This window comes from Rhodococcus sp. 5G237 (assembly GCF_053764735.1).
Window position 1 is genome coordinate 172081 of record NZ_JBSNCD010000005.1, and the last position, 56898, is coordinate 228978.

General features: G+C 68.2%; 55 protein-coding genes, 1 pseudogene and 1 riboswitch (1 of these 57 only partly in view). Of the genes and pseudogenes, 22 read left to right on the forward strand and 34 right to left on the reverse strand.

All coding sequences use genetic code 11. The features are described 5' to 3' along the window. Positions 1-53 precede the first annotated feature (53 nt). The 3 genes and pseudogenes from ACWPOC_RS13095 to ACWPOC_RS13105 all read left to right on the forward strand — a co-directional run bounded on the left by ACWPOC_RS13095 (position 54) and on the right by ACWPOC_RS13105 (position 2203). Positions 54-842, forward strand: coding sequence for a FadR/GntR family transcriptional regulator (locus ACWPOC_RS13095; RefSeq protein ID WP_120282498.1), 789 nt, complete (start codon positions 54-56; stop codon positions 840-842). A 34-nt stretch (positions 843-876) separates the two neighbouring features. After that, positions 877-1208, forward strand: a pseudogene (locus tag ACWPOC_RS13100) (MFS transporter); the annotation flags it as partial. Between the two features lie 275 nt (positions 1209-1483). Continuing rightward, positions 1484-2203, forward strand: a complete 720-nt coding sequence (locus ACWPOC_RS13105; RefSeq protein ID WP_120282496.1) for an SDR family NAD(P)-dependent oxidoreductase — start codon at positions 1484-1486, stop codon at positions 2201-2203. Between the two features lie 80 nt (positions 2204-2283). Here ACWPOC_RS13105 and ACWPOC_RS13110 read toward each other — a convergent pair whose 3' ends face one another. The 13 genes from ACWPOC_RS13110 to ACWPOC_RS13170 all read right to left on the reverse strand — a co-directional run bounded on the left by ACWPOC_RS13110 (position 2284) and on the right by ACWPOC_RS13170 (position 15257). Then, positions 2284-3177, reverse strand: coding sequence for a TIGR03619 family F420-dependent LLM class oxidoreductase (locus ACWPOC_RS13110; protein ID WP_120282495.1), 894 nt, complete (start codon positions 3175-3177; stop codon positions 2284-2286). 88 nt (positions 3178-3265) lie between these two features. Next, the gene (locus ACWPOC_RS13115) at positions 3266-4381 is read right to left on the reverse strand and encodes a phosphotransferase family protein (protein ID WP_120282494.1); all 1116 of its coding nucleotides are present in this window, start codon (positions 4379-4381) and stop codon (positions 3266-3268) included. Beyond that, on the reverse strand, positions 4381-5670 hold the full coding sequence (locus tag ACWPOC_RS13120) for an acyl-CoA dehydrogenase family protein (RefSeq protein ID WP_120282493.1): 1290 nt from the start codon (positions 5668-5670) through the stop codon (positions 4381-4383). Before ACWPOC_RS13120 ends, ACWPOC_RS13115 begins: the two co-directional genes overlap by 1 nt. 56 nt (positions 5671-5726) lie before the next feature. Then, positions 5727-6869 carry a thiolase family protein gene (locus ACWPOC_RS13125; RefSeq protein ID WP_120282492.1) on the reverse strand — a complete coding sequence of 381 codons (1143 nt, stop codon included), beginning with the start codon at positions 6867-6869 and terminating at the stop codon, positions 5727-5729. Beyond that, positions 6866-7297 (reverse strand): Zn-ribbon domain-containing OB-fold protein, encoded by a 432-nt coding sequence (locus ACWPOC_RS13130; protein WP_455408804.1) that lies wholly within the window; start codon positions 7295-7297, stop codon positions 6866-6868. Before ACWPOC_RS13130 ends, ACWPOC_RS13125 begins: the two co-directional genes overlap by 4 nt. Continuing rightward, the gene (locus ACWPOC_RS13135) at positions 7294-7776 is read right to left on the reverse strand and encodes a Zn-ribbon domain-containing OB-fold protein (protein WP_120282490.1); all 483 of its coding nucleotides are present in this window, start codon (positions 7774-7776) and stop codon (positions 7294-7296) included. The genes ACWPOC_RS13130 and ACWPOC_RS13135 overlap by 4 nt, the downstream gene beginning before the upstream one ends. Further along, entirely contained in the window at positions 7773-8960 is a 1188-nt protein-coding gene (locus ACWPOC_RS13140) for a thiolase C-terminal domain-containing protein (RefSeq protein ID WP_120282489.1), read from the reverse strand. The genes ACWPOC_RS13135 and ACWPOC_RS13140 overlap by 4 nt, the downstream gene beginning before the upstream one ends. A 44-nt stretch (positions 8961-9004) precedes the next feature. Beyond that, a complete protein-coding gene (locus tag ACWPOC_RS13145; RefSeq protein WP_225623786.1) occupies positions 9005-9820 on the reverse strand; it encodes an SDR family NAD(P)-dependent oxidoreductase in 816 nt (271 codons plus the stop codon). Then, on the reverse strand, positions 9817-10644 hold the full coding sequence (locus ACWPOC_RS13150) for a mycofactocin-coupled SDR family oxidoreductase (RefSeq protein WP_120282488.1): 828 nt from the start codon (positions 10642-10644) through the stop codon (positions 9817-9819). Before ACWPOC_RS13150 ends, ACWPOC_RS13145 begins: the two co-directional genes overlap by 4 nt. Before the next feature lie 31 nt (positions 10645-10675). After that, positions 10676-11770, reverse strand: a complete 1095-nt coding sequence (locus ACWPOC_RS13155) for an ABC transporter substrate-binding protein (protein ID WP_120282487.1) — start codon at positions 11768-11770, stop codon at positions 10676-10678. A gap of 40 nt (positions 11771-11810) precedes the next feature. Continuing rightward, positions 11811-12575 carry an SDR family NAD(P)-dependent oxidoreductase gene (locus tag ACWPOC_RS13160; RefSeq protein WP_455408805.1) on the reverse strand — a complete coding sequence of 255 codons (765 nt, stop codon included), beginning with the start codon at positions 12573-12575 and terminating at the stop codon, positions 11811-11813. A 104-nt stretch (positions 12576-12679) separates the two neighbouring features. After that, positions 12680-13723 (reverse strand): NADP-dependent oxidoreductase, encoded by a 1044-nt coding sequence (locus tag ACWPOC_RS13165; protein ID WP_455408806.1) that lies wholly within the window; start codon positions 13721-13723, stop codon positions 12680-12682. Positions 13724-13763: 40 nt separating this feature from the next. Next, positions 13764-15257 (reverse strand): class I adenylate-forming enzyme family protein, encoded by a 1494-nt coding sequence (locus ACWPOC_RS13170; RefSeq protein ID WP_455408807.1) that lies wholly within the window; start codon positions 15255-15257, stop codon positions 13764-13766. Between the two features lie 264 nt (positions 15258-15521). Then, positions 15522-15611: riboswitch (glycine riboswitch) on the forward strand. A 142-nt stretch (positions 15612-15753) separates the two neighbouring features. On the opposite strand from ACWPOC_RS13170, the gene ACWPOC_RS13175 reads away from it, so the two are divergent. Further along, on the forward strand, positions 15754-16791 hold the full coding sequence (locus tag ACWPOC_RS13175; protein ID WP_120282484.1) for a DMT family transporter: 1038 nt from the start codon (positions 15754-15756) through the stop codon (positions 16789-16791). A gap of 51 nt (positions 16792-16842) precedes the next feature. Here the strand turns inward: ACWPOC_RS13175 and ACWPOC_RS13180 are convergent, their stop codons facing one another. Both ACWPOC_RS13180 and ACWPOC_RS13185 read right to left on the reverse strand, forming a co-directional pair. After that, a complete protein-coding gene (locus ACWPOC_RS13180) occupies positions 16843-18084 on the reverse strand; it encodes an SPFH domain-containing protein (protein WP_024100834.1) in 1242 nt (413 codons plus the stop codon). Positions 18085-18086: 2 nt separating this feature from the next. After that, positions 18087-18527 carry an NfeD family protein gene (locus tag ACWPOC_RS13185; RefSeq protein WP_120282483.1) on the reverse strand — a complete coding sequence of 147 codons (441 nt, stop codon included), beginning with the start codon at positions 18525-18527 and terminating at the stop codon, positions 18087-18089. A 217-nt stretch (positions 18528-18744) separates the two neighbouring features. Between ACWPOC_RS13185 and ACWPOC_RS13190 the strand changes: the two genes are divergently transcribed. The 11 genes from ACWPOC_RS13190 to ACWPOC_RS13240 all read left to right on the forward strand — a co-directional run bounded on the left by ACWPOC_RS13190 (position 18745) and on the right by ACWPOC_RS13240 (position 29030). Next, positions 18745-19380 carry a TetR/AcrR family transcriptional regulator gene (locus ACWPOC_RS13190; protein WP_159418417.1) on the forward strand — a complete coding sequence of 212 codons (636 nt, stop codon included), beginning with the start codon at positions 18745-18747 and terminating at the stop codon, positions 19378-19380. A gap of 44 nt (positions 19381-19424) precedes the next feature. Then, entirely contained in the window at positions 19425-20288 is an 864-nt protein-coding gene (locus tag ACWPOC_RS13195) for an oxygenase MpaB family protein (RefSeq protein WP_159418418.1), read from the forward strand. A gap of 163 nt (positions 20289-20451) precedes the next feature. After that, positions 20452-21297 carry an MlaE family ABC transporter permease gene (locus tag ACWPOC_RS13200; RefSeq protein WP_202399687.1) on the forward strand — a complete coding sequence of 282 codons (846 nt, stop codon included), beginning with the start codon at positions 20452-20454 and terminating at the stop codon, positions 21295-21297. After that, the gene (locus ACWPOC_RS13205) at positions 21297-22181 is read left to right on the forward strand and encodes an ABC transporter permease (protein ID WP_120282481.1); all 885 of its coding nucleotides are present in this window, start codon (positions 21297-21299) and stop codon (positions 22179-22181) included. Before ACWPOC_RS13200 ends, ACWPOC_RS13205 begins: the two co-directional genes overlap by 1 nt. Positions 22182-22188: 7 nt before the next feature. After that, on the forward strand, positions 22189-23205 hold the full coding sequence (locus ACWPOC_RS13210; protein ID WP_455408808.1) for an MlaD family protein: 1017 nt from the start codon (positions 22189-22191) through the stop codon (positions 23203-23205). After that, positions 23202-24239, forward strand: coding sequence for an MlaD family protein (locus ACWPOC_RS13215; RefSeq protein ID WP_120282479.1), 1038 nt, complete (start codon positions 23202-23204; stop codon positions 24237-24239). Before ACWPOC_RS13210 ends, ACWPOC_RS13215 begins: the two co-directional genes overlap by 4 nt. Next, positions 24239-25255 carry an MlaD family protein gene (locus tag ACWPOC_RS13220; protein WP_455408809.1) on the forward strand — a complete coding sequence of 339 codons (1017 nt, stop codon included), beginning with the start codon at positions 24239-24241 and terminating at the stop codon, positions 25253-25255. Before ACWPOC_RS13215 ends, ACWPOC_RS13220 begins: the two co-directional genes overlap by 1 nt. Position 25256: 1 nt before the next feature. Beyond that, positions 25257-26357 (forward strand): MCE family protein, encoded by a 1101-nt coding sequence (locus ACWPOC_RS13225; protein ID WP_229568047.1) that lies wholly within the window; start codon positions 25257-25259, stop codon positions 26355-26357. Continuing rightward, the gene (locus ACWPOC_RS13230) at positions 26354-27382 is read left to right on the forward strand and encodes an MlaD family protein (protein WP_455408810.1); all 1029 of its coding nucleotides are present in this window, start codon (positions 26354-26356) and stop codon (positions 27380-27382) included. Before ACWPOC_RS13225 ends, ACWPOC_RS13230 begins: the two co-directional genes overlap by 4 nt. After that, positions 27379-28329: an MlaD family protein gene (locus tag ACWPOC_RS13235; protein WP_120282475.1), complete on the forward strand. Its 951-nt coding sequence runs from the start codon at positions 27379-27381 to the stop codon at positions 28327-28329. Before ACWPOC_RS13230 ends, ACWPOC_RS13235 begins: the two co-directional genes overlap by 4 nt. Further along, positions 28326-29030 (forward strand): hypothetical protein, encoded by a 705-nt coding sequence (locus ACWPOC_RS13240; RefSeq protein ID WP_455408811.1) that lies wholly within the window; start codon positions 28326-28328, stop codon positions 29028-29030. The genes ACWPOC_RS13235 and ACWPOC_RS13240 overlap by 4 nt, the downstream gene beginning before the upstream one ends. A gap of 12 nt (positions 29031-29042) precedes the next feature. Here the strand turns inward: ACWPOC_RS13240 and ACWPOC_RS13245 are convergent, their stop codons facing one another. After that, on the reverse strand, positions 29043-29876 hold the full coding sequence (locus ACWPOC_RS13245) for a DUF3097 domain-containing protein (RefSeq protein ID WP_016694064.1): 834 nt from the start codon (positions 29874-29876) through the stop codon (positions 29043-29045). Positions 29877-29958: 82 nt separating this feature from the next. Here ACWPOC_RS13245 and ACWPOC_RS13250 point away from each other — a divergent pair, with 82 nt between their 5' ends. Continuing rightward, positions 29959-30768, forward strand: coding sequence for a hypothetical protein (locus ACWPOC_RS13250; RefSeq protein ID WP_455408812.1), 810 nt, complete (start codon positions 29959-29961; stop codon positions 30766-30768). Positions 30769-30818: 50 nt separating this feature from the next. Here ACWPOC_RS13250 and ACWPOC_RS13255 read toward each other — a convergent pair whose 3' ends face one another. Further along, positions 30819-31649, reverse strand: a complete 831-nt coding sequence (locus ACWPOC_RS13255; protein WP_455408813.1) for a class I SAM-dependent methyltransferase — start codon at positions 31647-31649, stop codon at positions 30819-30821. 169 nt (positions 31650-31818) lie between these two features. Here ACWPOC_RS13255 and ACWPOC_RS13260 point away from each other — a divergent pair, with 169 nt between their 5' ends. Next, positions 31819-32499 (forward strand): winged helix-turn-helix transcriptional regulator, encoded by a 681-nt coding sequence (locus ACWPOC_RS13260; protein ID WP_455408814.1) that lies wholly within the window; start codon positions 31819-31821, stop codon positions 32497-32499. A gap of 13 nt (positions 32500-32512) precedes the next feature. Here ACWPOC_RS13260 and ACWPOC_RS13265 read toward each other — a convergent pair whose 3' ends face one another. The 8 genes from ACWPOC_RS13265 to ACWPOC_RS13300 all read right to left on the reverse strand — a co-directional run bounded on the left by ACWPOC_RS13265 (position 32513) and on the right by ACWPOC_RS13300 (position 41666). Continuing rightward, complete coding sequence (locus tag ACWPOC_RS13265; protein ID WP_120282470.1) at positions 32513-33589, reverse strand: ferrochelatase; 1077 nt, start codon at positions 33587-33589, stop codon at positions 32513-32515. A 22-nt stretch (positions 33590-33611) separates the two neighbouring features. Continuing rightward, positions 33612-34418 carry an NADH-dependent enoyl-ACP reductase InhA gene (gene inhA, locus ACWPOC_RS13270; protein ID WP_016694069.1) on the reverse strand — a complete coding sequence of 269 codons (807 nt, stop codon included), beginning with the start codon at positions 34416-34418 and terminating at the stop codon, positions 33612-33614. A 46-nt stretch (positions 34419-34464) separates the two neighbouring features. After that, positions 34465-35214 (reverse strand): 3-oxoacyl-ACP reductase FabG1, encoded by a 750-nt coding sequence (gene fabG1, locus ACWPOC_RS13275; RefSeq protein WP_016694070.1) that lies wholly within the window; start codon positions 35212-35214, stop codon positions 34465-34467. A 65-nt stretch (positions 35215-35279) separates the two neighbouring features. Continuing rightward, positions 35280-36260 (reverse strand): VWA domain-containing protein, encoded by a 981-nt coding sequence (locus ACWPOC_RS13280; RefSeq protein ID WP_455408815.1) that lies wholly within the window; start codon positions 36258-36260, stop codon positions 35280-35282. Further along, the gene (locus tag ACWPOC_RS13285; protein ID WP_120282469.1) at positions 36257-37216 is read right to left on the reverse strand and encodes a DUF58 domain-containing protein; all 960 of its coding nucleotides are present in this window, start codon (positions 37214-37216) and stop codon (positions 36257-36259) included. The genes ACWPOC_RS13280 and ACWPOC_RS13285 overlap by 4 nt, the downstream gene beginning before the upstream one ends. Further along, the gene (locus tag ACWPOC_RS13290; protein ID WP_455408816.1) at positions 37213-38673 is read right to left on the reverse strand and encodes an AAA family ATPase; all 1461 of its coding nucleotides are present in this window, start codon (positions 38671-38673) and stop codon (positions 37213-37215) included. Before ACWPOC_RS13290 ends, ACWPOC_RS13285 begins: the two co-directional genes overlap by 4 nt. Before the next feature lie 171 nt (positions 38674-38844). Continuing rightward, positions 38845-40752 (reverse strand): NlpC/P60 family protein, encoded by a 1908-nt coding sequence (locus ACWPOC_RS13295; protein ID WP_120284231.1) that lies wholly within the window; start codon positions 40750-40752, stop codon positions 38845-38847. 365 nt (positions 40753-41117) lie between these two features. After that, positions 41118-41666, reverse strand: coding sequence for an Rv1476 family membrane protein (locus tag ACWPOC_RS13300; RefSeq protein ID WP_225623783.1), 549 nt, complete (start codon positions 41664-41666; stop codon positions 41118-41120). Positions 41667-42008: 342 nt separating this feature from the next. On the opposite strand from ACWPOC_RS13300, the gene ACWPOC_RS13305 reads away from it, so the two are divergent. Beyond that, the gene (locus tag ACWPOC_RS13305) at positions 42009-44804 is read left to right on the forward strand and encodes an aconitate hydratase (protein WP_159418431.1); all 2796 of its coding nucleotides are present in this window, start codon (positions 42009-42011) and stop codon (positions 44802-44804) included. 105 nt (positions 44805-44909) lie between these two features. Continuing rightward, a complete protein-coding gene (locus ACWPOC_RS13310) occupies positions 44910-45476 on the forward strand; it encodes a TetR/AcrR family transcriptional regulator (protein WP_120282465.1) in 567 nt (188 codons plus the stop codon). 17 nt (positions 45477-45493) lie between these two features. Here the strand turns inward: ACWPOC_RS13310 and ACWPOC_RS13315 are convergent, their stop codons facing one another. Both ACWPOC_RS13315 and ACWPOC_RS13320 read right to left on the reverse strand, forming a co-directional pair. After that, positions 45494-45745 carry a helix-turn-helix domain-containing protein gene (locus ACWPOC_RS13315; protein WP_026061044.1) on the reverse strand — a complete coding sequence of 84 codons (252 nt, stop codon included), beginning with the start codon at positions 45743-45745 and terminating at the stop codon, positions 45494-45496. A gap of 120 nt (positions 45746-45865) precedes the next feature. Further along, a complete protein-coding gene (locus ACWPOC_RS13320) occupies positions 45866-47497 on the reverse strand; it encodes an ABC-F family ATP-binding cassette domain-containing protein (RefSeq protein WP_120282464.1) in 1632 nt (543 codons plus the stop codon). 167 nt (positions 47498-47664) lie between these two features. On the opposite strand from ACWPOC_RS13320, the gene ACWPOC_RS13325 reads away from it, so the two are divergent. Then, the gene (locus ACWPOC_RS13325) at positions 47665-48780 is read left to right on the forward strand and encodes a lycopene cyclase family protein (RefSeq protein WP_455408817.1); all 1116 of its coding nucleotides are present in this window, start codon (positions 47665-47667) and stop codon (positions 48778-48780) included. Positions 48781-48877: 97 nt separating this feature from the next. Then, a complete protein-coding gene (gene ku, locus ACWPOC_RS13330; protein WP_455408818.1) occupies positions 48878-49927 on the forward strand; it encodes a non-homologous end joining protein Ku in 1050 nt (349 codons plus the stop codon). Positions 49928-49983: 56 nt separating this feature from the next. Here ku and ACWPOC_RS13335 read toward each other — a convergent pair whose 3' ends face one another. The 7 genes from ACWPOC_RS13335 to ACWPOC_RS13365 all read right to left on the reverse strand — a co-directional run bounded on the left by ACWPOC_RS13335 (position 49984) and on the right by ACWPOC_RS13365 (position 56569). Beyond that, positions 49984-50403, reverse strand: coding sequence for a metal-sulfur cluster assembly factor (locus ACWPOC_RS13335; RefSeq protein WP_016691730.1), 420 nt, complete (start codon positions 50401-50403; stop codon positions 49984-49986). Next, the gene (gene sufU, locus ACWPOC_RS13340; RefSeq protein ID WP_455408819.1) at positions 50403-50894 is read right to left on the reverse strand and encodes a Fe-S cluster assembly sulfur transfer protein SufU; all 492 of its coding nucleotides are present in this window, start codon (positions 50892-50894) and stop codon (positions 50403-50405) included. The genes ACWPOC_RS13335 and sufU overlap by 1 nt, the downstream gene beginning before the upstream one ends. A gap of 4 nt (positions 50895-50898) precedes the next feature. Continuing rightward, positions 50899-52152 carry a cysteine desulfurase gene (locus ACWPOC_RS13345; protein ID WP_088898525.1) on the reverse strand — a complete coding sequence of 418 codons (1254 nt, stop codon included), beginning with the start codon at positions 52150-52152 and terminating at the stop codon, positions 50899-50901. Positions 52153-52156: 4 nt separating this feature from the next. Continuing rightward, positions 52157-52945: a Fe-S cluster assembly ATPase SufC gene (sufC, locus tag ACWPOC_RS13350; protein ID WP_120282460.1), complete on the reverse strand. Its 789-nt coding sequence runs from the start codon at positions 52943-52945 to the stop codon at positions 52157-52159. Between the two features lie 50 nt (positions 52946-52995). Continuing rightward, positions 52996-54225, reverse strand: coding sequence for a Fe-S cluster assembly protein SufD (gene sufD, locus ACWPOC_RS13355; RefSeq protein ID WP_229568036.1), 1230 nt, complete (start codon positions 54223-54225; stop codon positions 52996-52998). After that, positions 54226-55671 (reverse strand): Fe-S cluster assembly protein SufB, encoded by a 1446-nt coding sequence (gene sufB, locus ACWPOC_RS13360; RefSeq protein WP_006551501.1) that lies wholly within the window; start codon positions 55669-55671, stop codon positions 54226-54228. It abuts the gene before it with no gap. 115 nt (positions 55672-55786) lie between these two features. Next, positions 55787-56569, reverse strand: a complete 783-nt coding sequence (locus ACWPOC_RS13365; RefSeq protein WP_455408820.1) for a helix-turn-helix transcriptional regulator — start codon at positions 56567-56569, stop codon at positions 55787-55789. 109 nt (positions 56570-56678) lie between these two features. Here ACWPOC_RS13365 and mptB point away from each other — a divergent pair, with 109 nt between their 5' ends. Then, positions 56679-56898, forward strand: the start of a protein-coding gene (mptB, locus tag ACWPOC_RS13370; RefSeq protein ID WP_455408821.1) for a polyprenol phosphomannose-dependent alpha 1,6 mannosyltransferase MptB. Its footprint extends 1508 nt past the window's final position; only the first 220 of its 1728 coding nucleotides appear in the window; its start codon is at positions 56679-56681; its stop codon lies off the right edge, out of view.

Genomic DNA, 56898 nt, shown 5'->3' on the forward strand with positions numbered 1-56898 from the left:
CGCTCACCCCCGCTCGGACGAGTGCGGGCCCCTGCAGAGACGACGAGGACACCATGACCCGCAACTTCACGAGTTCGCAGTCGGACACCGCCGCGCGACGACGCGCGGTAGCCATGACTCGCACCGAGAAGGTCTCGCGCACAGTGGCACGCATGGTCGCCAAGGAGATCGCCGACCGGCAGCTCGCTCCCGGTTCGGCCCTCGAAGCCGAGTCCGAGATGGCTCGACGCTTCGGCGTCGGCCGCGCCTCCGTCCGCGAAGGGCTGCGGCTGCTCGAGGCCCAGGGCCTGGTGACGGTCCGACAGGGCCTCGGCGGTGGCCCTATCGTCTCCGAACCCACGGGGAGCGAATTCGGCGACACACTGTCGATGTACCTGCAGGCCAAAGGTGTTCGTTTCCGCGAGGTGGCCGAGGCCGCACTGGAGATGGAGGGCCTCGCGGCGGCGATGCTCGCCGACCGTGTCGCCGCCGGCGAGGACGTCGATCTCGACGCCCTGGCCGGAAAACAGATCGTGCCGGAGATGACCGACGACGAGGTCGTCGACACCGCGGTCGGCTTCCACCAGACCTTGCGGGAGATGTCCGGCAACTACGTGCTCACCCTCACCGGCTCGGCGCTCGCGCACATCTACACCTTCCGCATGCTCGAAGCACACCCCGATGTCTGGGACGACGAGGAGCGCGAGGGCTTCGAGGGTCCGCACCAGGCGATCCACAGTGCCATCGCCGCCGGCGACTCGGAACGCGCCCGCCGCCTGGCCCGCGAACACATGCGTGAGGTCATCGACCGCCTCTCCGCTCTCAACCCCCGAATGCTGGACGAACGCGTGGACTGGCGCTGAGCCCTCCCCTTCGGCGACGACCTGCATCCGGGGGTCCCCCGCTCAGGTCTCCCTGCTGTTCACCAGCTACATGACGGTGATGTGTCTGGCGATGGTCGTCACGGGCTGGATCTCGAGCCGCACGGGGTGCGCGCCACCCTCCTGGTCGGCCTGGCCCTGATCGCGGCAGCCGCGGTGGGAGCCGGCATCGCCACCGGTCCGCTCGTCGGCGGTGTCCTCGGGCAGATCTCGTGGCGGGCCGCCTTTCTCGGGTCCGCACTCCTTGTCGCCCTGTCCTTCGTCCTGTTGGCGGTCGTACTCCCCCGTACCCCGCGTGCCGCCGAACCGACTTCGCTCGTCGCGCCGTTCCCAGCCCTCGCTCATCGCAGTCTGTTCTCGGTCGCAGCGGTGTCGCTGCTCTACCATCTCGGTCTCTTCACGGTGCTTCGCGTCGGTCGTGGCCGTACCCCGTCTGCGGGGATCGGTCGGTGCCGTGCCGACCGTTGCAGCGTCACTGGCCCTGATCGAGCGACTGCAGGGAGTCCCTCTACGATTCGGGGGTGACGTGGGCCACTCCACGCGCTATGCTCTCTAATATCCCAAATATGACGATATTTTGGTCGTCCATTCCTTCTTCTGCCTACGGCACGAAAGGCCTCGTCATGAGCGAACTTTCCCTCGGATCCGGTTCCGTCGTCGTCACCGGCGGAACCGGTGGTCTCGGCACCGCAGTCACCGAACGGCTCCTCGCATCCGGCGCCCGGGTGGTCGTCCCGTGGTACGACGAGGCCGAAGCGGACCGGTTGACACCCCACCCCGATCTCGTCCTCGTCAAGGCCGACCTGTCCGACGAGAACGACGTCGAGCGGGTGCTCGGCCTCGCGACCGCCGACGAGTCCCGCCCCCTGACCGGCCTGGTCAACCTCGTCGGGGGCTTCCACTCCGGTAGCCGCGTCCACGAGACACCCGTAGAGGTGCTCGACGCCCAGCTCTCCCTCAACCTGCGGATCGCCTATCTCGTCACCCAGGCCGCGCTGCCCGAACTCATCCGACGCGGTGGCGGATCGGTCGTGTGCATCGGGTCGGCCGCCGCAACCCGCCCGTTCCCGGGAGCCGCCGGCTACATCGCCTCCAAAGCCGCTGTCGCGGCGCTGGTCCAGAGCATGGCGGTCGAGTACGCACCCGACGCCATCCGCGTCAACGGTCTCGTGCCGTCGATGATCGACACCCCCGCCAACCGCAGCGCGATGCCGAACGCCGACACCTCGTCGTGGGCCCGCCCGGCCGACATCGCCGACGTCATCACCTTCCTGTTGAGCGACGCGTCCCGCTCGGTGACCGGCGCGCTGATCCCCGTCACCGGAACCACATCCGATCGCTGATCCCGGCCACTGGATACAGGAGGACCCCGCGGGCGATCCGCGGGGTCCTCTTCTGCATCCGGTTCACCGGCGAATCGGATTCACCGGTGGAGCGCCGGCGATCGCACACCGAGCCGGTCCGCGACGGCCGCGAGATTCTCACGTCGCTCCGCGACGGTGGCGCCCTTCCAACCCGCATCCGCCCACACGACCAGATCGTCCAGTCCACGATCCCGGTACCGTTCGAGATCGGCCGCCGTCGTCGCCTCGGTGACCTCGACCCGCACGTAACACGGGAACTCGGCATTCCCACCCGCGTCCGTGCGATGACGGCGCAGGCTGTCTACCAGATCGACGGCTTCCTCGAAGGTGGGTGTGCCCGAGGAGATCCAGGCGTCACCGAGACGCGCCGCACGGGACAGAGCCCGAGGACCGTTGCCCCCGTACACGACCGGCACGGACACGGCTCGCGGGTGCAACCGCACCTCGTCGAACCGATAATGGGCGCCCTCGTGGGAGAACGACTCGCCGGCCCACGCCTTCCGCAGGATCTCCACGCATTCGTCGGTGCGCGAGAACCTCCCGGCGAAGGGCACGTCGAGTGCAGCGAACTCCTCGGCGAGCCACCCCGCGCCGACACCGAACAACAACCGCCCACCGCTCAGTTCCTGCAGGGTGATCGTGGTACGCGCGGTGTGCAGGGGATGACGCAGCGCGGTGACGTGGACGGCCGTACCGAGCTTCAGCCGCTCGGTCACCGCCGCGATCGCCGCGTGCAGCGCGAGCGGATCGGTGAGTTCGGTGGTGTCGTCGACGATCGGTCCCGAATGGTGCTGGCGGGTCCCCGTCGACGGATGGTCGCTCGCGTACGAGGTCGGGTGCAGCACGTGCTCCCCCAGCCACAGCGCGTCGAATCCGAGTTCGTCGGCGGCGCGGGCCAGTTCGAGCGCGTCGAGCGGCGTTGTTCCGTAGGTACACAGTCCGATGGTGGGCATGTCTTCTCCTCGTGGTCGGGAACGGAGACGGGGCACGCCCGGGGCGGTTCGCACCACCGGACGTGCCCCGTGCGGACAGGATCTCTGCTCAGGCAGGCAACAGCCCGAGCGCTCGGCGCGCGAGCGGCGCGACGAGCTCCCCTCGCTGTCCCATCCGCGGATCGGTGGTCTCTCCACGGACGAACCGCGCATAGAGCTGCTGCAGGATGACCACGGTCTTCCAGCAGCCGAAGGCCTCGTACCAGTCGATGCGCGACAGGTCGAGATCGCTGCCCGAGGCGTAGCGCTCGACGATCTCCGCCCGCGACGGCAGATCGAGCGCGTGCATACCGGGAACGACGATGAACGCCGCGTCCGAGTCGGGAGCCACGGCCCGGTCCGGCCAGTAGTTGAGCAGGGTGCCCAGGTCCACGAGCACATCACCGGTCGTGGCCATGTCCCAGTCGAACACCGACTTGACCCGGTCGGGGTCGCCGTGCGGGAACTGGCAGTTGTCGACCTTGTAGTCGTTGTGCACGATTCCGGCCCGCTGACTCGCAGGAACGTCGGCCCGGATCCGACGGCCGACCTCCTCGACGAGATCGGCGACCTCACGGTCGGAGACGTACTCGGCGACGGCATCCCACCGGGACGACCACCCGGCGACCTGCCGTTCCAGGTATCCCTCCGGCCGGCCGAGATCGGCGAGATCGCACGATGCCGGATCGACGGCATGCAGGTCGGCGAGCCCGTCGACCACGGCGAAGCCGATCCGCCGACCGGCGTCCGGGTACTGTGCCATCGACTCCGGGATCTCGTCCCACACCACGATTCCGTCGCGGTACTCGGAGACGAAGAACTCGGCGCCCACGACAGAGGTGTCGGCACAGTGCAGCAGCGCACGCGGAGCCCGGTCGTACGCGCGGTACAGACGGGAGAGCACCCGATGCTCACGCGCCATGTCGTGCGCGCCGCGCGCGATCTGCCCGAAAGGAGGACGGCGCACGACCAGCAGGCGGTCACCGAAGGCGACCCGGTAGGTCAGGTTCGCCGAACCACGCGGGAACTGCAGCACCGAGAACCCTCCGTCGAGACCGTCGAGGTTCGACCGCAGGTAGGCCTCCAGCGCGTCCCAGTCGAGTTCCTCCCCGGGACGGACGGGCGCGATCTCGACCCGCGGTTCCTCCGCGCCCTCGACGCGCGACTCTTCGGCGACGCCCGTCATCACTGCACCCCCAGCGCCGGCAACCCGAACTTGGCCTCTGCTGCAGCATCCAGTGCGAGCAGATGGGTCGTCGGGAACAGCCCCTCGGCCGGCGTCGCCGTCTTCAGCAACTGCTTGGCGATCTGCTGCTTGTGCAGCTCGGTCGCGCCGTCCGCCAGGCCCATGTGGTAGCTCTCCAGAAGCCACTTGCCGAACGGCATCTCGGTGGAGATACCGAGCGAACCGTGCAGCTGGATCGCGCGGGAGACGACATTGTTGAGAACCTTCGGCATCACCATCTTCACGGCGGAGATGTCGGCGATGACCTTCTTGTAGTCGTCGAGCCGATCGATCTTCCACGCGGTCCGCAGCACGAGAAGGCGGAACTGCTCGAGTTCGACCCACGACTCGGCGATCATGTCCTGCACCAACTGCATGTCGGCGAGCGAACGGCCGCGCGTCTGCCGCGACACGGCACGTTCGAGCATCATGTCCAGCGACGCCTTGACCAGGCCGACCGTGCGCATGGCATGGTGGATCCGTCCGCCGCCCAGACGCGTCTGTGCGACCGCGAAGCCCTCGCCCTCCTCCCCCAGCAGGTGATCGGCCGGGACCCGCACATCGGTGTACCGGATGTAGGCGTGCGTGCCCTCGGACTCCTGATGACCCCAGACACCGACGTTCCGGACGATCTCGATACCCGGCGTGTCCACCGGGACGACGAACATCGACGCCCGCTTCGTCCGGGGAGCCTCGGGATCGGTCACGGCCATCACGATGAGGAACGACGAGAACCGTGCGTGCGAGGAGAACCACTTCTCGCCGTTGATGACGTAGTAGTCGCCCTCGCGCACCGCGCGGGTGACGAAGCTGGTCGGATCGGACCCACCCTGGGGTTCGGTCATCGAGTAGCAGGATGCGATCTCGCCGTCGATGAGCGGCTGCAGGTAGCGTTCCTTCAACTCCGGTGTGCCGTAGTGCGCGAGGATCTCGGCGTTACCGGAATCCGGCGCCTGGCAGCCGAACACCACCGGACCGCTGTGGGTGGCACCCAGGATCTCGTTGAGCAGTGCGAGTTTGAGCTGCCCGTAGCCCGGACCTCCGAGCTTCGGGCCGAGATGGCAGGCCCACAGGCCCTTCTCCCGCACGATCTGCTGCAGCGGACGGATGAGTTTGTTGCGCGTCGGATCGGTCACGTCCCAGGCGTGTTCGATCACGCGGTCGACGGGGGCCACTTCCTCGTTCACGAAGGTCTGCACCCAGTCCAGCTTCTCCTGGAACTCCGGGTCCGTTTCGAAATCCCATGCCATGTCGATCGTCTCCTACCGTGTGATGAAAAGTTCTCGTCGGCAATCCGGTCGCCGATTCAGCGTGTGAGGACGGTGCACGCGCTGATCCCCGGCGCCCCGTACACATGGGTGAATCCGACCTTGGGGTCGCCCGGCACCTGCCTGTCCCCCGCCGCACCGCGCAACTGGACGACGTTCTCGTAGACCTGACGCAGACCGGTCGCGCCGATCGGTTCCCCGTTCGCGAGGCATCCGCCGTCGGTGTTGACCGGTATCGCTCCACCGATCTCGGTGGCGCCGGAGCGGATGAGTGTCTCCTGCTCCCCGTGCTTGCACAGTCCCGTCTCCGCCAGATGCATGATCTCCGCACCGGCCTCGGTGTCCTGGATCTGCGCCACGTCGATGTCGCTCGGGTCGATCCCCGCCGCTTCGAAGGCCGCGCGGGAGGCGGTCACCGTCGGACCGTCGGCACGTTCGGGCGAGGTCCACGGACTGAACACCTCGAACGAACCGAACAGCCGCGAGCGCAGTTCGGCAGCCTCGAGGAAGACCGGCGTGTCGGTGTAGCGGTGGGCCCGGTCGGCGCGGGCGAGCACGAGCGCGACCCCGCCCTCTGCCGGGGAGCAGAACATGTACTGGGTGAGCGGGTCGTTGACCATCGTCGACCCGGCGATCTCCTCCTCGCTGAGCGGAGTTCGCCGCCAGGCGTGCGGGGCGAGCGAACCGTTGCGGAACGCCTTGGCCGCCACCGTGGCCAGCAGCGATTTCGGCAGTCCGTGCTCGACGAGGTACCGCTGGATCTTCATGGCGAAGAACTGGGTGGTGACCATCATCCCGGTCTCGCCGTACCAGCGACCCAACCCGTTGTCCTCGGGACGAGGGTTGAATGCTCCACGAGGATGCTTGTCGAAGCCGACGACGAGACCGAGATCGGACTCGCCGGAACGGATTCGGCTGACCGCCGAGGTCAGGGCGCTGCCGCCGGTGGCGCATCCGTTGGACACGTTGACGAAGGGCAGACCGGTCAGGCCCAGGGTGGACACGAGGGTGTCGGCGTTGCCGGCGGAATCGCTGCCTCCGTAGGCGAACTGGATGTCCTCGAACTCGACTCCGGCGTCGGCCATCGCCTGCCGGGCCGCGTAGGCGCCCTGGTCCAGGCCGCTCACGCCCTCGGTGCGACCGAACCTGTGGATGCCGATACCGACGATCGCGACCTTCATACCGTCTCCTCCTTGCTCGGTGCGAATGCGAAGGTGACGACCTCGGTGCCGTCGTCGTCGACGTGGTTGACGATGCTGCACAACCGCATCGGCATCCCGATCTCCAGCGATTCCGGGGCGTTCACGGTGAGGCGGGACTCGACGATCACGTCACCGAGGTCGATGTAGCCGACCCCGAAAGGGGTGAACGGTTCGGTGTGCAGGAACGGTTTCTTCGGAGCGAAGGACTGCACGGTGTACGACCAGAGCACGCCGTCCCTCGGCAGGGCCTCGGGGTTCATCTCCGCGGCCCCGCAGCGGGGGCAGCTGGGCTGCATCGGAAAGGTGACGGTCGCGCAACGGGAGCAGCGTGCGCCGCGCAGTGCGACGTTCGGGTCGTCGTCGACGAACAGGACCGGATCGATCGGGCGGGTGGGCGTCGTGGTCATTCGCCCTCCCCGGTGCCGTCGTTCGCGCGCTCGGTGTCGATCTCCCAGACGGGCAGTACCACGGGGTTTCCGGCCGCGTCCTCGCCGAGGTCCTCGAAGGTGCAGCGGACCGGAGTCCCGGCGGTGACGTCCGCGCGACCGGGCAGGTTGCCGATCAGGCGCACGCCGGCCTGCTCTCCGTCGAGGTCGACGACGATCACGGTGTACGGGACCGGGAACAGCGGATGCACCTGATGTTCGACGATGGTGTGGCTGTACACGGTGCCCGTGTGGGGCGCCGGCTGCCACGACACCTCGGTGCTCGCGCAGTACACGCAGCGCGGTCGCGGCAGGTGGATGCGTCGCCCGCAATCCTCGCAGGTGAGGATCTCGATGCGGCGCTCGGCAGCGGCGGAGAAGAAGCCTGCGCTGCCCCGTTCGGTGACGAGGGGACGGAGCCGGTCGGTGGTCGCCGCGCTCGCGGCTGCCGCGGCGCTCATGCCGCCACCAGGATCAGCGCGGACGCCGCCGGGGGCGGGGCCGAGGTGACCAGGGAGACCTGCGCGCCCTCGACCTGGCTCGTGGAGGTGCCGCGGATCTGCCGCACCCCTTCGACGACGTGGTTCATTCCGTGGATGTATCCCTCGGACATGTGTCCTCCGCTGGTGTTGATCGGTATCGCTCCACCGAGGTCGATCTGGCCCTCGGCGAGGAAGTCGCCGGTGTCGCCGCGCTTGCAGAACCCGTAGTCCTCGAGCTGGATGAGGGCCGTGATCGAGTAGCAGTCGTAGATCTGCGCGACGTCGACGTCCGCGGGGCCGAGACCGGCCCGGTTGTAGAGCGTGTCCTGGCATTCCCGTGACGGCAGGGCGGTGATGTCCTCGCGCATGAGTGTCGGGTACATCAGGCCCGGTTGGGGGTGACGGCAGGTCGACATCGCGACCGACCGGATGAGCGCCGGCGTCTGCCGCAGGTCCTTGGCGCGTTCGGCGGTGGTGACGACGACCGCTGCGGCACCGTCGGTTTCGAGGCAGTAGTCGAACAGGCGCAGGGGCGACGACAGCATCCGTGAGTCGAAGTAGTCGTCGAGCGTCATCGTCCGGTCGTACATCTGGGCGGCCGGATTCGCATTGGCGCGCTTCCGGGTCACCAGCGCGATCTGCGCGAGTTGCTCGGAGGTCAGGCCGGTCTCGGTCATGTAGCGCTGAGCCATGAGCGCGAAGTACTGGCCGGACGACAGCAGCCCGTACGGGCCGAAGAACTCCTCGAAGGTCTCGTTGCCGCCCACCTCGGGGGTGACGACAGGAGACAGGCCGAACCGACGGCCCGATCGGCCGTTGAGCGAACGGAACACGACGACGGTGGTCGCCTGTCCGCTCATGATGGCGGCGACGGCCTGGGCGACCATCGCGGCCGGCCCCGAACCACCCGGGCCGGCCTCGCCCCAGTAGGTCAGGTGCGGGACGCCGAGTCCGTCGGCGAGCGCCGCACACGAGACGAGATCCATATCGTTGCGGACGACGCCGTCGACGTCGTCCGGGGTCAGTCCGGCGTCCTCGAGGGCCGCCGCGGCGGCCTCGACGGCGAGCGCTGTGACGGAGACACCGGAATCCTTGGAGAACGCGGTTGTTCCGATTCCTGCAATGGCGCAGGCATCCCTGCGCCAGGTCGGGTCGGTGGACATGTGTGGGTCACCTCTGTGTCGTGCCCGCCGCAGCGGGCGGGGAGTCAGTTCGCGGTCAGTCCGCCGTCGGCGGCGATCGCCGCGCCGGTCACGAAGGAGGCGTCGTCGGACAGCAGGAAGGCCACCACCGACGCCATCTCGGCCGGGTCCGCCGAGCGTCCGAGCGCGGTGTTCTCCACCACCCGACTGCGGGTCGCCTCGGGCTCGGGGCCCTGCAGCGCCTGCGAGTTCACCCGCAGACCCGTCCGCACCAGTCCGGGGCACAGGCAGTTGGCCCGGATGTTCCGGTCCGCGTACCCCATGGCAACCGACCGGGTGAGCTGCAGGACGCCTCCCTTGGACGCGTCGTAACCGGGGGTGTTCAGGTTGGTCGCCACCAGCGACGCGACCGAGCCGACGGTCACGATCGAGCCCCCGCCGGCCTGGAGCAAGTGGGGCAGGGTGGCCCGCAACGGTAGGAAGGTACCGGTGAGGTTCACGCGCAGGATGCGTTCCCAGTGGGCGAGTTCCATCTCGTGGAGCATCGCCGTCCCGTTGATGCCGGCGCAGGTCACCACGCCGTCGAGACCTCCGAACTCGTCCGCCGCGGCAGCCACGGCGTCCGCGACGGAGGTCTCGTCGCCGACGTCGCACCGCAGCCCCAGCGTCGGTGCGCCGGTCTCCGCGACCGAAGCGGACACGACCTCCGCGGCCTCGCCCCGGGCGTCGGTCACCGCGACCGCTGCGCCCTCGGCGGCGAGTCGCTTCGCCACGGCCTCACCGATGCCGCTTCCACCGCCGGTCACGAAGATCCGGCGACCTTCGAGTCTGCGCGGCACCTGGGCGGTCTCGGGCCGGGCCTCGTTGTCCAGCGCGGTCACAGTCGCACTCCCGCGTCGACCGGCAGCGCCACACCGGTGATGAATCGTGCTTCGTCCGAGGCGAGGAACAACACGGCGTTGCTCATGTCCTCGGGCGCCACCCAGCCGATGCCCATCGGATTGCGGTCCTTCGAGCGCTCCCACAGGTCGTCCGGTCCCGGATTCTCGAGATCGGGCCCGAAGATCCGGAAGGTCGCATCGTTATGCAGCATCGGCGTCTCCACGGCGCTCGGATTGACCGTGTTGACGCGGATGCCGTGGGGGCCGAGTTCGGTGGCCAGAGTCCGCATGAGGCCGACGACACCGCTCTTCGACGCGTTGTAGTGACCGATGTTGGCCGAGCCGAGCATCGCCTGGATCGAGCTGGTCATGACGATCGATCCACCGCGGCCGGCGCGGATCATCTCCGGGACGACGGCTCGAACGGTGTGGAACACCCCGGTGAGGTTGACGTCGAGCATGTCCTGCCACTCTGCGTCACTCAACTCCCAGGTGGGCCGGAAGCCCACGATGCCCGCGTTGGCGCAGACGATGTCGATGTGCCCGAACGTTCCGATCGCGTCCGCAACCGCAGCGTCGAGCTGCGTCTGGTCCCGGACGTCGGCGACGCGGGACAGGACCCGACGGCCGGTCGCGGCGACGAGCGCCTCGGTCTCCTTCAGGTCGTCCCCGGTGGCAAGCGGGTACGGCACCGAGTCGATCGACCTGCACACGTCGAGGAGGACGACGTCCGCCCCTTCCTCGGCGAGACGCACGGCGTGCGCGCGCCCTTGGCCACGGGCCGCGCCGGTGATCAGTGCGACCTTTCCTTCAACTCTTCCCATGGGGGTGACTCCTTCTCCGGCGATCCCGGAACTACTGGTTGAACAGACGGCCGAAGCGGGCCTTGAGTTCTTCGAGTGCTTCCGGCGTCATGGCGTCCGTGTTCTGAGGGGCAACCTTGTCGACGGTGGTGACCGCCGAACCGATGCCGGGCAGAACGGAGGCATTGCGGAACGAGACCGCTTCCTGACCCGCCGGGGTGACCATGTAGTTGGCCAGGACCTGGGCTGCATTGGGATGAACGGCGTCGGCGAGGATCGCGGTGTACATGGGTGCGCCCCACACGACGTCTCCGAAGGCCGAGTCGACAGGGGCGCCGGTCTGCTGCTCGCTCTTCTGGTCCTGCACGAATGCGGCGGCGGCGATCTCACCGGAGGCGAGGGCCTGCGCCAACGGCAGCGCGCTGGGATAGATCCGCGGACGCTGCTGCGCCAGCTTCTCGAGATAACCCTCCCCTCCGACCTGCTCGAGATAGTTGTCGTAGAAATCCACGTGCGCGGTCGACGTGGGAAGGACGATGCCGATCCTGCCGTCGCCGAGCGCCGGATCCAGGAGATCGCCGTAGCTGTCGACGCCGTCCGGGTAGCGCTGGGTGTTCCAGCCGAAGGTCAGGACCGACGCATTGGAGACGAAGTAACCCGTGTCGTCCTTCAGGGTCGTGACGTCGTACTCACTGGCGGAGTCGGTGAAGGCCGGGCCGACGGGCTCGGCGAACTCCCCCTCCGCGCCGAGGCTCACGGCCCACGGCACACTCGCCTGCGTGACCACGTCGGCGACCCGGTTGCCGGTCTCGGTCTCCGCACCGATCTTCTGGTGCAGATTCGCGTCGACGTCACGCACGACGTTCAGGCGGATGCCGTAGTCGGCCTCGAAGCGGCGGCCCAGTTCGGCGAGAGCGTCCGCGGCGTTCGACGAATAGATCGTGACCTCGCCCTCCGCCTTGGCCGCCTCGATCACCTGTTGCCAGGCATCGTCGCCGGCCGGGCCGGTCGATCCGATCGATTCCGAGGTGATGCGGTCGTCCCCACCGTTTCCACCGCAGGCCGCGAGGGTCGCGGCGAGCGCGGCGGCGGTCAGGGTCGACAGGAAGGTGCGCCGGGTACGGCGCGGTGCTCGGATGAAGTCCATGGGAGGCTCCTGGTCGTCGGCCCGTGGGCCGCGGATCGGGTCAGGGGGTGGAGGTGCGGCCGCCGTCGACGGGGATCACGGCACCGGTGGTGTAGGTGGAACCGGGTCCCGCGAGATACAGTGCGGCGCCGACGACCTCGTCCGGATTTCCGGCACGCCGGAGCGGCATCGCCCCGAAGAGTTCGTTGGCCGAGTCCATGTCCCAGGCCTTGCTGATGTCGGTGAGGAACGCACCGGCCATGATCGTGTTGACCCGCACGCTGGGGCCGTATGCCTGCGCGAAGCCCTTGGTCAGGGTGTTCAGTCCCGCCTTGGCCGCCGCGTACGGCAGATCGCTGGTCATCGGTCGCTCGGAGGCGATGGAGCTGATGTTGATGATCGACCCCCCGGAACCCGCCGCCATCCGAGGACCGACGAGGGCGGTCAGACGGAAGGCACCCTTGAGATTGACCCCGATCACCTTGTCGAACAGTTCCTCGGTCACCTGGTCGAGGCTGGGGTACAGAGGTGCCATGCCGGCGTTGTTCACCAGGACGTCCAGGTGGCCGAACTCGTCGTAGACCCGGTCGACGACCGGTTCGTGGGCGTCCCAGTCGCCGACGTGCAGTGCGAGGGGCAGAGCCTTGCGTCCGGTGGTCTCGGCGACCTCCGCAGCGAGTTTCTCGCAACTGTCGACCTTGCGGCTGACGATGACGACGTCGGCACCGGCGTTCGCAAAGGCGAGAACCATCTCGCGGCCCAGGCCGCGGCTGCCACCGGTGACGAGCGCTACCTTTCCTTCGAGAGGACGGGGATGCGTGGTCATGCGGGCTCCTGTCGATGAGGTCGGCGTCGAAGGCGCCGAAAGAGTGAGAAGGTGCGGCGGGACACCGGCGCCGCCGCAGCGACGTCGGGACGGTCCCGACGGAGTCAGGTCGAGGGAACGAGAGGGACGAGGGCCTTACCGGTTGCGGCGCCGTCGAGCATCCCGACGAAGGCATCCCATGCACCGCCGATGCCACCGGCGAACTCGGTGTGGACGGGCCGGATCCGTCCGCTCCGGACGAGCGCGGCCATCTCGTCCTCGAAAGCGTCGCGTGCGTCGAGATGGTCGGCCAGCAGGAAGCCTTCCATCCGGGCGCGACGCCAGATCAGTTTGAGCAGGTTGTTCGGTCCGGGCACGGGTGTGGCGGAGTTGTAGACGCTGATCATCCCGCACAGAGCGATCCGGGCGTGGTCGGCGAGCACACGGATGGCCGCTTCGAGTTGTTCGCCCCCGACATTGTCGAAATACACATCGAGCGCGGTGGCACCGACCTCGGCCATAGCGCTGCGCAGCAGGTCCTTCGCCGGCCCCTCGTGATGATCGAACGCCGCGTCGGCACCGAGTTCCCTGACGAGCGAGACCTTCTCGGGAGATCCGGCGCTCGCGATCACCACGGCACCACGCTGTTTCGCCAGCTGGACCGCAGTGGATCCGACCGCGCCGGCCGCGGACGACACGAACACCACATCGCCGCTGCGCACCTGCGCGATCCGATCGATTCCTACCCAGGCGGTCATCCCCGGGATGCCGAGGACACTCAGGTGCAGGGCTGCGGGGAGATCGTCGTGCCGAAGCCTGCGACAGTCGGACGGGTCGACGAAACTTTCCGTCCGCCAGCCGTACTCGTGGAGAACAAGCGATCCGATCGGCAACTCGGGTCGATCGGACCAGGACACGACCCCGACCGTGGGAGCGAGCATCGGCTCCCCCAATGCGTAGGGCTCCGCGTAGGTCGCCTCACCGCCCATCCTGCCCCGCATGTAGGGCTCGACGGACATGACGAGGTTCCGCACGTGGATCTGCCCCGAGGCGGGTTCGCCGAGAGCGGTTCCGACCAACTCGACGTCGGTGTCACGGGGACGGCCGCTCGGACGCGCCCGGAGGATCCATTCGCGTCGGACGAGTTCGGTGTCCACGATGTCGGTCACAAGGATGCCCGTTCTCTTCGTGATGCGGACGGCAGCGCGATCATCCCGCGAGTCCGGCCGTGACCTGCTCGACGAGATCGCGGCGCACCAGCTTGCCGGTGGGGGTACGGGGCAGATCGTCGACGAACACGACGTCGTCGGGGGTCCGCGAGCCGCGCAGACGTTCACGGCACCACGTGCGGATCGCATCGGCCTCCTCATGGTTGTCGACAGCCGGGACGATCACCGCGCAGATCCGTTCGCCCCATTCGTCGTCGGGAGTACCGATCACGGCCACCTCACGCACCTGCGGGTGGTGTGCCAGCACGTCCTCGATCTCGGCCGGCGCGATGTTCTCCCCGCCCCGGATGATCGTGTCGTCAGCGCGACCACCGATGTAGAGATAGCCGTCCTCGATCCGGGCGCGATCCCTGGTCGGGAACCAGCCCTCCGCGTCCAGGACCGAACCGTTACCCATGTACTCGCCGCTGACCTGCGCCCCGCGCACCCACAGCAGACCCGTCTGCCCGTCGGGCAGCACGCGTTCGCCGTCCTCGGATCGGATCTGCGCTTCGATACCGGGCACGATCCGACCGGCCGAGGAGAGCCGTCCTCGCAGTTCGGGTTTCACGAACGCCTCCCGATGCTCCTCGGGTCCGAGCACCGCGATCGTCGAACTGGTCTCCGTCAATCCGTAGGCGTTGACGAATCCGGTGTCGCCGAATGCCGCGAGGGCACGCTCGAGGACCGGCTGGGGCATCCTCGCACCTCCGTAGGCGAGCGACTCGAGCGTCGGGACCTCGGCGGGCGTGCCGTCGAGGTGGTCGACGATGCGGGCGAGCATCGTCGGCACCACCATCGCGCTGGTGACACCCTCGGTGCGAACGAGGTCGAGCCAGCCCTGCGGCGTGAAGTCGGGCAGGTAGACCATGCGTCGACCCGAGTAGACGTTGCTCAGAACGGCACCGAGACCCGCGATGTGATAGGGCGGCGTGCTGACCAGCGTGGCCTGTTGCCATGCCGCCGAACCGAATTCGACGGTATTGATGAGGTAGGACAGCAGGTGCCGGTGTCGGAGCAGCACCCCTTTCGGAGCCGAGGTGGTCCCGGAGGTGAACAGCACGATCGCGGTCCCCTCGTCTTCCGAGCGGTCCCCCGCGAGAGGTGCCGTCCCCTCCGCGAGACCGAGAAATTCGTCGGTCGAGACGATTCGGTGCGCGCACCCGTCGAGCTTGCCGACATAGTCGGCGTCCGCCACGACGATCGGTTCGTCCAACCTGTCGATCAATTCGAGCAACTGCGCAGCGGGAAGCCGGTAGTTCAAGGGCGCCAGGGGAATACCGGCACGACCGGCAGCGAACATGAGCGTGGGAAGGACCGGACCGTTCACTCCGACGAAGACGACGTTCCGGGCTCCGAGCTCACCGAGCAAGCCCGCACCGCGCGAAGCGAGTTCGTCGAGCCGGCGGTAGGTGACACCGTTCGAACGAGGACCCATCGCGATCCGATCGGGGGTGGCGGCGGACGCCATGTCGAGGACCATCCCGATACCCATATGACCACCTGTCTTCAGAAGCTCTGCCGTACGAGAGAAGAGACGAATCGACCGGCGCTCGCGATCACCGGGTGCCGAACCCTCGGTCGCGAGACCGTGTGATGCACACCATAGCAATTATGCCTATATTTGTGAAGGTATCGGCCGGAATTTTCTGGCAGCCCTCTCACCAGGCAAAATGCGAGACATGCCCGACCCCCGGTACGACCTCACAGACCCGCATCGAGCCGCATGGCATACTTGACGCCACAACTGAACAGCCACCGAACCGCGGCGGGAGAGTCCCGCACACAGCGGGCGCCGAAGGAGCAACCTCCCCGGGAATCTCTCAGGCCCCCAGACCGCCACGGCGAGGCTCCTCTGGAAAGCAACTCTTCCGGGTTCACCGAAGGTGTAAGCGGCTCCGTCCGCGAAAGCTCTCAGGTCCGATGACAGAGCGGGGAACGACAACACCCGCTGGTGCTCGTTTCGTGCACCCTGGACCCGAGGTAGACGTGTGACCGTTTCCCTGGGCGCGCCTTCGCGCGCCGATGATGCCGTGGGCGCGCCTTCGCGCGCCGATGATGCGCTGCTCGAGCAGCGTGCCGATATTGCACCGACCGAGTCGCGTGGCCCTGTTCTCCCTCCCTCCCCCGCCCCGAAGTCGCCGTCGCGTACGAACCGGCGACTCGGGATCGCCGCGATCGTGCTGTCCGCGACCGCGATGGGCGCCGCAGGATTGTTCGGCCGCAAGGCCACTCCCGAAGGCGCGGTGCTCGGTGAGGCACTGACGCTCGGACGGATGGCAGTCGGAGCACTCGGCATGCTCCTCCTGATGGCGCTGTCCCGCCGCCTCGGACAGTTGCGCCGGACCCGTCTGTCCTGGTCGGTCGTCGGTGGCGGTGTGCTCCTCGGACTGTCCCTCGCGACCTATCTGTCCGCCACGGTGTTGACCGACCTGTCCCGTGCCGTGGTTCTCCATTACCTCGGCCCCGTCGTCGCGACGGCCCTCGCCCGGGTGTTCCTGAAGGAGAGGGTCGGTCGCCTCGACGCCCTGTCGATCGGCACGGCGTTCGCCGGTATGCTGCTCGCCGCCGGTCTGGTCGGCGGTGGGTCGTCCGGGGGTGAGCACGAGACGCTGGGCACCGTGCTGGGCGCGGCCTCGGGAGTCTTCTACGGCGGGGCCCTGCTGTGCTACCGCTATCGCACCGACATGCCGTCCGACGTCCGGTCCCTGTGGAACTTCGTCTTCGGTGCCGTCGCGGCAGGTGGGATGGTCGCGGTGACCCGACCCGACATGTCGGGGATGACCGCGACGCACTGGTTGTGGGCCGGTGGGTTCTTCGTCGTCTGCGGCCTGTTCGCGCTGGGGTTGCTCGTCGTTGCGGGCAAGCACCTTCGTGCCGCGGAACTGTCCGGCCTGTCCTACCTCGAGGTCGTGGTCGCGCTGATGATCGGCATGGTCGCCTTCGGAGAGTCCGTGACCGTGCTCGCCGCCGCGGGCGCCGGTCTCATCGTGGTAGCGATGGCACTGCCGATGCTCGGCCGCCGATGACGAGTGGGAGGGCCGCCGGTCGGCGCGCCCTCCCACTCGAATCGGTTTCCGTTACTGCTGTTGCGGCGGCTCGGCCGGCTGCTCGGATGCGTCGTTCGTCATCCAACGCTGCGCCGGCGGCGTTGCGGGCAACGCCGACTGTCCTTCACCGGCACCCCCCTGCGTCCCCTCCGTGGCGAGACCCGTCCGAACTGCGGGGTCGACGGGCTTGCGCGCGACCGCCTCGGCTTCGGCGACGGCCTGGGCCACCTCGGGGTCGCGCTTGGTCGCGAACCAATCCTCGACCTCGGCACTGTCGTCCTCGGGCCGTTGCAGTTCCTCGTCGACAGGACTCGGCTCGAAGCGGAAGACGCCGTCCTCGCCGGGCGCGCCGAGCGTCCGCGCGAATCCTTCGAGCGCCTTGCCGAAGTCGCTCGGCACCACCCACATCTTGTTCGCATCGCCCTGGGCCATCTGCGGCAGGGTCTGCAGGTACTGGTAGGCGAGCAGCTCCGGAGTGGGCTTGCCGGCCTTGATCGCTGCGAACACCTTCTCGATGGACTTCGCCTCGCCCTGAGCCTCGAGGTAGCGCGCCGCGCGATCACCCTGCGCGCGCAGGATCCGCGACTGCCGGTCGGCCTCGGCTTCGAGGATCGCGGCCTGCTTCGCACCTTCGGCGGAGAGGATGCGCGACTGCTTGTCGCCCTCGGCGGTCTTGATCGCGGATTCGCGGTGACCCTCGGCCGTGAGGATCATCGCGCGCTTCTCACGGTCGGCCTTCATCTGCTTCTCCATCGATTCCTGGATCGACGGCGGCGGATCGATGCTCTTGAGTTCGACCCGGGCGACACGCAGGCCCCATCGGCCGGTCGCTTCGTCGAGCACACCGCGGAGCTGGCCGTTGATGGAGTCGCGCGAGGTGAGCGTCTCCTCGAGGGTCATTCCACCGACGACGTTGCGGAGTGTGGTGACGGTGAGCTGCTCGACCGCGGCGATGTAGTTGCTGATCTCGTAGACGGCCGCCTGCGGGTTCGTCACCTGGAAGTACACGACCGTGTCGATGCTCAGCGTCAGGTTGTCCTGGGTGATGACCGGCTGCGGCGGGAACGAGACGACACGTTCGCGTAGATCGACCTTCGCGCGGATGCGGTCGACGAAGGGCACCAGGAAGGTGAGCTGACCCGACGCCGTCCGGTAGTACCGGCCGAGACGTTCGATGACCGCGGCCTCCGCTTGCGGTACCAGCGATACCGATTTGGCCACGACCACCACGACCAGTGCCACCACTACGGCGAGCACGATCAGAGCTTCCATCCTCAGACACCCCTCCACACGACGGCAGTCGCGCCGTCTATCTGCATCACTGTCACTGTCGTTCCCGGCTCGTATACCTCGGTGGCGTCCAGCGGCCTGGCGGTCCACACCTCACCGTCGATCTTGACGCGCCCGGAATGCTCCCCCACCTGCTCGAGGACCAAGGCGTGCTTGCCCGGGAGAGCGTCGATCCCGGTCGGCAGAGCGGGCGGCTGGGAGTACCGCCGCCTCAGCATCGGCCGGACACCGAGCAGCAGAACCAGCGAGGTCACGGCGAAGATCACCGCGTCGATCCAGACGGGCAGATCGGTCGCCGCAGAGACACCGCCGGTGACGAGCGCTGCACCGCCGAGCATGAGCAGCGCGAAGTCGCCCGTGAGCGCTTCGCCGGCCGCCAACGCCACTCCGGCGATCAACCAAATCAATGCGGCCACGATCACCATCGAACCACAAATCGGACATCCTGGCAGATGCCCTGGTGGAGGAAACGGTCTCGGCTCCTCGTCTTGGATGCTGTTTCCCGAAGGGGAGATCTCAGGGCCGGAGATTCTGTATTTTTCTTTTTTCCGTCCCGACCGGACTCCCACCTCGCTCCATAAGTGAAGTTAGCCGAAACACATCCTTTTGCCGTTGTGAGATCGGTGATACCGTCCCCGAACTATGGGTATCACCCCCGTGCGTTCGCTCCTCGTGGGAGCGTTGATCGGCCAGAGCGCCGACGCCGATCCGACCGACACCGCAATCCTTGCGGCCACCATCCGCTGTCTGAGCCATCACGGCCTCGAGCGGACGACCGTGGCCGACGTCGCGGCGGAGGCCGGCGTCGGCCGCGCGACGGTCTTCCGACGGTTCGACACCAAGGAGGAACTGCTCGGTCGCGCGTTCGCGTGGGAGCTCGATCAGCTCGTCACGCGGTTCCACGCCGCCATCGACGACATCGAGGACCCGTACGAGCGCGCGGTCGAATGGATCGTCGAAGCGGTCCGCACCGTTCGCCACCACCCGGTCGCACGACGATTCGTCGACGACGGAGCCGCCCTCCCCCTCCTGCACGATCCGCAGATCACCGCCGCGCTGCTCACGTCGGTCCGCCACGAACTCGACCTCACCGCACAACGGGCGGGGATCACGTTCGACACGGCCACCGCCGCGGAGATCGTCTCGCGATTCTTCGCGAGCGTGTGGCTCGCACCCGATCTGGGCAGCGCCACCGCGACCGACGACGGGGTACGACGGGTGGCCCGGACCATGCTGTCCTTCCTGATCGTGCCCTCGACGCCCTCCACCGACAGCTGATGTCCGCATCCGTTCCCCAGCCATCGAACCCGAGGAGTCCGGCAATGGAAGTCACTCCCGCACAGCGTGTTCGCGCAAACATCGAGGACGACGTACCCGTCGCCGACCGCACCTTCGTCCGGTTGCTGGCAGATCGCCGCATCTGGCCGATGTTCCTGTTCCGGGCGCTCTCCCTCCAGGGCACCCACCCCACCGTCATGGTTGCGCTCGAACAACATTCGAAGTCGTTCACCGAGCCGTCGGTACGCGCGGAGAACACCCTCGCGTACACCTACCGCATCTACTTCGGCGAGAACGTCGCCGATTCGGCACGCGAACTGCGGGAGATGCACCGCCCCATCACCGGACTCGACTACGAAGGCCGGAGATACCACGCGTGGAACCGCGACGTGTGGACGTGGGTCCACCTCACCACCATCGAATCGCTCATCTACGCGATCGAGGTCTGCTTCGGTCCGCAACCCGCACCGGAGGTGGAGGCCTTCTACCGGGAGAGCTGCCGGCTCGGCATGCTGTTCGGCGTCCGTGAGCAGGACATGCCGGACGACGTGGCAGCTCTTCGCGCCTACGTCGACCGAGGGGTCGCCGACAAGCTCGCGATGTCGCCCGGAACCCGGCGGATGCAGCAACTCGTCGACGAACAGGACGTGATCGCAACCCTCGAGCCGAAACTCGCCGCACTCCCCCGGCCCCTTCCCGCCGTCCTCGAGAAGTTGACGGGGCGGCCGGTGAAGACGTTGATGTTCGGCGCATTCCCCGAATCCGTCCGCCGGATCTGGGGAGTGCCGTGGAGCGCGGCCCGCGAACGTGAGTTCCGAGCGATCCTCGCACTCATGCGCGTCGGCTCCCGGCTGGTTCCCGAGCGCCTGCGCATGATCCCGGAAGCCCGCGCCGCGCTGGGGATCTGACCCACCGGTCCTCACCGCCGTACACGCGTCCGCTCGTAGCGGACGCGAGCCGATGCTGCAGTCGTCGGCCGTCCTGCAAGTACCCGACTCGGGTATCCGGTTGCTTCCGTGCCCGGTTCCACCCAGTACCAATCGATTCAGTGTCAGTTCATCAGGGGGCTCGATGAAGACCTCGCGACCCGCGGACGCAGACGTCCGGGGTGAGCGGCCGTTCGGAGGTGCCGTGGTCACACGCACCGCCGACTCCACACGCACATTCGGACGCACGCTCCGTCTGGCGTTCCGCTCCACCGCATACCTGATCGTCGACATCGCACGCGGTCGTTTCCCGATGCGGGAAGCAATCGTTCAGGGATGGTTCTTCATCTCCGTCTCGGCCGTGCCCGCAGTTCTGGTGGCGCTGCCGCTCGGCGTCGTCATCGCCGTCCAGGTCGGCAGCATGACCGACAACGTCGGCGCCAACTCCATGGCCGGCGCGGTGGGCGGCATGGGAGTGATGCAGCAGATCGCGCCCCTGGCCGCGGCCCTGCTCATCGGTGGTGCCGGTGGTTCGGCCATCTCGGCCGACCTCGCCTCGCGCACCATCCGGGAGGAGATCGACGCGCTGCGCACCCTCGGCATCGACCCCCAGCGCAGGTTGGTCTCCCCCCGCATCCTGGCGATGGTCGTCGTCGCCCCGATGTTGTCGGTGCTGATCATCCTCATGAGCATCCTTGCGAGCTTCGCCGTGGCCTCGCTCGGCCAGGGGGTCGCCCCCGGCTCGTACTGGTTGTCGTTCGGCAGTTTCGCCTCGACCACCGACCTGATCGTCTGCCTGTTCAAGGCCGCGGTCTTCGGTTACGTGGTGGCGATCATCTCCAGCCAACGGGGCCTCGAAGCCAAGGGTGGCCCGAAGGGCGTCGCGGACAGCGTCAATGCGGCCGTGGTGCTCAGCATCATCGCCTGCATGGTCGTCAACCTCTTCATCACCCAGGTGGTCCTGATGTTCGTCCCCATGAGGTTCCTCTGATGAGCGCCACACGCAGCGGATCCGTTGCCACGCCGTCGCCCTATCGTCCCCGCGGTCTGCGGTGGACGCGCCACGCCGGCCGGGCGTGGAACCCGATCGAATCCCTCGGGCTCTACCTGCACTTCGTCGTCGTCTCGTTCCGCGGCATCGGCCACGCCCTGCGCCGCAACCGCCGCCAGACCGTCGCCATCTTCACCGACCTGACATGGGGCAACGGCCGCGCGGTCATCGTCGGCGGAGGCGTCGCACCGGTGCTGGCCATCCTCGGCATCGTCGCCGGGGCGATGGTCGGTCTCGTCGGCTTCTCCGCGCTCGACATGCTCGGGATGGGACCGCTGACCGGCGCCATGTCGGCCCTCGCGAATCCACGCGAGCTCGCTCCCCTCATTGCGGCGATCGGATTCGCCGCCCAGGCCGGCTGCCGCATCACCGCCGAGGTCGGCGCCATGCGGATCTCGGAGGAGATCGACGCGCTCGAAGCCCAGGCCATCGACTCGATCCCCTACGTCGTCTCCACCCGGCTCATCGCCGCCGTCGGCGCCGTCGTCCCGTCCTATCTGATCGCGCTCGCGCTCGGATTCGCCGCCACCGGCGCGACCGTCACCGTGGTGCAGGGTCAGGGGTCGGGCGCCTACGACCACTACTTCCACATGTTCACCGAGCCGATCGACCTGATCTACTCGCTGATCAAGGTGATCGTGTTCGTCCTGGTCGTGACGCTCGTGCACGCCTACCAGGGCTATCACGCGAGCGGTGGTCCCGAGGGGGTCGGGATCGCCTCGGGCAGGGCCATCCGGGCGAGCCTCGTGCTGATCGTGACCACCGACATGGTGCTCACGCTCGTCATGTGGGGCCTCGACGCGACGATCAGCTTCTCGGGGTGAGGAATCAGTGAGCTCAGCACAGTATTCGGGCTTCGGCCCCAGTCGCCGCGGACTGCGGATCCGCGGGCTCGCCGTCGTGGTCGCCGCCGCACTCGTCGTCACCGTGGCCTGGTGGGCGTCGCAGCCCGACCGCTCCGGTGAGGTGCAGTTCGCCGTCACCGCATCGAATCTCGGCGACGGAGTCTCCACCGACACCGCCGTGCGTCTGCGGGGCATGTCGATCGGATCGGTGATCGAGGTCGAACCGCAGGGGCCGCAGCAACAGATCGTCACGCTCGGTGTCGACGAGGAGCACGTCGACGAGCTGTCGACGGCGATGCACACCCGTTTCGTCTCGTCGAACATCTTCGGCTCCACCGCACTCGAACTCATCCCGATGCCGGGCGGCGAGCCGATCCGAGCCGGCAGCACCCTCGCCCTCGGCGATGTCGGGGACTACACCGTCACCACCGTGCTGCGCGATTCCGGTCGTCTCCTGCTCGACGTGGTCACCCCACAGCTGTCGGACTCGATCGACAGTGCCGCCGAACTGACCCAGCAGATGGCGCCGCTGCTCGCCTCGTCGCTGCTCGTGATGCGCAACATCGCCCGCACCCAGAACGAGCCGCTCAGTGAGCTGCTGCCGAAATTCGCGGATGTCTCCGAAGGTGTCGCGGCGTTCACCCCGTCGGCACTGAACACTCTGTCGGCCATCGCGTCCGTCGAGGAACTCGAGGACGATTTCCGCACGCAGCAGGCAAGCGAGACGATCACCGAGGTCTCGCATCTGGTGCTCGCACTCTCGGGTGAGATCGTCGGCGCGCTCGGCCCCACTTCGTCTGCCGTCGACATGCTGCTCGACATCCTGATCCCGCTGAACCAGAGCCTGGGAGGGGTCACCCCCGATCAGGTCGACAGGCTCGTCGACGGCGCAGACGGTGCCCTGCAGCACCAGGGCGACCGGGTGGTCCTGGGGGTGGACGTGCTCGTCGACACCTTCCCGGCCTTCCGGGTTCCGCTCGAAACCACCGGGGGTACCCGATGAGAACTCCACGCCAGGCAGCCGTCCGGCTCGCCCTGCTCGCCGGCGTCGTCGTCCTGATCATCGTGCTGATCGTGCAGGCGATCGAACGTCCCGTCGGCGGATCGACCGTCGCCTACAAGGCCCAGTTCGGTGACGTCTTCGGCCTCAAGGAGAACGCCGACGTGCGCCTGCGGGGCGTACAGATCGGCAAGGTCACCGACATCTCGGTGTCCGACGGCAACCGTGCGCTCGTCGACTTCACGGTGCTCGAGGAGTACCGTCTGCGCGAGTCGGACCGGCTGCTCGTGAAGTTCCAGAACCTCACGGGCCAGCGCTATCTCGAACTCGATCGCAGCGAGGAGGGTGGCCAGGAGGTCGACCCGTCGGGGCTGGTCGTGAACACCGTCGACTCGTTCGACATCACCACGGTGTTCAACGGGCTCAAACCGCTTCTGCGCGAGGCCGATCCGGCCGTCTACAATCGGCTCGCCACGAATGTGGCCGCGTTGATCGAGGGCAGCGAGTCCAGTCCGACCCCGGTGATGCGCGACATCGCCGAACTCGCGAGCTACGCCGAGGACCGAAGCGCGCTGATGAGCACCCTGCTCGACAACTTCACGGCCCTCAACGAGCAACTCGAAGGCCGGTCCGAGAATCTCGAGAACATCCTCGAGGTCTTCCATTCGATCTTCACACCGCTGGTGACACGTATGACCGAGTTCCTGTCCCTGACCAAGCTCGGTGCACTCGAGATGGCGGAGGTCGACCGCACGGTGAACCTGCTCTCCCAGCTCGGTCTCGGCGCGCCCGCCGAGCACGAGGGATTCCTCGAACGCAACGATGATTTCATCGTCCGCGTGGACCAGGTGATCCCGGATCCACAGACGGCCATCGACACCCTGTCGGTGCTGCCGGGGATCTTCGAGGGCATCAATTCCCTGGTGCCGCGCGTGGACGAGTCCCGACAGTGCAGCAACGGCGCGGTGCAGTTGCCGATCGAGGCCGACATTCTGCTCCAGGGCCGTCCCCTGACCATCTGCAACGGAGGTGCCTGATGCGCACCCGTCTGTTCGGACGACTCGACTTCGGCGCCGAGGACGCCGATCCCCGCACCCAGATGTGGTGGGCGCTGTCGGGTCTGATCGTCCTCGCCCTCGTCGCGGGAATCGTCCTCGTGCTCTATCTGCGACCGGTCGGTTCGACGACCTATCGGCTCGAACTACCGGAATCGGCGGGGCTCGCTGCCGGCGACGACGTGCGCATCGCGGGTGTGCCGGTCGGATCGGTCACCGGTCTGAACCTCGCCGACGACCACGTCGACGTCGAATTCACCGTGGAATCCGAGCATTTCGTCGGAGACCAGACCTCCGTGTCGGTGCGGATGCTCACTCCCATCGGGGGCCTGTACCTCGCGGTGCACCCGGCCGGCCGGCAGCCGCTCACCGAACCGATCCCCGAGAACCGCGCAGCACTGCCGTTCCTGGTGAACGACATGTTCGAGGAGGCCACCGAGGTGGTGGAAGAACTCGACACGCAGGCACTGCGCACCGCCCTGGACAAGACCGCTGCGCTGCTCGGCGAATCCCCGGATTCGGTGCGGATCACGGTCACCGATCTCGAAGCCGTCATGGACGTCATCGCGAATCAGAAGGACCAGATCGAAAGCCTGCTCGAGCTGTCCAACGAATATCTCCGCACCGCCAACGACAACAAGGAACTCGCGCTCGAGATCATCCGCGGCTACGCGATCCTCGGCCCCAAGATCGTCGAGGCCCATCAGGACGTGAAGATCTTCGCCGACGGGCTCTCCGGGCTCGCCGGGCTGCTGTTCGACTTCCTCAGCGGCCCGTACCAGGAAAAGGTCGAACCGATCATCCCGCATCTCGTCGAAGCCGCCGACAGCAGTGCGGAACTGTCGGCCTCCGTCGAGTCGATGACGGAATCCCTCCGTGCCACCCTCACGGGACTCGCGGCCGTCGCCGGTCCCGAAGGCCAGGCCCTTGTCGACCAGAGCGGACTGACGGTCCAGCGACCCGACGTCTGTCTCCCGATGCCGGGAACACGGTGCTGACGTGCGAACACTGACGACGACTACACGACGACTCGTTCCCGCGGTGACGGTCGTGGCGCTGGCCGTGGCCGGCGCGACCGCCTTCGCCGCGACCTCGGGGGACGACACCTCGATCTGCGCGTACTTCGAGGACTCCTACGGCCTCTACCCCGGTTCCCCGGTCACCATCCGCGGGATCTCGGTCGGGACCGTGGACCGGATCGAACCCGACGGTGCGCGCGTGCGCGTCGACATGACCGTCGGTGACCGCGAGCTTCCCGCCGAGACCGGCGCGGTGATCACCAACGCGTCCATCCTCACCGACCGCAGACTCGAACTCGTCGACGCCGATCCCCGGCCGGGACCGACCCTGTCGCGGGAGACGTGCATCGACACGGCGCACACCCGCACCCCGGTCAGCGTGTCGGACGCGCTCGGATCGTTCTCCGAACTCGTGCGGCAGATGACCGAGCGCGGACCCGACGGGACCGCGCCGCTCGAAACCGCATTGAAGGACGCCGGACGCGAGTTCGAGGACCTGGGACCGACACTCAACCGAGAACTGCGCGACCTCGCGGACCTGCTCTCCTCCCCCGACAACTTCATGGACCAGCTGGGGCAGATCCTCGACAACTCGGCCGAGATGACGACCCTGCTCACCGGCGACTGGGAGAACGTCAAGTCCACCATCCAGACGTTCGCCCCGGGCCTGGCGGGCATCGAGCAGATGCTCGTCGTGGCGAAGATCCTCGTCGAGAAGCTGTCACTGGCCGTCGGACCTCTCGACCGGCTGTTCAACGAGCACTTCCCGTACCTGATGAACGCCCTGAACTCGACGCTGCCCACGCTGACGATGTTGCGCACCCAGGCGGAGAGCTCGAGTGAGCTGCTCGCCACCATTCCCGGCACGATCACGATGCTCGAGACCATGGTGCAGTCCCACCCGGGGTCGGTCGCCGTCGAACTCGATCCCGCCCGCGCCGAGGTGCCGACCCCCGATGCCGCGCTGACGTGCACGGCACTCGAGCAGATCGCACCCGACAGCTGCACCGTGGTGTCGTCCCGCTCGGTGTCGGTGCCGCTGCCTCAGCTGGTCCTGTCGACGATCGGAGCAACGCCGTGACCCGTTCGTTCTCCCGGTCCCGCCTTCTCATCGGTGCGGTCCTCACCGCTCTGGTGGCATTGTGCGGATGCAGTTTCGACCCAAGCGACCACGCGCTGCCCGGCTCCGGGGTGCGCGGACCGACCTACCGGCTGAACCTCGAATTCGAATCGCTGCTGAGCCTGCCGGCCGGGGCGGACGTCCGCTCCGAAGGCATCTCGGTCGGCACCCTGCGGGCGATCGATCTCGAGCCGCACAGCGCCGTTGCCCGGATCGACGTATGCGAGTCGGTGGTCGTGCCTGCGGGCACCCGCGCCGAACTGCGGCAGAACACCGTGCTCGGCGACATCTACGTCGCTCTGCTCCCCCCGAAGGACGGCAGCGGCGCACCCTTGCAGGACGGCGACACGATCCCGTTGCAGGACACGGATCCGGGTCCGCAGATCGAGGACATGCTCGAACGCATCGCGATGTTCGTCAACGGCGGAAGCCTGACCCGCCTGCAGGATTCGCTTGCGCGGCTGAACGACGTGCTGCCCGAGGACACGCAGGAGACCCGTGAGTTGTCGGCGGTCATCTCCAACGATCTGAGCGAGGCCGCCGCGAACATCGACCAGATCGATCGCATCGTCGTCGCGACGGAGGACCTGTCCCAGCGTCTCGATGCCGCACGCGACGACGTGGGGTTCCTGTTCTCCGACACCGCACGTCGGCGTCTCGACCGGGTGCCTTACTTCATGGAGGCCGTGCTCAACATCGTCATCGACGTGAACACCATGGTCACGGGCCTGGAATGGTTGATCCCCCGCCTCCCGCACATCAACGACAACCTCGAGATCCTCACTCCGCTGCTGCGCGAACCGTCGCCGAACGCCACCGAACTGCGCGGCAACGCAGCAGAACTCGTGGAGCTCGTCGACGAGAAGCTCGTCCCCTTCCTGCTCGAACCCGGCATCGACATCCGTGAGGTGACCATCGCCGGTAACGAGGGGAGTCCGGCGGCCGACGGACTGGTTCTCCTGCGCATGATCGGAGCGATCCCGTGACCCGAATTCCGGCCTGGATGTCCGCACTCGCCCTGGCCCTCGTGATGATCCTGGGAACCTGGTATCTCGTCGTCGGTGTGCTGCAGATCGATCCGACCCAGCGCCGCGTGCACGCCGTGGTGGACATGCGCGACGCGGCAGGACTGCGCACCGGATCGAGCGTCGTCTACCGCGGGGTGAACATCGGACGGGTCGACGGCATGGAAAACCTCGACGGTTTCGTCCGCATGAACATCTCTTACGAAGCCGAACACCGCATCCCCGTCGACAGCACCATGCGCGTCGAGAACCTGTCGTCGCTGGGCGAACCGGTGTTCTCGTTCCTCCCGGCCTCGACCCAGGGGCCCTATCTCGAGGACGGCGCCCACCTGACCGAGATCGTCGAGCTGCCCACCTCGGTACCCGATCTCCTCGCCACCACCTCGGAGCTGCTCGAACAGACCGACGCCGAGTCGCTGAACGAGCTCGTCGCGACGTTCACCGAATCGGTTGCGGGTCTCGAGGAGACCATGCCCGCGGCGGGTCGTGGCGCCGAGCTGCTGCTGTCGACCCTGACCCGGCACGAGGGATCGCTGGAAACGGTACTGAGCGACCTGATGTGGATGATGGGCGATGTGGACTGGGTGCGACCCGCGATGGTCGCGGCGCCTCCCATGCTGGACCAGTTCGGTGAGACCCTCGGTGTCTCGTACGAGTACCTCTTCGAGGGGTCCTCGGTACTGAAGGGTGAGGAGATCCTCGGCTCGTGGCGCGAGGAGGAGATCGAACTCGCCGACTTCCTCAGGAGGTTCGCACCCGAACTCGGCGCGATCGGTGTCGCGCTCCGCCCGGTCACCCAGGCCACCGGTTCCGTGGTGGGCCGAATGGATCTCGGTACCCTGCTCGAACAGGCCATCGCGACCATGCCGGGCGACAGCGTCCGATTCACCGTGAACGTACCCCGATGAAGAAGGAAGAAATCGTCATGTCGAACACCGGCCCCTCGAACACCGGACCTTCGAACACCGGGCCCTCGAACATCGGGGTCACCGAACAGGAACCGGCCACCTCCACGCCGACTGCCGCCGAGGCGGGAAGCCGCGGTCCGTGGTGGTCGTCGGTCCGTGCCCTCGCGGTCGTGACGGTGCTCGCCGTCGTCGCCACGGTCACCTTCGGGGTGCTGTGGGCGACGGACGACTCGTCCGAGCAACTGCAAGCCCTGCAGAGCCGACTCGACACCGAGGCCGAGGCCGAGGCCGTCGCCTCCGACTACGCGCTGAGCGTCTCGGAGGTCGACTTCCGTGATCTCGACGCCTGGCGGACGGCGCTGACCGACGGCGTCAGCGAACAACTCGCACCGAAACTCGAAGGCGCCGTGGACGTCGTGGCTCCGTGGCTGACGCAGATGGAGTACACCGCCGACGCCCGGTTGCTCGCGGCCGAGGTGGCGAGCAACGACGGCGATACCTTCGTCGTCCAGGTCTTCGTCGACATGATCTCGAAGAGCAAGCAGACACCCGACGGCGTCGCCGCCACCGCGACCTACACGGTGACGATGGACCGCGCGTCGGACTGGACCATCACCGACGTCGGCGGAGTGGGCACCGGCCTGCCGGGTGGCGCCGCGGAGCCGGAACCTGCGCCGGCGCCGGCGGACGGGGGCCGCTGAGGTTCCGGTCGGTCAGCCCTCGTCGGGTTCGGTGACGAAGTCGACGAGGCGCTCGACGGCGCCGATGAGGTGCGATTCGAGATCGCGGAACGAGTTCACGGCGTTGTAGACGCGCCGCCAGCCGTCCTGCGGGGTGCCCCAGCCCAGTTCACGACAGACGCCGGTCTTCCAGTCCTGGCCGCGCGGGATGGTGGGCCAGGCGTCGATGCCGACGGCCTTCGGTTTCACCGCCTGCCACACGTCGATGTAGGGATGACCGGTGACCATCACGTGCGAACCGAGATTCGCGGTGAGACGCTCCTCCTTGGATCCGGTGACGAGGTGGTCGGCGAGCACACCGACCCGCCGGCCCGGGCCGGGATCGAACTCGGCCAGCCGGGCACCCAGATTGTCGAGGCCCTCGAGTTGTTCGACGACCACACCCTCGACCCGCAGATCGTGCCCCCACACCCGTTCGACGAGGGCGGCGTCGTGCACGCCCTCCACCCAGATCCGGCTTCCCCGCGCCACGCGTGCGCGCAGACCCTCCACCCGGGTGGACCCCGAAGCGGATCTCGTCGGTGCGGAGGCGGGACGGATCTTCGGTTTGACGAGGGTGACGGGTGCTCCGTCGACCAGGAACGCGGCGGGTCGCATCGCGAACAGGCGGGTGCGTCCCTGCGCGTCCTCGAGCCGCACGAAGTCGCCGTCGTAGGTCTTCTCGATCCCCACGATCGCGCCGCACCAGCCGGATGCGGCGTCCTCGACGACGACGCCGCGCTCCGCTGCGAGTTCGGGAACGGCCTTCTTCTTGGTGCGGGCGTGACCGGCATAGATGTCGCCGCCGTAGATATCGCGTGGGCTCACGCCAGTCGACCCTAGGACATCGCGCGGGACCGCTCGCGCTGCCACGCCGGACCGCCGTGCGCGGTCGCCGTATGCTTTCGGGGTGAGTTCTCCGAGCCTGACGCTGACCGTGTGGGCTGGGTCGTGGCTGTCCGGTCACGCCTCCCCCGACGATGTGATCGACGCGCTGCACGAATGGGCGCCGATGCATCTCGCGGGTGCCCACGATGCGGCGACGGCCTCCGCTGCGGATCTGCCCGACAGAGGTGTCGCCGACGGTGCCGCCCTGCTGCTCACCCTGATCCGCCGCGTCGACACCGCCGCCGGCGCGGGTCTGCATCTCGTCCTTCCCGCCCCGGGCGACGTCCGCGCGCTGCCTGCCGGTACGGCGTTCGCCTCCGCAGCGCTCGCGGCCGGTGAAGGTGTCGTCGTGGGAGCGCCCGGCGCCCCGGGGCTGGGTCTGGTACCCGTCATCGAGGGTCCGGACGCCCTGCGGTGGAACGTCTTCACGCTGCCGGCGGTCCCCGAGATCGCCGTCGACGGTGGTCTCGGTGCGGCCGAGTTCGCGATCCGCGAGGCGGTGCGTGATGCCGCCTCCGCGTTGAGCGGAATCCCGACGGTGGGCACCGACGGGCACCGCACCGATCCGCGGACGGAGATCGCCGAGGAGGTCGCCGAACTCGCGCGGCACCGCTATCCCCCGTCACTGCCCGCACGTGCCGTGCGCGTCCTCGACACCGCAGACCAGGTCGCGGCGATCCTCACCGTGGCCGGTCGCGGAGGGGGTCTGCGGGCCGGTTCGGTGTCCGCCGCCACCGGCCGCGAGGGCGCGCTGCAGCCGCTGTGGGCCGCGGTCCGCGAGGCCCGCACCGGTGCGGTCGCGGCGGCTCTGCGGGCCGAGCACCATCGCTGACCGCACCGGCAGTGCGCGTCGACTCCAGTGCGCGTCGACTCCAGTGCGCGTCAACTCCGCTGCGCGGTGACCAACAGGTACTCCCAATTCATCGCTCCCCCACCGAGATCGTGACGCTGGGCGAGTTCGAGCAGGTCGAGATCGAGAGCCGCGACCCGTTCGTCGTCGTCCGCGATGTTGCGGTACACCGCGATGGTGGGGCCGTAGGCGGACTTGAAGAACTCGCGGAAGTCCTCCCCGGTCGCGAAGCGTTCGACGCGCAGGTTCTCGGTGCGTGCCTGCAGGTCGGTGACACGGTCGCCGATCAGCTCGCGCACGTGCACCTCGTCGCCCCACAGCGGCGGCGGCTGTGCACCCGGCGGGGGCGGTGGCGCATACGGTTTCATCGTCGCGAACATCTGCCCGATGAAGCCGGTGGGGGTCCAGCTCAGCAGGCCGATACGTCCGCCCGGGCGGGTCACCCGGAGCAGTTCGTCGGCCGCGGCCCGGTGGTGGGGCGCGAACATCACTCCCACGCAAGAGATCACGGCATCGAAGCTCGCATCATCGAACGGGAGTGCTTCGGCGTCGGCTTCCTGCCAGTCGAGCGTCGCACCTGCCGCTTCGGCGTCACGGCGGCCGACCTCGAACAGTTCCGGGGTCAGGTCGGTCGCGAGCACCCTCGCACCGGTGAGCGCGGCGGGGATCGACGCATTGCCCGATCCGGCGGCGATGTCCAGGACGCGGTCGCCCGGACCGATTCCGGTCGCGGCCACGAGAGCGGGGCCGAGTTCGGCGATGACCTCGGTCGCCACCGCCGGATAGTTGCCGAGTGCCCACATCGCCCGGTGCTTGGCCTTCAGGGCGAGATCGGCGTCGTGTGTCGTGGAGATGTCGGTCATCAGAGGATTCCTCCTGTCGAGGGACCCGGCTTCGGCGCCGTCTCGGAGGCGGCCCGGGTCACAGATCGACTGTAGGAACGCGGACGCGGTGTCCTCCAGTACACAATCTGTACTGCACAGCCGCACATCCGTGCTGGTCGTGGCGGTCCGACCGGCCTACGATCCGATCATGGGCCCGCCCTACCACCAGTTCTGTCCCGTCGCCAAGGCGATGGAGTTGTTCGACGAGAGGTGGACGCTGCTCGTAGTGCGCGAACTCGTGCTCGGCAGCGAACGGTTCAACGACCTCCGGCGCGGCCTGCCCCGCATGTCGCCGACGCTGTTGTCGAAGCGGCTGCATCAGCTCACGGCGGCGGGCATCGTGCGGCGTCTCGAGGACGGAAACGACGTCCGGTACGTGCTCACCCCGGCGGGACGCGATCTCGAGACCGTCGTCGACGCACTCGGTGCGTGGGGCACGCGGTGGACCGGGAAACTCGGTGACGTCGACCTCGATCCGCGACTGCTGATGTGGGACATGCACCGGCACGTCGACCATGCGGCCCTGCCGGAATCCCGGGTGGTCGTGGAGTTCGCCTTCCCGACGGTCACCCACGCGTCGCGCCGGTGGTGGATGGTCATCACGCCGCACGACGTCGACGTGTGTGACGAGGACCCGGGCTTCGAGGTCTCGATCCGGGTGACGACGGGACTGCGGGAGCTGACCGAGATCTGGCGTGGCGGAGCGACCTGGCCGGACGCATTGCGCTCGGGCGCCGTGGTCGTCGACGGTCCGAGCGCCCTGCGCCGGTCGCTGCCGCGCTGGTTCGACTCCCCTCTGGCCTCACCGGTCGGGCACCCCGCCCGGTGAGGCGCGGAGGGATCTATCCGTTCGCGGCGGGACGGGACGGGCGTTTCGGCGGCTCACAGCACCCGACGGCGCACAGGCTCCCGTTGCACGCGGCCCCGAGCAGCGGTTCGGTGCCGCAGCGACGGGCGGTGATCCCGTCCCGCTGTTCCTCGACGAGTTCGCGGACGAGTTGCGCGAAGCGCGGGTCGGTTCCGGCCGTCGCCGCACGAGAGAAGCCCATGCCCAGCTCAGCGGCCCGGTCGCGAGCCTCGGTGTCGAGATCCCACACGACCTCGAGATGATCGGAGACGAACCCGACCGGCACGACCACGACGGCGCGGACTCCCCGTTCGTGCAGGGCGTCGATGTGGTCGACGATGTCGGGTTCGAGCCACGGCACCTGCGGCGGACCGGACCGCGACTGCCACACCAGGTCGTAGTCGTCCTCGCCGAGCGCCTCGGCCACCAACCGCGCCGCTTCGGCCACCTGCCGGCTGTAGAGATGCCCACCCTCCTCCGGCGGACCACCGGTCGCGTCGAAGGAGTTCGGAACGGAGTGCGCGGTGAACACCACGCGCGCGGAATCGCGCACGGCGTCGGCGAGTTCGACGCGGGCGGCGCGCACGGCGTCGGTGACGGCGTCGAGGAACAGCGGGTGGTCGTAGAAGTGCCGCAGCTTCGTCAACTGCGGGGCGTTCTCGACGGCGTCCCGTGCCCGCGCGATGTCCTCGTGGTACTGCCGGCATCCCGAGTAGCCGCCCCAGGCGGAGGTCGCGAACACCAGGGCGTTGCGGATCCCGTCGTCGCGCATCCGCGCGACGGTGTCCTCGACCATGGGATGCCAGTTGCGGTTGCCGAAATAGATCGGCAGATCGATACCGTGCGCGTCGAACTCGGCGCGGACGGCGTCGATGATCGCCCGGTTCAGGGCGTTGATCGGCGAGACACCCCCGAAGTGCAGATAGTGCTGCGCAACCTCGTCGAGTCGTTCCGGTGGGATCCCCCGTCCGCGGGTGACGTTCTCGAGGAACGGCCGCACGTCGTCGGGTCCTTCCGGTCCGCCGAACGACAGCAGCATCAGCGCGTCGTACGCCCCGGGGGTGTTCGTCATGAAAGTGCCTTCCGTCGTACGGTCAGCTGCCGAAGCCGACCTGGGAATGGAAACCACCGTCGACGTAGACGATGGATCCCGTTGTCCCGGGTAGCCAGTCGGACAGCACCGCACACACGGTCTTCGCCACAGGCGTCGGGTCGTCGACGTCCCAGCCGATCGGGGACGCGGCCGACCAGCCCTCGTTCAAGCGGTTCATCTCCGCTCCCGGGCCGGTCGCGTCGCCCGCGATGGCCTTGGCCGCGAGCGTCTTGATCGGGCCGGCGGCGACGAGGTTCGAACGGATGCCGCGCGGGCCGACCTCCTTGGCCACGTAGCGGTTCACCGACTCGAGCGTCGCCTTGGAGACACCCATCCAGTTGTAGAACGGCACGGCCCGGGAAGGGTCGAAGTCCATTCCGACGATCGAACCGCCCTCGTTCATGACGGGCAGGACGGCCTTGGCGAGCGCGCCGTAGGAGTAGGCCGACACCTCGAGTGCCACCGCGACGTCCGTCCACGGCGCGTCGAGGAACGGGCTGCCCAGGCAGGACCGGGGTGCGAAACCGATGGAGTGGACGACACCGTCGATCCCCTCCGGTGCGAGTTCGCGGATCTTGTCGGCGAGACCGTCGAGATCCTCCTGGTTCTGCACGTCGAGGCTGATGGCCGGCGGCACCGGCTGCGGGAGACGCTGCGCGATCCGGTCGATCAACCGGAGTCGCTCGAAGCCGGTGATGATCACCTTCGCGCCCTGTTCCTGCGCGGCCTTCGCGGTGTGGAAGGCGATCGAGGCATCGGTGATGATGCCGGTGACGAGAATGGTCTTGCCCTCGAGCAGTCCGCCCATGAGTGTGTCGGTCCTCCAGTGAGATTCGGATGTGGTCGCGAGACCGTCAGTGGCCCATGCCCATGCCGCCGTCGACCGGGATGACGGCGCCGGAGACGTAGGCGGAGTCGTCGGAGGCCAGGAAGCTGACGACGGCTGCGACGTCCTCGGGCTTGCCGAGTCGCTGCAGCGGGATGAACTTCTTCGCGGTGTCGCGCAGGTCGTCGGACAGATCCGCAGTCATGTCGGTCTCGATGAAACCGGGAGCGACGACGTTGGCGGTGATCGATCGCGAACCGAGTTCGCGGGTGACCGAACGGGCGAGACCGATGACACCGGCCTTCGAGGACGCGTAGTTGATCTGACCGGCCTGCCCGGCGAGGCCGACCACGGAGCCGAGGAAGATCATGCGGCCCCAACGGGCACGGAGCATCGCGCGGTTGGCGCGCTTGGCGCACCGGAAGGCGCCGGTGAGGTTCGCGTCGATCACCGAGCTGAACTGGTCCTCGGTCATGCGCATCAGCAGGGTGTCGTCGGTGATGCCCGCATTCGCGACGAGCACCTCGACGGGACCCTGATGCTCCTCGACCTCCTTGAACGCGGCGTCGACCGAGTCGGCGTCGGTGACGTCGCATCGCACACCGAACAGGCCGTCGGGCGCGCCCGAACCGCGGTGGGTGACGGCGACCTTGTGGCCGTCGGCCTGCAGGCGACGGGCGACGGCGAGGCCGATCCCGCGGTTTCCACCGGTGACGAGGACGGATCGGGGGGTGACACCCGCGCGCGTGGACGCTGCGGCACTATCTGCGTCAGTCATGCATTCCAACCTATCTGGTGGCCTGTCCGGGACGGAAAACGCTCCGTGAGCGTGCACAAGGTGGATCAGGGCAGCCGTTGGCGCAACACCATCGCCGCGCCGAGCCCCGCGATCACCGAGAGCGCTCCGAGCATGAGCCACGGACGACTGGCGTCGCCGCGGGTCGTCTCGAAGCCGATCTGCTCCTCGAGCGTGTTGTAGGCGTCCTCGAGTTCCTCGAGGCTCGCCGCCGTGAAGAAGCTCCCACCCGAGAGATTGGCGATCTCCTTGAGCGACGGGTCGTCGACGGGCACGGGGATCCGATCGTCCTCGATGGTGACGGTGCCCGTCTGCGTGCCGAACGAGATGGTCGAGACCGGGATTCCCTTCTCCGCCGCCTGTCGCGCCGCGGTGAACCCCCCGCGAGGATCGTCGGGACTCTCGGGGACGGTCTGCTTGCCGTCGGACAAGAGCACGATCCGCGCGGGCGGCGCCTGGTCGCTACCGCCGAGCACGGCGGCGAGCGTGTCGATCGACTGCATCGCCGTGAAGATCGCCTCGCCGGTCGCGGTGCGCTCGCTGAGCTGCAGGTTGTCGATCGCGGACTTGCTCGCCTCCCGGTTGGTGGTCGGCGAGACCAGGACCGAGGCGGTACCCGAGAACGCGACGAGACCGAGGTTGATGCCGGGTGTCAGGTCGTCGGCGAACTGCTTGGCCGCCTCCTGAGCGGCGGCGAGTCGCGTGGGTGCGACGTCCGTGGCCTCCATCGACAACGACACGTCGATGACGAGCACGACCGTGGCCCGGTTGCGCGGCACCCGCTGTTCGGCGGTCGGGCCGGCGAGCGCCACAGTGAGGAATACGAGGCCGACGAGCAACAGTGCGACGGGAATGTGCCGAGCGCGTCCCGGGCGCGCGGGCGCGACCTTCTCGAGCAGCTCGAGATTGGTGAAGCGCAGCGAGTTCGTCTGGCGCCGGCGCTGGACCAGCACGTACGCACCGCCGAGGGCGGCGACGACGAACAGCAGCAGCAACCACCACGGTGAAGTGAAACCGGACAGGCTCATCGTCCCCCCTGCCGTGCGGGTGCGCCGAAGCTGTGCCGCCGGGCCGCGACGAACCGCACGACGTCGCCGATCCAGTCGCGGTCGGTGCGCAGCGTCAGCACGGGCGCACCGGAACTGCGCAGCGCCTGGTGCACGGCCGCGCGATGCTCCGCGGCCGCCTGCGCGTAGTCGGCCCGCAGTTCGGGAGTGGTCGTGAATTCGCGGGTGCGGCCCGTCTCCGGGTCGTGCAGCACCACGTCGCCCAGATCGGGCAGTTCGAGGTCGCGGCGATCGATGATCTCGACGGCGAGCAGTTCGTGCCGGCCGGACAGCGCCCGCAGGGAGCGCTCCCAGTCGAGCGGACCCAGAAAATCGCTCACCACGACGGCCAGACCGCGGCGGCGCTGGGGGCGTCGCAGCGACTCGACGAGGCCTTGGAGATCGCCGCGGGTCCCGTCGGGTGCATGCGGGGTGGTCGCGACGGTACGCAGCAACGACTGGGCGTGCAGCCGCCCACCACGCGCGGGGACGCGGACGGTCTCATTGCCGGTGGAGATCACCGCACCGATCCGATTCCCGCCACCGGTGGTCAGATGCGCGAGCGCGGCCACCGCTGCGATCGCCAGGTCGCGCTTCTCGCACATACCGGTACCGAAGTCCAGGCTGGCCGACAGGTCGACCGCGAGCCACGTCTCGAGTTCCCGGTCGGCGACGGTCTGCCGCACGTGCGGGTGCGTCGTGCGCGCAGTGACCGACCAGTCCATCTGCCGCACGTCGTCGCCCGGCTGATACTCGCGGGCGTCCCCCGGTTCGGAACCCGGGCCCGGGATCAGACCGAGGTGGTCGCCGTGCAGGACGCCGTCGAGACGGCGCCGCACGGTGAGCTCGAGGGTGCGGAGCGCGGCGGTGAGCGCGGGATCGCGCAATTCACCGGACCGGAACCGCGGTGGCGACCCGTCGTGAGGACGTGTGCTCACCGCGCGCCCGCACCTCCCTGCGGACCGGGTGCACCGACGGGCGCCTGCTGACCGGCAACGGTCCGCGGATCGGCGGGCGCCGGGCCGGGGGTCGCGGTCGGCACGGGTGCGTTCGCCTGGGGCGCGACCTGCGGAAGACCCACCGTCTGCAGGATGCGGGTGATGATCTGGTCCGGGGAGACGTCGTCCGCGAGCGCGTCGTAGGACAGCACCAGGCGATGGCGGAGCACATCGGGGATGACGTCGACGATGTCCTGCGGCACCACGTAGTCGCGACCGCGCACGAGCGCCAGGGCACGCGCCGAGGAGATGATGCCGAGCGTCGCGCGGGGCGAGGCGCCGTAGGCGATCCAGCCCTGCACATCGTGCAGGCCGAGTTCGGCGGGCCGACGCGTCGCGAAGATGACCCGCACCACGTAGTCGACGAGCGCGTGGTGCACGAACACACGTCCGGCGATCTTCTGCAGGCGCAGGAGCTGCTCGTTGTCGAGCACCTGCTTCGGTTCGGGAGCGGCGACACCCATTCGGTAGACGATCTCGCGTTCTTCCTCCACCGTCGGGTAGTCGACGAGGACCTTGAACAGGAAGCGGTCGCGCTGTGCTTCCGGGAGCGGGTAGACGCCCTCGTTCTCGATGGGGTTCTGCGTCGCCATCACGAGGAACGGCTCGGGCATCGGGAAGGTCCTGCCACCGATGGTGACGTGGCGTTCGGCCATCACCTCGAGCAGCGCCGATTGCACCTTCGCCGGGGCGCGGTTGATCTCGTCGGCGAGCACGAAGTTCGCGACGACCGGTCCGAGTTCGGTGTCGAACTCCTCGCGTCCCTGCCGGTAGATGCGGGTACCGACGAGGTCGGTCGGCACGAGGTCGGGGGTGAACTGGACGCGGGAGAACGATCCACCGACGACCTTCGCGAAGGTCTCGACGGCCAGCGTCTTCGCGACACCGGGAACGCCTTCGAGCAGCACGTGCCCGCGCGCGAGCACACCGACCAGCATCCGCTCGACCAGCAGGTCCTGGCCGACGATCACGCGCTTGACCTCGTAGATGGCCCGTTCGAGGAGACGGACGTCGTCGGCCGGGTCGTACGCCTTCGCAGGAGCGTCGCCGGGTTTCCGCATGTTCGCGCCGGCTGCCGGCTGGGTGTTCGTACCGGCCGCCGGCTGAGTGTTCGCACCGGTCCCCTGCGGAGCCGGCTGAGTGTTCGCACCGGTCCCCTGCGGAGCCGGCTGAGTGTTCGCACCGGTCCCCTGCGGAGCCGGCTGAGTGTTCGCACCGGTCCCCTGCGGAGCCGGCTGAGCGTTCGCGCCGGACCCCTGCGGAGCAGGACCGTTCGCGCCCGCCGCCTTCGGCGCCGACGCGGCACCCGCCGCAGCCTGGTTGTTCTTGCGTCCGTCGTTACCGCCCTGGTCGCCCGGCGTTGCCGAACCGGACGTCCCACCCTCGCGTGAGGTCACCAACAATCCACCGCTTTCGCCTACGTCGCTCCGCTGGAAACACCTGCTGCACCACTATTGCAGGTGCCGGCTCGGTGTGTCGTCGCCCCTGCACCGACCGGGAGACGGCACCCGGAAACGACCGGATGGCACCCGTCCTCGGTGGTACGAGGGCCGCGGCAAACCTCGCCCTCACGACACCATGCGCACCACGTACGGTGTCATGCCGCCCCAGCGTACCGGCGAGATCTTCACGAACGATCCCGACTGCGGCGCCTCGAGCATCTGCCCGTCGCCGAGATACAGCGCGACGTGCTGGCTGGCGTTGGGCCCGTAGAAAATCATGTCGCCCCGCCTCATCTGCGACGACGGGACCTGCGTGCCGGCCGTGTACTGGTAGCCGGTGTAGTGCGGGAGCGAGATACCGATGCCCGCGAAGGCGTAGATCATCAGTCCCGAACAGTCGAAGCCGACCTTGGCGTAGTCGCCGTGGACATCGGCGACGCCACCGTCGCGGATACCGCGGGTCGGGCCGTTCTCGTTGCCACCACCCCACGCGTACGGGACGCCGATCTGGGACATCGCGCGGTCGATGACGATCTCCACCGCAGCGGGACCCGTGACGGACGGACGCGACGGGGTGCTGGGCGTCGAATTCGGTGTGGAGGGGCGGGAACCCGATCCCCCGGTCCCCGATCCGGGGGTCTCCACGACGGGGTCGCCCGGATCCGGGTTCTCCCAGTCGATCCCACCGTCGCTGCCGCTGTCCTCGTCTTCGTCGGGGATCGTGCCGCTGTCGGTGCCGTCCGGGACGGATCCATCGTCGGTGTCGTCCGGGACCGTTCCGCTGTCCGTGTCCTCGAGGACGTCGTCCAGGACGCTTCCACGGTCGCCGTAATCCGGGACCGTGGCGTCGTCGGTGTAGTCCGGTGCAACCGTGTCGGTGCCACTGGTATCGGTGCGACTCGCAGCGGTGTCACTGTCCTCCGGCGCTCCGGATTCGGTGGTGACCTCACCCGGTGCGGCGACGTCGCTGTCGCCGGTCGACGGAGACTCCTCGATCAGCGTGTGAGGGCGACGGCCGTTGGCCAGTTCCGCCGCACGTTCCCGGGCTGCGGCGTCGGCGGCGACACGCTCGGCCGCCTCGGCTGCCGCGACCCGTGCCGCCGCGGCGGCTGCTTCCTCGGCTGCGCGGCGACGCTCCCAGTCCTGGTACTGCGCGCGTTGCCCTTCCAGGCCCGCAACGTTCACGCGGGCCCGGTCGAGTTCGCTCTGCGCGTTTTCACGTTCCTGCTCGATGCGCGACTTCTCGGCAGCCTGCCGACCGAGTTCCGCTCGCGCGACGGCGATCGCGGCCTCGGCCTCGGCCCTGCGCTGCTCGGCGGCTTCCGCCGCCGCGTCGGCCTCGAGCTTGGCCGCGCGTGCCCGCGAATGGGAGTTGGCCTCCTGGGCCCGGGCGCGCTGGAGCGCATCGAGCACCGCGGTGCGCCCGGCGGACAGCAATCGCATGACCTGGGCGCGGTCGAGCAGATCGTCGGGACCGTCGACGTCGAGGAAGGCCGCGAGGGAGACCGAGTTGGCGCCACGGGTGTAGCTGTCGCGGACGAACGCGTCGAAGTTCTTCTGGGCAGCAGCGATCCGGTCGGCGGCGTCGTCGAGTGCGCGGCGGGAATCCACGACCACCCGTTCGGCGAGATCCGCCGCGTCGCGCGCGCTCTGGAGATCGACGAGGGCGCGGTTGACGTCCTCGCGGCGGATGGCGACCTGCGCGTCGAGCTCGGCGAGCTGCTGATCCGCGTCGGCGATCCGGACGATCAGCTGCCCGACCCGGTCGATGTTGGCCGCGACGGCCGCACCTGCGCGGTCGATCTCGGCGTCCGAGGGGTTCGGCGGCGGGGCCGGTGCGGCGGACGCCGTCGTGGTCACGGTGAGGAGCACGGCTGTGACCAACCCCAAACCGGCGAGGAGCGTGCCGGTGCGCGTCCGCGGGATGCGACCGGGCGTCGGACCGTCGGGTCGACGGCCTGCAGTGAGCGTCGTGGCGGTGCCGTCCGGCCCCGACCGTCGCGGAATCCCTCCGTGGATACCGAACCGTCTCACGTGCATCTCCCTCGGTCGCACCTGGTGGCCGAGACATCCGGCCGGACGACCCGAGGAAGGCAGGCAGCATCCGCTCGCCGTGGGTGCCCCACGGCTCACACGCTGCAGTCGTACACCGACTGCGGACAGCGTCCCCACGAGCCGGGTTGTGACACACCTTCCCCAAGAGCGTCATGAGAACCGTACGACACCTCAGGGGTATGTCGCATGACAGTCACGAAGATCGGCCGGAAGAACGCCGAACGAACACGGAGCGGACACCGAGCAACACCGTGAGGACGCCGAACGATCTTCCCTGCCGGATTCCGTCACGATCGGGACGAGGACAACCCGGAGAAGATCTCTACGGTGACGGGAAAGAGACCTCAGACATCTTCGGCCGATGACGATCCGTTACCTCCGGCAACGGTCGCGTCGCCGTCCGCGCGGCGGCGTTTGGCGAGCCAGGTCGCGCCGGCCGCAAGAGCGACCACCGCGACGATCAGCAGCGTCATCAGCGTCCAGGGCGGAGACGGCTCGAGCACCGAGTCGACGAAGTTGCGTGTGGAGACCACCGGATCGCCGGTGTAGGTGCGATCCTGGGCGGCCTCGAGAGTGACGCGGTCGAGATCCTCGCTGAACGTCCCGACCCATCCCGGGCTGAGGACCAGCACCGTTCCGCCGTCCTCGGCGCCGACCTCCGTCGCGAGGTCGCGCAGCTGCGAATCCATACGGGGGTCCCGGTCGAGCACGACCACGCTGAGGTCGATCCCGTTCTCCTGCGCGCGCTGCACCTCGGCGACGAGGTCGTCGACGTACTGCGAGGGCGCCGCCACCTGGTCGTCGGCGAGATCGGCGAGCACTTTTTCGACCGAGACCCCGGTAGGAAGATCCGTGAGCGCAGGGCCCGGTATGCGAAGCAGTGGCGCAGACATCTCTCTCCGGTGGTGCAGGGTCGGAAGCCGGGCGATACGGCGATCCGGCCGCGCGGAGACGACACGAAGCGCCACACCCGTGCGGCAAGGGAGAACACTACGCGATCGCGCGACGGCGCCTCGAAGCACTCGTCGCGAGCAGGACCGATGCCGGCGGGACGCCTCGTCGACACGACGGACCCGACTTCGGTTCAATACAGGACAAGCGTACTGTTAGAATCGAGTGCGAGACGCCACGACTACTGCATCCGGGCCACGGGCCGCGAGCGGACGTCGTGTGCCTCGCTTCAGCCGTCGACACAGCCCCGTCGGCGGCCAGCCGAAACGACGAGTGGAGCTGACGTGAGCACCAGTAGTGATTCGTTCGGCGCCAAGGGTTCGCTGCAGGTCGGAGACAACTCCTACGAGATCTTCCGCCTGTCGGCCGTCCCCGGCACCGAGAAACTTCCTTACTCTTTGAAGGTCCTGGCCGAGAACCTGCTGCGCACCGAGGACGGTGCCAACATCACGGCCGATCACATCCGGGCCATCGCCAACTGGGATCCCTCCGCCGACCCGAGCATCGAGATCCAGTTCACGCCCGCCCGCGTGATCATGCAGGACTTCACGGGCGTCCCCTGTGTCGTCGACCTCGCGACCATGCGTGAGGCCGTGACCACCCTGGGCGGCGACCCGAACAAGGTCAACCCCCTCTCCCCCGCCGACATGGTCATCGACCACTCGGTGATCCTCGACTACTTCGGTCGCGCCGACGCCCTCGAGCGCAACGTCGACCTCGAGTACGAGCGCAACGGCGAGCGCTACCAGTTCCTGCGCTGGGGCCAGGGCGCCTTCGACGACTTCCGCGTCGTCCCCCCGGGCATGGGTATCGTCCACCAGGTCAACATCGAGTACCTCGCCCCGACCGTCATGGTCCGCAACGGGCAGGCCTACCCCGACACCTGCGTCGGCACCGACTCGCACACGACGATGGTCAACGGCCTCGGCGTGCTCGGCTGGGGCGTCGGCGGCATCGAGGCCGAGGCCGCGATGCTCGGCCAGCCGGTCTCCATGCTCATCCCGCGCGTGGTCGGCTTCAAGCTCACCGGTGAGATCCAGCCCGGCGTGACCGCGACCGACGTCGTGCTCACCGTCACCGACATGCTGCGCAAGCACGGCGTCGTCGGCAAGTTCGTCGAGTTCTACGGCGCCGGCGTGGCCGAGGTCCCCCTCGCCAACCGCGCGACCCTCGGCAACATGAGCCCCGAGTTCGGTTCGACCGCAGCGATCTTCCCGATCGACGGCGAGACCATCAACTACCTGCGCCTGACCGGCCGCAGCGACGAGCAGCTCGCTCTCGTCGAGGCGTACGCCAAGGAGCAGGGCCTGTGGCACGATCCGAGCCGCGAGCCCGAGTTCTCCGAGTACCTCGAGCTCGACCTGTCGACGGTCGTCCCGTCGATCGCCGGCCCGAAGCGCCCGCAGGACCGCATCCTCCTGTCGGAGTCGAAGGCAGCCTTCCGCCGCGACATCCACAACTACGTGGAAGAGCACGAGGCGACCCCGCACTCCAAGCTCGACGACGCGCTCGACGACACCTTCCCGGCGTCCGACCCGATCAAGCCCACCGCGAACGGCGACGCTCCGCTCGTTCCCCACGGCGATACTTCCGGCCGCCCCTCCAAGCGGGTCAAGGTCGTCTCCGAGGAGCGCGGCGAGTTCGTCCTCGACCACGGTGCCGTGGTGGTCGCAGGTATCACCTCCTGCACCAACACCTCCAACCCGTCGGTCATGCTCGGCGCCGCGCTGCTCGCCCGCAACGCGGTCGAGAAAGGCCTGGCCACCAAGCCGTGGGTCAAGACCAACATGGCTCCGGGTTCGCAGGTCGTCAACGACTACTACGAGAAGGCCGGCCTGTGGCCGTACCTCGAGAAGCTCGGCTTCTACCTCGGTGGCTTCGGTTGCACCACCTGCATCGGTAACACCGGCCCGCTGCCCGAGGAGATCTCGAAGGCCGTCAACGACAACGACCTCTCGGTCACCGCGGTGCTCTCCGGCAACCGCAACTTCGAGGGTCGTATCTCCCCCGATGTGAAGATGAACTACCTGGCCTCGCCGCCGCTGGTCATCGCGTACGCGCTCGCGGGCACGATGGACTTCGACTTCGAGACCGACGCGCTGGGCAAGGACAAGGACGGCAACGACGTCTTCCTGAAGGACATCTGGCCTTCCGCCCAGGAGATCGACGACACCATCAAGTCGGCGATCAACCAGGACATGTTCCGCAAGTCCTACGCCGATGTCTTCAAGGGCGACGAGCGCTGGCAGAACCTCGAGACCCCCGAGGGCGACACCTTCGCGTGGGACGAGGATTCGACGTACGTCCGCAAGGCTCCGTACTTCGAGGGCATGACGATGGAGCCGGACGCGGTCAGCGACATCAAGGGCGCTCGCGTCCTCGCGCTGCTCGGCGATTCGGTCACCACCGACCACATCAGCCCGGCCGGTCCGATCAAGCCGGGTACCCCGGCCGCGCAGTACCTCGACGCCCACGGTGTCGAGCGCAAGGACTACAACTCGCTCGGCTCGCGTCGTGGCAACCACGAGGTCATGGTCCGCGGCACCTTCGCGAACATCCGTCTGCAGAACCAGCTGCTCGACGGTGTCTCCGGTGGTTACACCCGCGACTTCACCCAGGACGGTGCTCCGCAGGCGTTCATCTACGACGCCTCGCAGAACTACCAGGAGGCCGGCATCCCGCTGGTCGTCCTCGGTGGCAAGGAGTACGGTTCGGGCTCCTCGCGTGACTGGGCCGCCAAGGGCACCCGCCTGCTCGGCGTCAAGGCCGTCATCACGGAGTCCTTCGAGCGCATCCACCGCTCGAACCTCATCGGCATGGGCGTCATCCCGCTGCAGTTCCCGGCGGGTGAGTCGGCCGCGTCGCTGGGCCTGACCGGCACCGAGGTCTTCGACATCGAGGGCATCGAGAAGCTCAACGAGGGCGTCACGCCGAAGACCGTCAAGGTCACGGCGACCAAGGACAACGGCGAGAAGGTCACCTTCGACGCTGTCGTCCGCATCGACACCCCCGGTGAGGCGGACTACTACCGCAACGGCGGCATCCTGCAGTACGTGCTGCGGAACATGATCCGCGGCTGAGAGCAGTGCTCGTGACCCGATCGGTCACATCTGTGTGAAGCGGCGGGCCCGGGACGAGACTCGTCTCGGGCCCGCCGTCTCCCTCGAGCCGAAAGGAAGTGGCGCGTGCCCAAGGTCAGTGAGGACCATCTCGCCGCGCGGCGCAGGCAGATCCTCGACGGTGCCCGTCGCTGCTTCGCCGAATACGGTTACGACGGCGCGACCGTGCGACTGCTCGAAGATGCCACGGGTCTGTCCCGTGGCGCGATCTTCCACCATTTCAAGGACAAGGACGGACTGTTCCTCGCCCTCGCGCAGGAGGATGCGAGACGGATGGCCGACGTCGCGGCCAACGAGGGTCTCGTGCAGGTCATGCGCGACATGCTGTCCTCCCCCGACCAGTTCGACTGGCTCGGGACGCGGCTCGAGATCACGCGCCGTCTCCGCACCGACCCCGAGTTCGCGAAGGCGTGGACGCAGCATTCGGCCGAACTCACCGAGGCCACCGTCGGACGCCTCGAACGGCAACGGGAAGCGGGCCGGCTGCGCGACGACGTGCCGACCGAAGTCGTCCTGGGTTATCTCGACCTCGTGCTCGACGGGCTCGTCGCCCGCCTCGCTTCAGGGCACACCGAACAGGACCTCGTCGCGGTTCTCGACCTCGTCGAGGAATCCGTGCGCCGGCGCGACTGACGCGCCGGATCCGTTCCTCATGCCTTCTCGTCGCTCGCTGCCGCCCGACGACGGTTCGGGCCGCCGCGGCCCCGCAGCCGCACCTGCGACTCCACGAGAACGTTGTGCACGAAACCGTAGGATCGACCGGTTTCCTGCGCGAGCCTCCGAATGCTCGCGCCCTCCTCGTAGCGGCGCTTCAGATCCTCCTGCAAGCGGTCCCGCGATTCCCCTGTAACTCGGGCTCCCTTCGCGTAGGTCGTCTCTCCACCACCGGAATTTCGCGCCATCGGATCCTCCCTGCGCCCTCGCCAAAGGTCCCTTTCCCAGGCTAGAGGACTGTCAGGTTGCGCGGACGCAGATCGGACCAGCAGGAGCGGATCGGGGGACGGATCCGACCGGAGGCCCGATCAGGCGAGCTGGATGAGCTCGAGGTATTCCTGGGACCAGTGGTCCTCGGTTCCGTCGGGAAGCAGGATCACACGTTCCGGGTCGAGGGCCTCGGCCGCACCCGGATCGTGGGTGACAAGCACGACGGCACCCTCGTAGCTCCGCAATGCATCGAGCACCTGCTCGCGCGAGACGGGATCGAGGTTGTTGGTCGGCTCGTCGAGGAGCAGCACGTTAGCCGCGGACGACACGAGCCCCGCCAGGGCGAGTCGCGTCTTCTCACCACCGGAGAGCGTTCCGGCCGGCTGCTCGAGCTGCGGACCGGTGAACATGAACGCGCCGAGCAGTCCCCGCAGGTCCTGTTCGCCGGCGTCGGGAGCGGCGTGCCGGATGTTGTCCCACACCGTCGCCGAGTCGTCGATGGTGTCGTGCTCCTGCGCGAAGTAGCCGACCTTCAGGCCGTGACCCGGCACGAGTTCGCCGAGATCCGGCTGCTCCACACCGGCGAGCAGCCGCAGCAGCGTCGTCTTGCCGGCACCGTTGAGGCCGAGGACGACGACGCGGCTGCCCCGGTCGATCGCGAGATCGACGCCGGTGAAGATCTCCAGGGAGCCGTAGACCTTGGTCAGCTCCTTGGCCATCAGCGGGGTCTTGCCGCACGCGGCCGGCGTGGGGAACCGGATCTTGGCCACCTTGTCTGCGACGCGCACGTCGTCGAGGTCGGCGAGCAGCTTCTCGGCGCGCTTGGCCATGTTCTGGGCGGCAGTGGCCTTGGTGGCCTTCGCTCCGAGCTTCGCGGCCTGCTTCTGCAGGGCGGACGCCTTCTTCTCGGCGTTCGCACGCTCGCGCCGGCGCCGCGCCTCGTCGGTGGCACGCGCGTCGAGATACTTCTTCCAGCCCATGTTGTAGACGTCGGCCTCGCCGCGCACCGCGTCGAGGAACCACACCTTGTTCACCACGTCGGCGAGCAGGTCGACGTCGTGGCTGATGACGATGAGCCCACCGTCGTGGTTCTGCAGGAATCCGCGCAGCCAGGTGATCGAGTCGGCGTCGAGGTGGTTGGTCGGCTCGTCGAGCAGCAGCGTGGTGTCGGACTTCCCGCCGGAGCCGTCCGAGGCTGCGAACAGGATGCGGGCGAGTTCGACACGGCGGCGCTGACCACCCGACAGCGTGTGCAGGGGCTGGCCGAGGACCCGGTCGGGCAGGCCGAGGCTGTGGCAGATGCTCGCGGCCTCGGATTCGGCGACGTATCCGCCGAGCGTCGCGAAACGCTCTTCGAGCGAACCGTACTTGCGCACGGCACGGTCGCGGATCTTCTCGTCGACGGCCTCCGCCATGAGCGCCTGCTGCTTCTCCATGCTGCGGAGGATCTCGTCGAGACCTCGCGCCGAGAGCACCCGGTCCTTGGCGAGGACGTCGAGATTGCCCTCCTTGGGATCCTGCGGCAGGTAACCGATGTCTCCGGAACGGATCACGGTGCCGGCGTAGGGTTCGCCTTCACCCGCGAGGATCCGCAGGGTCGTGGTCTTGCCGGCACCGTTACGTCCCACGAGGCCGATCCGGTCCCCGGCCTGCACCCGCAGCCCCGAGCCGGGGGCGGTGAGCAGCGTCCGCACGCCGGCGCGGACTTCGAGGTCGGTAGCGGTGATCACGCACGGGCTCCTAGAACGAAAGACGATGGATGGGTGCCATGGTGGCAAACAGCCGGGCACACGAACCACTCATTTTACCGTGACAGCACCTCTCCCCCACGGTGAGATGCACTACCCCTCGCCACGCGCGGCCGGGTTCTTCCCGCGCGCGACCTAGGCTGGCGCCCGTGACCCTCCTTCCCTCCACCGACCTCGTCGTGGCCGGACTCGGCCCCGCCGGCCGTGCATTGGCGTTCCGTGCCGCCGCAGCCGGGTTGTCGGTGACGGCCGTCGACGTGCGTCCGCAGCGTCGGTGGACCGCGACCTACGCGGCGTGGGCCGACGAACTGCCCGCCTGGCTGCCCGACGAGGTGGTGGCAGCACGCATCGACCGGCCCGCGGCGTGGACGACCGGGCCCCGCATCGTCGATCGCGCCTACCGGGTGCTGGACACAGCGTGCCTGCAGGACTTCCTCGCCCTCGACGCCGTCACGGTGGTCACGGATCGGGTACGCGACGTCGATGCGGACGGCGTGGTCCTCGGCGACGGACGCCGGGTGACTGCCCGCTACGTCGTCGATGCCCGCGGGGTGCCCGCCGAACCGGAACGTGCCCAGCAGACGGCATTCGGGCTGATCGTCGACGATGCGACCGCAGCTCCGGCACTCGACGGCCACGACGCCTGGTTCATGGACTGGCGCCGCGACAACGGCACGGGCCCCGACGACGTGCCGTCCTTCCTGTACGCGGTGCCGGTCGGCGGCGGACGCACGATCCTCGAGGAGACCTGCCTCGTCGGCCGCCCGGCACTCGGTCTCGGCGAACTCGAACGGCGCCTCCACATCCGCCTCGCAGCGCGAGGCGTACACACGACCGGCGACGAGCAGGTCGAACGGGTGCGCTTCGCCGTCGAGGGCGCACCGACGGCACCCGGGGTGAGCGGCTTCGGCGCTCGCGGTGGTCTCATGCATCCGGCCACGGGATACGCGGTGGCCACCGCCCTGTCCACTGCGGATGCGGTGATCGACGCGATGCGCCGCGGCGAGGACCCGCAGCGCGTCCTGTGGCCGGTGCGCGCCCGCTCGGTGGCGACCCTGCGGCAGATGGGACTGCGGGTCCTGCTGCGACTCGACGCACGCGGAGCGATCGAGTTCTTCGACGCGTTCTTCGCTTTGCCGGTCGAGCAGCAACGCGCCTACCTGTCCGGTCGCGACGACGCGATCGGCGTGGCGGCCACGATGTGGCGGCTGTTCCGGGTGCTGCCGATGGGTGCGCGCAGAACGATTCTGCGTTCGCTCCGCTGATCCGCCGGGTGCGGTGTGTGGCGAACGTCTCGGCGAACCGCCCGGTGAGTTTCGCAGCTTTCCAGCGTGGTCCCGAGGTGTCGATCATGATGGACACATGCGGTCGATCTGGAAAGGCTCACTCGCGTTCGGCCTCGTCAACGTGCCGGTGAAGGTGTACTCGGCGACCGAGTCGCACGACATCTCCTTCCACCAGGTGCACGCGAAGGACGGTGGGCGGATCAAGTATCAGCGTGTGTGTACCGAGTGCGGTGAGGTCGTCCCCTACCAGGAGATCGACAAGGCGTACGACTCCGAGGACGGCGAGCGGGTCGTGCTCACCGACGAGGACTTCGAGAAACTCCCCGCCGCCGAGAAGCACGAGATCCCGGTGCTGCAGTTCGTGCCCACCGAGCAGATCGACCCGATCCTGTTCGAGAAGTCCTACTATCTCGAACCCGATTCGTCGTCGCCGAAGGCCTACGGCCTGCTCGCCGCGACTCTCGAACAGAGCGACCGGACGGCGCTGGTGCACTTCACGCTTCGTCAGCGCACCCGGCTGGCCGCCTTGCGCACCCGCGACGGACTGCTCATCCTGCAGACCCTGCTGTGGCCCGACGAGGTGCGCGCGGCCGAGTTCGAGTCGCTCGACGACATCGAGAAGCCGAAACAACGCGAACTCGCGATGGCCGAGACCCTGGTCGAGTCGATGTCCGACGATTTCGATCCCACCGAATTCACCGACGAGTACCAGGTGGAACTGCGCACGCTGATCGACGAGGCCCTCGCCCGCGGCGGCGAGAAGGTCTTCCAGGTCGCCGAACACGACACCGGTGAAGAGGACGCCGAGGTGCTGGACCTCGTGGCGGCCCTGCAACGTAGCGTCGATGCGGCGGGCAAGAAGGTCCCCTCCGATTCGTCCTCCGGCGGGAAGAAGTCCTCGAAGGACGACGACGAGGACGAAGGCGAGGACGAGGGCACGAAGAAGAAAGCCCCCGCGAAGAAGACCGCGTCGAAGAGTTCGGCGTCGAAGAGTTCGGCGGCCAAGAAGACTCCAGCGAAGAAGAGCACGGCGAAGAAGACCGCGTCCAAGAGCTCGGCAGCCAAGAAGACTCCAGCGAAGAAGACGGCCGCCAAGAAGACCTCCGGCGAACGCAAAGGCGCCTGACCTCCGACGGGAAGTCGAAGATCAGGCGCCGAGGCTCGGAACCGGAGACCGCGGGATCAGACGGTGAATCCGAGTGCGCGCAGCTGCTCGCGTCCGTCGTCGGTGATCTTGTCGGGACCCCACGGCGGCATCCATACCCAGTTGATGCGCAGCTCGTCGCACAGGCCGCTGCGCACGAGTGCGCCCTTGGCCTGCTCCTCGATGACATCGGTGAGGGGGCACGCCGCCGAGGTGAGCGTCATGTCCACGGTCACGGTCTCGTCGACCTCGGAGATCCCGTAGACGAGACCGAGATCGACGACGTTGATGCCGAGCTCGGGGTCGACGACGTCGCGCAGCGCTTCCTCGAGTTCGTCGAGGCGGCCCGGATCCAGCGGCGGGGCCGTAGCCGCGACCAGCGTCGAGGTCTCGTCCGCGCCGGCATCGGCCGTCGGGTTCTCGTCGGTGTTCACGGTGCCCGGTGCGGGTTCGGTCATCAGTTCTGTCCTCCGCTCGAAAGGGTGTGCGCGCCGCCCGCCAGGTCGGCGGGGGCGGCGTCCACGGTCTGCGCGACCGCGTCCTTGAAGGCCATCCAGCCCAGCAACGCGCACTTCACGCGCGCCGGGTACTTCGCGACGCCGGCGAACGCGATGCCGTCGCCGATCAGGTCCTCGTCGCCTTCGACGGTCCCGCGGCTGCCGACCATCTCGACGAACCCTTCGACGATCTTCAGCGCGTCGCCGAGCGGAACGCCGATCACCTGGTCGGTGAGCACGGACGTCGATGCCTGGCTGATCGAGCAGCCCTGCCCGTCGTAGGAGACGTCGCTGACAATGTCGCCGTCGATGTGCACGCGCAGGGTCACCTCGTCGCCGCAGGTCGGGTTGACGTGATGCACTTCGGCGCCGAACGGTTCGCGCAGTCCGCGATTGTGCGGGTGCTTGTAGTGGTCCAGGATCACTTCCTGGTACATCTGCTCCATCCGCATCGGATCACGCCTCCCCGAAGAACTTCTGGGCGCGCCGGATCGCCGCGCCGAGTGCCTGCACCTCGTCCGGCGTGTTGTACACGGCGAACGATGCGCGGGCGGTCGCGGCCACCCCGAAGCGGCGGTGCAGCGGCCAGGCGCAGTGGTGTCCGACCCGGATCTCGACGCCCTCGTCGTCGAGGATCTGGCCGAGATCGTGAGCATGGATTCCGTCCACGACGAACGACACCGCCCCGCCGCGCTGTTCGCCGGTCGTGGGTCCGATGATGCGCACGCCGTCGATGCCGCCCAGCTCGGCGAGTGCCGCAGCAGTCAGCTCGTGTTCGTGTGCGGCGACGGCGTCCATGCCGATGTCCTGCAGGTAGCGCACGGCGGCACCGAGGCCGACGGCCTGCGAGACCATGGGCGATCCGGCCTCGAATCGCTGCGGCGGTGCGGCGAAGGTCGTCGCCTCCATCGTCACCGTCTCGATCATCGAGCCACCGGTGATGAACGGCGGCACGTCGGCGAGCAGGTCGCGGCGACCGTAGAGGACACCGACGCCGGACGGACCGAACATCTTGTGTCCGGAGAACGCCGCGAAATCCACACCGAGAGCACGGAAGTCGACGGCCATGTGCGGCACCGACTGGCACGCGTCGAGCACGACGATCGCGCCGACCTCCTTCGCGCGCCGCACGATCTCCTCGACGGGAGCGACCGCACCGGTCACGTTCGACTGGTGCGTGAACGCCACGACCTTCACGGCGTCGGTCAGCGTCAGCGAATCGAGATCGATGCGACCGTCGTCGGTGACCCCGTACCAGCGCAGGGTGGCACCCGTGCGCCGCGCGAGTTCCTGCCACGGAACGAGATTCGCGTGGTGCTCGAGTTCGGTGACGACGATCTCGTCACCGGGTCCGAGCCGGTGCGGGAACCGGTCGTCGGCGAAGGCGTACGCGACGAGGTTGAGCGACTCGGTGGCGTTCTTGGTGAACACCACCTCGTCGACGTCGACCCCGACGAAGGACGCGATGACGGCGCGAGCGTCCTCGTACGAGTCGGTCGCCTCCTCCGACAACGCGTGCGCACCGCGGTGCACGGCCGCGTTCCGCGTCGCGAGGAACTCACGCTCGGCGTCGAGCACCTGTACCGGGCGCTGGGAGGTGGCCCCCGAGTCGAGGTAGACCAGGGGTTTGCCGTCGCGCACCGTGCGCGCGAGGATCGGGAAATCGGCCCTGATCCGGGCGATGTCCAAGGTCCGCACCGGCACCGTCATCCGATCACGCTCCTTGCGTTGCTGCCTGGGTGAAACGAACGTAGCCGTTGGTCTCGAGCTCGTCGGCGAGCTCGGGGCCGCCGGACTCGACGACGCGGCCACCCACGAAGACGTGCACGAACTGCGGCTTGATGTAGCGCAGGATGCGGGTGTAGTGGGTGATGAGCAGGACGCCGCCGTTCTCGTTCTCCTGGTAGCGGTTCACGCCCTCGGAGACGACGCGCAGCGCGTCCACGTCGAGGCCGGAGTCGGTCTCGTCGAGGATGGCGATCTTCGGCTTGAGCAGACCCAGCTGCAGGATCTCGTGGCGCTTCTTCTCGCCACCGGAGAAGCCCTCGTTGACGCTGCGCTCACCGAAGGCCGGATCGATGTCCAGATCGGACATCGCCTGCTTGACCTCCTTGACCCAGTGGCGCAGCTTGGGGGCCTCGCCGCGCGCGGCGGTCGCGGCGGTGCGGAGGAAGTTCGACATCGACACGCCGGGCACCTCGACCGGGTACTGCATGGCGAGGAACAGGCCGGCGCGGGCGCGCTCGTCGACGCTCATCTCGAGCACGTCCTCACCGTTGAGGGTGATGCTGCCCGAGGTGATCTCGTACTTGGGGTGGCCGGCGATCGCGTACGACAGGGTGGACTTGCCGGAGCCGTTGGGGCCCATGATGGCGTGCGTCTCACCCGAGCGGACCGTGAGGTTCACGCCCTTGAGGATGTCGATCGGCTCGGCGTTCTCGTCGGTCTGTGCGACGCGGACGTGCAGGTCCTTGATCTCGAGGACGTTCGAAGGTGTGGACATCGAAATGCGTTTCCTTAGTGAAGTATCGGGAGTACGGGAGGCAGGGCCGGTCAGGCGCCGACGGCGGCGAGTTCCGCCTCGATGGCGGCCTCGAGCCGTTCGCGGACCTCGGTGACCGTGATGCGCTCGAGCAGCTCGTGGAAGAAGCCGCGGACGACGAGGCGACGCGCTTCCTCCTCGGGGATGCCGCGAGCACGCAGGTAGAACAGCTGCTCGTCGTCGAAGCGGCCGGTCGCCGACGCGTGTCCGGCACCGACGATCTCACCGGTCTCGATCTCGAGGTTCGGCACCGAGTCGGCGCGCGCACCGTCGGTGAGCACCAGGTTGCGGTTGAGCTCGAAGGTGTCGGTGCCCTCGGCCTCGGCGCGGATGAGCACGTCGCCGATCCACACGGTGTGCGCGTCGGGCTTGCCGGAGGCCGGATCGCCCTGCAGCGCACCCTTGTACACGACGTTCGACTTGCAGTTCGGCTGCGAGTGGTCGACGAGCAGGCGCTGCTCGAAGTGCTGACCGGCGTCGGCGAAGTACAGGCCGAGCAGTTCGGCGTCGCCGCCGGGGCCGTCGTACTTGGTGGTCGCCGACACGCGCACGAGATCGCCGCCGAGCGCCACGGTGAAGTGGCGCAGCACGGCATCGCGGCCGAGGCGAGCGTGATGCGCGGCGACGTGTACGGCGTCGTCGGCCCAGTCCTGCACCGCGACGACCTTCAGCTGTGCGCTGTCGCCGAGCACGAACTCGATGTTCTCGGCGTAGGTGCCGCTGCCGCGCTGATCGATGACGAGCGTGACGTTGGCGAACGCCTCGAGCCGGATCTGCACGTGTCCGTAGGCGACAGCGCCCTCGCCCGGTCCCGTGATCGTCACGGTGACGGGCTCAGCGACCTCGACCTCGCGGCCGACGGTCAGGACGGTCGCGGTCTCGAACGACGAGTACGCCTGTGCTGCGATCCGGTCGAACGGCACACCGGCCTGTCCGAGTCGCGCGTCGTCGCGCGCCACGGTCTCGACCTGCACGCCGTCGACCGGGGTGACCTCGACGGTCGCGGTGCCGGTCGCGGGAGCGGTGCCGTCGTGCAGACCGCGCAGGCGGCGCAGCGGGGTGAACCGCCACACCTCGTCGCGACCCGACGGAATCTCGAAGGCATGCACATCGAACGACGTGAAGACCTCACCCTTGTTGATTGCCGGCTTGCCGGCGGTCTTGACCGCCGGGGCACGATTCTCGGCGCGCACGGCATCCTGCACTCCGGTAGCCGGAGTGTTCTTCGCTTCCGCAGTCATTTAGCCGACTGCCCCTTCCATCTGCAGTTCGATCAGGCGGTTGAGTTCGAGGGCGTACTCCATCGGCAGTTCCTTGGCGATGGGCTCGACGAATCCGCGCACCACCATCGCCATGGCCTCGTCCTCGTCGAGTCCGCGGCTCATCAGGTAGAACAGCTGGTCGTCGCTCACCTTCGAGACGGTCGCCTCGTGCCCCATCGTGACGTCGTCCTCACGGATGTCGACGTACGGGTAGGTGTCGGAGCGGCTGATCTGGTCGACGAGCAGCGCGTCGCACTTGACCGTCGACTTCGAGCCGTGAGCGCCCTTGTTGACCTGCACGAGGCCGCGGTAGGAGGCACGTCCACCGCCGCGCGCCACCGACTTCGACACGATGGTCGAGGAGGTGTGCGGAGCCAGGTGCAGCATCTTCGCGCCGGTGTCCTGGTGCTGGCCCTCGCCGGCGAAGGCGACGGAGAGCACCTCACCGCGAGCGTGCTCGCCCATCATCCACACGGCCGGGTACTTCATCGTCACCTTGGAACCGATGTTGCCGTCGATCCATTCCATCGAGCCGCCGGCCTCGACCTTGGTGCGCTTGGTCACCAGGTTGTAGACGTTGTTCGACCAGTTCTGGATGGTCGTGTAGCGGCAGTGGCCGCCCTTCTTGACGATGATCTCGACGACCGCGGAGTGCAGTGAGTCGGACTTGTAGATCGGCGCGGTGCAGCCCTCGACGTAGTGCACCGAGGCGCCCTCGTCGACGATGATCAGGGTCCGCTCGAACTGGCCCATGTTCTCCGTGTTGATGCGGAAGTAGGCCTGCAGCGGGATGTCGACGTGCACACCCGGCGGGACGTAGATGAACGAGCCACCCGACCACACCGCGGTGTTCAGGGCGGAGAACTTGTTGTCGCCGGCCGGGATGACCGTGCCGAAGTACTCCTTGAACAGCTCGGGGTGCTCGCGCAGACCCGAGTCGGTGTCGAGGAAGATCACGCCCTGGCTCTCGAGGTCCTCGCGGATCTGGTGGTAGACCACCTCGGACTCGTACTGGGCGGCGACACCGGCGATGAGGCGCTGCTTCTCCGCCTCCGGGATGCCCAACTTGTCGTAGGTGTTCTTGATGTCCTCGGGGAGCTCGTCCCAGCTCGCGGCCTGCTTCTCCGTCGAGCGCACGAAGTACTTGATGTTGTCGAAGTCGATTCCGTCGAGGTTCGAGCCCCACACCGGCATCGGCTTCTTGTCGAAGGTGCGCAGCGCCTTGAGGCGGATGTCGAGCATCCACTCGGGCTCGTTCTTCTTGGCGGAGATGTCCCGCACGACCTCTTCGGACAGGCCGCGCTGCGCCGTGGCGCCGGCGGTGTCGGGGTCCGCCCAGCCGTATTCGTAGTGGCCGAGAGAATCGATCGTCTCTTCCTGCGTCAGCGGCGCGGTTCCGGACGTCTGATCCGATGCGACGGTCATGCGAGCTCCTTCCGGAGTCTGGTGGGCGTCGGCGCGGGCTGTGCGTCGACGGTCGACGGGTGGGTGGATGTCTTCCTGGTGTGCCCTGGTTCGCGGAGCACTCGCGGTGGGATCGTCACGTGGGCGGCTCCGGACGGGGCACATCCGCTCTGGGGAGAACGGGCACGTGTGTCGTGCAGAAGGCGTCGCCGTTCGCGATCGTCGCGAGGCGTTGCACGTGGGTTCCGAGGATCCGCACGAAGGCCTCCTGCTCCGCCTCGCACAGTTCGGGGAACTGCTCCGCGACGTGCGAGACCGGGCAGTGGTGCTGGCAGATCTGCACGCCGGTGCCGACGCGGCGGGTCGAGGCGGCGAAACCGGAGGCGGTGAACGCCCCGGCGATCTCCTCGGCGACGCTCTCGACGTCGTCGACATTCTCGTCGGCGGGTGCGATGGTGCCGAGGATCGAGTCCACGCGGCGCCGCGCGAAGTCCTCGACGGCAGCGTCGCCTCCGAGTTCGCGCAGGTGCCGCATCGCGGCGGTGGCGAGATCGTCGTAGGAGTGCCCGAGGCGGGCACGCCCGACGGCGGTGAGCTGGAAGCGGCGGGCGGGGCGGCCACGACCGCGTCCCTGCCTGCGCGGCGGCGCGGCGGCCTGCGCTTCACCGGACTCGATGAGCGCGTCGAGATGGCGTCGCACGCCCGCTGCGCTGAGCCCCAGACGCTCGCCGATCTCCGGCGCGGTGATGGGACCTTCTTCGAGCAGTAGCTGCACGACGGCGGCGCGGGTTTGACCCTCCGGGATCTCGCGGCCCGTCGAAGCAGGATTCCTGCGGGTGTCCTCGACGCGCGACACCGTCGCGGCAGGTGCGTGACCTGCGCGTTCTGCGGTGTCGGTGGTGTCGGACCGGTATTTCACAACACCAGTGTGACGGAATTCGGAAGCACGGTCCACCAAGGGTGCCCTTTGTTACACCTCATGACGGAGCCGTCGAAGACCACCCTCGCCGTCCCGTTACGCTTCTGACGTGCCGTCGACTCCTCCCCTGTGCGCCCCGCGCACGACGTCTCCGTCGCCGGGCCGATACGGGGTCCGCGAACGGCTGCACGTGTGGATCCGACGCGCCCTGGGCCTCGACGCCCCGGGCCCACACGCCGATGTCTCGGTCGTCCTGCACGGCGACGAGACCGAAGGTCGCGGACTCGATGCGATCGAGAACATCTATCTCCACCGCATCCGATTGCTCG

Coding starts and splice junctions, on each gene's coding strand:
- fabG1 (WP_016694070.1), bottom strand. CDS start 35,214: ATGACTGACGCAGATAGTGCCGCAGCGTCCACGCGCGCGGGTGTCACC.
- ku (WP_455408818.1), top strand. CDS start 48,878: ATGCGGTCGATCTGGAAAGGCTCACTCGCGTTCGGCCTCGTCAACGTG.
- sufC (WP_120282460.1), bottom strand. CDS start 52,945: ATGTCCACACCTTCGAACGTCCTCGAGATCAAGGACCTGCACGTCCGC.
- ACWPOC_RS13300 (WP_225623783.1), bottom strand. CDS start 41,666: ATGTCTGCGCCACTGCTTCGCATACCGGGCCCTGCGCTCACGGATCTT.
- ACWPOC_RS13185 (WP_120282483.1), bottom strand. CDS start 18,527: ATGGTGATCGTGGCCGCATTGATTTGGTTGATCGCCGGAGTGGCGTTG.
- ACWPOC_RS13205 (WP_120282481.1), top strand. CDS start 21,297: ATGAGCGCCACACGCAGCGGATCCGTTGCCACGCCGTCGCCCTATCGT.
- ACWPOC_RS13315 (WP_026061044.1), bottom strand. CDS start 45,745: ATGGCGCGAAATTCCGGTGGTGGAGAGACGACCTACGCGAAGGGAGCC.
- ACWPOC_RS13240 (WP_455408811.1), top strand. CDS start 28,326: ATGAAGAAGGAAGAAATCGTCATGTCGAACACCGGCCCCTCGAACACC.
- ACWPOC_RS13105 (WP_120282496.1), top strand. CDS start 1,484: ATGAGCGAACTTTCCCTCGGATCCGGTTCCGTCGTCGTCACCGGCGGA.
- ACWPOC_RS13170 (WP_455408807.1), bottom strand. CDS start 15,257: ATGGGTATCGGGATGGTCCTCGACATGGCGTCCGCCGCCACCCCCGAT.
- ACWPOC_RS13115 (WP_120282494.1), bottom strand. CDS start 4,381: ATGACGGGCGTCGCCGAAGAGTCGCGCGTCGAGGGCGCGGAGGAACCG.
- ACWPOC_RS13200 (WP_202399687.1), top strand. CDS start 20,452: ATGAAGACCTCGCGACCCGCGGACGCAGACGTCCGGGGTGAGCGGCCG.
- inhA (WP_016694069.1), bottom strand. CDS start 34,418: ATGGGCGGACTGCTCGAGGGCAAGACCATTCTCGTCACCGGCATCATC.
- ACWPOC_RS13265 (WP_120282470.1), bottom strand. CDS start 33,589: ATGACGAACACCCCCGGGGCGTACGACGCGCTGATGCTGCTGTCGTTC.
- ACWPOC_RS13255 (WP_455408813.1), bottom strand. CDS start 31,649: ATGACCGACATCTCCACGACACACGACGCCGATCTCGCCCTGAAGGCC.
- ACWPOC_RS13345 (WP_088898525.1), bottom strand. CDS start 52,152: ATGACGGTGCCGGTGCGGACCTTGGACATCGCCCGGATCAGGGCCGAT.
- ACWPOC_RS13120 (WP_120282493.1), bottom strand. CDS start 5,670: ATGGCATGGGATTTCGAAACGGACCCGGAGTTCCAGGAGAAGCTGGAC.
- ACWPOC_RS13190 (WP_159418417.1), top strand. CDS start 18,745: ATGGGTATCACCCCCGTGCGTTCGCTCCTCGTGGGAGCGTTGATCGGC.
- ACWPOC_RS13335 (WP_016691730.1), bottom strand. CDS start 50,403: ATGACCGAACCCGCACCGGGCACCGTGAACACCGACGAGAACCCGACG.
- sufU (WP_455408819.1), bottom strand. CDS start 50,894: ATGCGGATGGAGCAGATGTACCAGGAAGTGATCCTGGACCACTACAAG.
- ACWPOC_RS13220 (WP_455408809.1), top strand. CDS start 24,239: ATGCGCACCCGTCTGTTCGGACGACTCGACTTCGGCGCCGAGGACGCC.
- ACWPOC_RS13160 (WP_455408805.1), bottom strand. CDS start 12,575: ATGACCACGCATCCCCGTCCTCTCGAAGGAAAGGTAGCGCTCGTCACC.
- ACWPOC_RS13140 (WP_120282489.1), bottom strand. CDS start 8,960: ATGTCCACCGACCCGACCTGGCGCAGGGATGCCTGCGCCATTGCAGGA.
- sufB (WP_006551501.1), bottom strand. CDS start 55,671: ATGACCGTCGCATCGGATCAGACGTCCGGAACCGCGCCGCTGACGCAG.
- ACWPOC_RS13150 (WP_120282488.1), bottom strand. CDS start 10,644: ATGGGAAGAGTTGAAGGAAAGGTCGCACTGATCACCGGCGCGGCCCGT.
- ACWPOC_RS13155 (WP_120282487.1), bottom strand. CDS start 11,770: ATGGACTTCATCCGAGCACCGCGCCGTACCCGGCGCACCTTCCTGTCG.
- ACWPOC_RS13130 (WP_455408804.1), bottom strand. CDS start 7,297: ATGACCACGACGCCCACCCGCCCGATCGATCCGGTCCTGTTCGTCGAC.
- ACWPOC_RS13095 (WP_120282498.1), top strand. CDS start 54: ATGACCCGCAACTTCACGAGTTCGCAGTCGGACACCGCCGCGCGACGA.
- ACWPOC_RS13280 (WP_455408815.1), bottom strand. CDS start 36,260: ATGAGCCTGTCCGGTTTCACTTCACCGTGGTGGTTGCTGCTGCTGTTC.
- ACWPOC_RS13215 (WP_120282479.1), top strand. CDS start 23,202: ATGAGAACTCCACGCCAGGCAGCCGTCCGGCTCGCCCTGCTCGCCGGC.
- ACWPOC_RS13125 (WP_120282492.1), bottom strand. CDS start 6,869: ATGAAGGTCGCGATCGTCGGTATCGGCATCCACAGGTTCGGTCGCACC.
- ACWPOC_RS13195 (WP_159418418.1), top strand. CDS start 19,425: ATGGAAGTCACTCCCGCACAGCGTGTTCGCGCAAACATCGAGGACGAC.
- ACWPOC_RS13110 (WP_120282495.1), bottom strand. CDS start 3,177: ATGCCCACCATCGGACTGTGTACCTACGGAACAACGCCGCTCGACGCG.
- sufD (WP_229568036.1), bottom strand. CDS start 54,225: ATGACTGCGGAAGCGAAGAACACTCCGGCTACCGGAGTGCAGGATGCC.
- ACWPOC_RS13135 (WP_120282490.1), bottom strand. CDS start 7,776: ATGAGCGCCGCGGCAGCCGCGAGCGCGGCGACCACCGACCGGCTCCGT.
- ACWPOC_RS13260 (WP_455408814.1), top strand. CDS start 31,819: ATGGGCCCGCCCTACCACCAGTTCTGTCCCGTCGCCAAGGCGATGGAG.
- ACWPOC_RS13180 (WP_024100834.1), bottom strand. CDS start 18,084: ATGGAAGCTCTGATCGTGCTCGCCGTAGTGGTGGCACTGGTCGTGGTG.